The sequence below is a fragment of the Sinorhizobium sp. 7-81 genome (genome assembly GCF_030124405.1).
GTDB classification, from domain to species: domain Bacteria; phylum Pseudomonadota; class Alphaproteobacteria; order Rhizobiales; family Rhizobiaceae; genus Sinorhizobium; species Sinorhizobium psoraleae.
Map to the genome: position 1 here is coordinate 1 of NZ_JASKLT010000015.1, position 57,671 is coordinate 57,671.

The window sequence follows — 57,671 nt, forward strand, 5'->3', positions numbered from 1 at the left end:
TGTGGCAAGCATCGCGATTAGTTTATCCGGCGGGCAAAATTTGCCTGGCTTGATGCCGAGCGGCGCCAAAGCGTCGAGCATCTCGAGTTTTTCGGCCGGGTCAGCGCGCAGGTAGATCTCTGTGCTCTGGAGAGTGGCGTGACCGAGCCACAGCGCTACTTTGCGAATGTCGCGCGTCGCCTGAAGCATGTGCATGGCACAGCTGTGGCGCAGTACATGGGGCGATATCGACTTCGTCCCCAGCGTGGGCGCGACGCTGACCGCGGCCGCGGCGTGCTTTTCGAGGATGTATTCGAAGCCGCAGCGCGTCATCATCCGGCCAGCATTGTTCAGGAAGAGCGCCGTGTCGCCTTCCTTGGGTCTAACCGCGATCCAGGCGCGGATCGCGGCAGCGGTCTCCTGCCAGAGCGGCAGCACGCGCTCTCGTCGTCCTTTGCCGATGATATGGATGCTGGCGGGTGACCGTCCGTCGAACTGGTCGAGGGTGAGACCGACAAGTTCGGAAACACGCAGCCCGCCGGCGAAAGCCAGATGCAACATGGCTCGATCGCGAATGCCTGATGATGTTCGCCGATCCGGTGCATTGAGCAGCGCTTGCACTTCAGTACGTGAAAGCGAAGCCACGAGTGCCTCGTCAATCTTCTTCATCGGAATGGCGTGCACTCGGAGGGCCTGATCCAGCACTGCGGGTGCGCGGTGCTCGAGATAGCGGAAGAAGGACTTCACGGCAGCCAGTCTTGCATTGCGCGAACGGGCCCTTGTTGCCACGCGTCTCCTCGATGTGTTCGAGAAAGGCGAGGATCATAGGTACGTCGATATCTTCGATCTGCAGCAGACACGGTCGCTTGCTCAATCGTCGTGCGGCGAACGTCACCAGCAGCTGGAAGCTATAGGCATAGGCATCGCAAGTGTGAACGCTTGCGCGTCTTTTCCGGGGAAGATGTTCGCGCAGGAACGCGGTGAGGTGCTGGGCAAGCTGGATCATGCCGTCACGCCTCGATGCAATGTCTCCCCGGCTGTCGACATATGCGCCATCAACTCGTGCGTTGACTGAAGATACCAGTATGTATCGGTCACATGGGCGTGCCCCAAGTAGGCGCTCAGGGCGGTGATATGCCGCGCCACCGCCTGGGAATCGTGCGCACAGCGTTCGAGAGAGCGGACGGCGAACGTGTGGCGAAGATCGTGGATCCGCGGCCCTGGCGATCCTGGAGCGCCGCGCAAGCCGATCGAGCGAAGGATCTGCAAGAAAGACCGTTATTACTGTCGGATAAGCGAGCGATGTTCCCTGATGCGAAATGAAAAGCGCATCGTTCTGACTTGCTGCCTTCAGGCGGGTCGCGAGATATCGGTCCAGGGCGCGTCGGGTCGTCGGGTGGAGCGGCAGCAACCGGCTCTTCTTGAACTTGGTCTGGGCAATGATCAACCCGTCGTCGGTCACGTCCGGCAATCGTATGGCGATCGCCTCCGAAACACGCATGCCGGTCGCTGCAATCAGCCCGAACATCGTGGCGTAGGTGAGCGATCGGATTGAACCGTCGGGGCCAAGTCGCTGAGCGGCGTCGATCAGCCGTCGGATCTCCCCGGGACTATAGATATAGGGCGTGCGGCGCTTGCGACTGGCGCGGCCGAAAAGATCAGCGGAGGGAACTTCATGCCGCGGGTCTTCGGCATGCAGCGAGAGCGCGAAGCGACGTACCGTCAACAAGCGGTTGCGACGTTGTTCGGGTGAAGGCGCCTGTAGCGCCCACTCGTGCACGGTCGCCGTCGTTATGACATGCTCACCGCGATGCTCGGCAAAGGCGACGAAGTTGCGCAGGAGAATACCCGGGGTCCGAAACTTGAATCCCAGGGCTCGGTGCAGCGCCGCATGATCGGCGAGGAGCTGACTCAGCATGGCAGCTCTCCCGGCCAGGGCTGGGCAATCTGCTCCAGCATCGCTACATCGACCTTGGCGTAATGTGCGGTCATATCGAGCGAACGGTGACGCAGCACTGTGCCAACAGCTTCGAGTGTGGCCCCCGAGCGCAGCATCGAGGTTGCCGCCGAGTGGCGTAGCAGGCACGCTCCGCTCGACGGGGGATCGGAAATGCCCGGATGTTTTAGCGCCAGCGCTACGATCGTGGAGACGTGGCTGGACTGCGCAAATGACCGGTAGGGCGCAATCATTGTGAGAAAGACCGCGTCTTGATGCACGCGCGACCTTTCCTGATCGATGTACGCGAGAAGTGCATCGCCGACGTCCTGCGGCAACGGCAACCGAACTTGACGGCGCGCTTTGCCACTCAAGCGCAGCATTCCAGATGTCCATTCGATATCGCTGAGCCTGAGACCGGCCACATCCCCGGCCCGCAACCCCAGGCGGGCCAGTAGGAGCAGGATTGCACGGTCCCGCAAGTGCCCTCTGGTGAGTTGATCGCAGGATGCAATGACGCGTTCGACGTCGGCGGCTGCAAGATACCGCGGCAACGACGAAAGGCGCCATTGCAAAACCGGCGGAATGGCGTGATCGAGGTTGGGGCGGCACAGGCCGACACCCGCGAGGAAACGAAGATAGCTGCGCAAGGCGCTCGTTATGGTCCTCAGGTCGGCCGGCCCGGTTCGCTCGCGCCACTCGCGGACAACATTACGGATCCGGGCTGCATCATAGTCGAGGGTCGCCGTGCCGAGCTCTGGTAAAAGCTTTTGCAGGTGGCGAAGGTGACGGGCGATCGTTCGTTCCGACAGTCCCCGGTGGACGCGCAACCAGCTCTGATAGTCGTCAAGCAGGGGATATGGCGACGCGACCTTCAAGGGTGGACGCGCGACACCTGTCCTTTGCAGGAAAACAACGAACCTCCCGGCGCGGCGCGAATATTTTGGTGAGATGCGCAGCCACTGCCGCCCACCAGGACATCGACACCGATGTTCGGCAAAGCGACGAACGACATCGTCATCGATGACGTCGATTGAGATACCTGCGCTACCAAGCCAAGTCGCGAAATGACGAGCCGAGGCCGTGTAGCCCTCAATGGTCAGCGGCGTATATCTCTGAGCGGCAAGGTCGGCCGCGAACTGATCGATCCATGACGACAACGGTCCTGGATCGAGGAACCAGTGATTACGATTATTGGCATCCATCTTTGCTCTCCTCACAACGTGAACCCATCGTGAGGGAGCATAGTTATGTGGAGCGATCGCGCGCTCGATCTATCTAAACATTTGTGAAGACGACATAATCCATAGATCGGCAATGACAACTTCGCATAATCATGGTCGCCGCATAGTTGCGGAAGTCGACCGGATGACTGGCGAGGAACACCTTCACGCCGGAGGGGATCATGCCGAACGGACCGCCCGGATTACCCGCGCCACATGATCCTCGTCGGCGCCCCGGCCGGCGCGGATAACCACATCGCCCACGACGTCCTCGACCACAGCAGCAGAACCCCGCTGTAAAGGCGGCTCTTCAACAACCAGCGCTGCAAAGGGTGCCGTCGGGGCCGTGTCGCCGAGCCCCAGGCGACCGTCCCGCAGGCGCTTCCGCCAATCATAAATCTGCCAGCGCGTCGTACCGTAACGACGGGCAAGCTCCGAAACCGCCGATCCCGCAATCAAGCTCTCTGCCGCGATCCGGGCTTTCTCCGCATCCGTGCGGCGACGGCGGCCCGTCGGCCCTTCAATCACGTCCAGCCGGCCGGCAAAGCCACCATTCGAGACGTCCACATGGACGTCCATTTCGCCGTCTCTTGCCATCCAGTCACCTCCGAACAAACAGAGGTGCTTTTGCCATGTTCACGCCGACTGGCACAGAAGGGGATCAAGTGAGCGCTTACGAAAGAACAACCGGCAACTGGCGAGGTTCGCGCGCATACGGAATATGCTCCGGGATCGTCTTCTGGCCGAGCGTTACGCCATAGAGGAACCGGAGTGCGCAGACGATCCGGTTCAATCCGGACCAGGATATGCCAGTAGACACAAGGTGGACCTGGAAGGCGTGGACCTCGTCTAGGCCGAGCCGATCCGGTGATCGGCTGAAATGACGGCTAAACTTTGCGACTGCATAAAGATAGGATTGCTGCGTGGCCCGAGAACGATTGCGGACCGTCATGTCCTCGATCATCCGGCGACGCACGCTCATCTCGGCCATCTGGATCTCCTGTCTGAAGGGTGGGTTTGCAACACCCAAATCCTCTCAGACAGGAGGCATCTCTCAAAGCGGGCACCAATTGCCGCGACTAGCGGCTTGGTTCAAGCCTGGCCGTCTCCGGGTGAGGCAGCAACATCGCAAGACCGGGGAAATCCTGGCCAGCACGCGTGACCTTATCGAAGGCGTTCGTTATTTCCAAAATGAGCTGGAACGTCATCGCTGAGATCGAGGCGGCGAGCCCGGTCGATGGGCTGGACACCTTTATGGCGCAGAATGCGGCGACGATCCAGGCCCAGCATCCCGAGTCCGTCTTCGATATCTATCCTTCGCGGTTTGCTGCCGCATCGATAGCGATGGACCACCTGGCGGTCGGGGCATTAGTCGGCGGCCGAGATCCGGGGCTAGTGATTGGAATTTCTCCCGCAACTCCTGTGTCAAAGCCCATGCGTCGGCATCACTATCAACCACCCGAGGATTGAGCAACACCAAGAGCTCGGTTCGATACCTGGTGTGTTCCGTGTTGCGGAATAGCGGCCCAAGCAAGGGAATGCTCTTCAGCCCTGGAAAACCGCCATTGGCATGCTCCACGCTATCCTGCATCAAACCGCCAATTGCTATCGTATCACCGTCTCGTGTCGACACGGTGCTTTGGAGGCGGCGTACCGAAATGATCGGGGACTGAAGATCGGTCAATGTGTTCTTGTCGGCGGTGCTGACCTCCTGAAAGGTGTCGAGCGTTACACTACCACCTGCGCCGATTCGAGGCGTAACAGCCAAGATTACGCCTGTGTCGCGCAATTCGACGTCGCTCACCACTGGGGAGCTCTCATTCACGGTGGATTGGGATGTTCGCGTCAAAATCGGCACCTGATCGCCCACCTGTATTGTCGCGGTTTGATTGTCGAGAGCCAGAATACGTGGCGCTGATACAACCTTGACGTCTCCAAGCCCACTGAGCGCGTGTAACACGGCGTTGACGTCCGAACCGGGAAATACATACGACAAGCCGCCTTGTGGAACTGCACCCAAGCCCCTAGACGAGAGAAGATAGTCCACGCCGTATTTCAGGCGCTTGCTAAGCCGCACCTCGGCGACAATGGCCTGGATGAGAACCTGTCGAGGCTTGACGTCCAGCCGACGAACAGCGGCCTCGATTGTCCTGTAGTCTTGCGGTGCTGCAATGATCACCAGCGCGTTCTGTCCGGGGTCGGCCTGGATGCGCACAGGCCGCGAGAGGCCGAGACTCACTGCTGAAAGCACCGCTTCGTCCTGCGCCTCGTTTGTCAACGCGGATGTGTTCGGCCCTTGGTCCGGAAGGCCGGGCAGGTTGACTGGCAGGCTCGATCGCGTAGATGCGTTACCTCCGACTGAGAGCTCACCAAACTCTCCCGCGACTTGCGGGGCACGTTTGGCACCGGGTATCTTGGCGCCATAGGCCTGCGCCAGGACATCCGCCACTTCCGTTGCTCTTCGGTTCTGCAGTGGACGTACGTGAATGTTCGTCGTCGCCTCGGAAGCGATATCCAGCTTGGCGACAGCCCGACGAACTTGGTTGAGTGACGCAGGATCGTCCGCCACCACAAGGATGCCGTTCAAACGCTCGAGCGCGGCAAACCGGACGCGCTCCGTGCCGTGGCCATTCTGATTGAACAAGAAACCGAGTTCTCGCTCGACCGCGGATGGACTCGCCTGAGACAGCGTATACACTGCAAACGACTTGTGGAGCATGGCATCGTTGTCAAATAGGCCGATTAGTTTGCGTACGGAGCTCACGGCGCCGGGCGGCCCCGTGATGGCGATTCCCCGCTCCCCTGGCGCCGGTTTCAGACGCACGCTCTCTTCGACATTCGGTCGGATTACCTCGATGACTTCGGCCGGATCGACATAGCGAACGGGAATAACTTGAAATTCGCTTCGGATTCCGCCGGCGAGGTCGGTCAAACGCCCCACCCGAACTCCCTGCTCGACCACCGCCAATCCGTAGCCGTAGGGCGCCAGCGCTCGGTCGAGCAGTCGCGGCACATCACTAGCAGGCACTTGGCCAGAGGTACGAAGCGTCATTGTCCCCCCAACGCCCGGATCAATGATCACAGGCATGCTCATAATATCGCCGACAACATCCTCCACGACTTGCCGAATGTCGGCATTGGTGTAGTCGAGGCTCACGCGCCTGTTCTCCGACATGACCGGCAGCTTCCGTTCCACGGTGGCGGTGATCGGTTCGGCCGGCGGCTGTGCCAGCAGTTCAAAGCCACGCGCTTGCGGCCCCCGCGCTCCACCTAGGGATGGTCCGGACTCATGCGAGCCGAACCTTGGAGGCGCTAGAAGAGGGTCGGGTTCAGCAATCGAGTCGAGATTAGCACACCCGGTAACAAGTAGACAAAACAGCGCCGGCAACGTCCTGCGCGCTCGTGGTGGAGGAGGCTCCGCGCTTAGGACGCGCATTGAATCAAACTTTCTCTTCACCGCCACAGTGTACACATGACTGGTATTGTATTTAGGTGAGTGGGAGATCACTGCCTTTCTCGCACTCATTGGGTGGTCGCCGTGTTTAGCGCGTGTTCCCGACAATGGTTTCCTTGGTCTTGTAATCCTTCGAAAGGAGGTTGGACATCAGTTCAAGAGCCTGATTTACCTTATCCAAAAGCCCCTGCAGACGAATGAGGGCCATCTGCCCTTCGCTGTTGGCGCTATCAATGGCTGCCTTAAGATTGTTGATGGCGGCGTCGAACTCCGTCTGCAGGCCCAGCCTGTCATTATTGATTTGCTCGATGGGGATGCGGTTGTCCAGCATCCACTGATGCACGTCCTGCCTAACACCCTGGGAATCGGTGAACGCACCATACCCGACTCTCGCGTGTTCATCGGTAGGGCGATTTCTACGCAGTTCAGCCAACGCGGAATTCATGTCTTTCAAAAAGTTGTTCCGCTCCTGCATGTCATCGTATTCAGCTCGGATTTGCTTCTCGTTGATGTCATGCCGCTCCATTAGGATCACCGACATAATCGCGGATAGCGGTAGGCCACGCGGGAGCAGATTGTCTATCCGGAGGGCCGGAGTGTAGGACCACCACGCTGAGTCGATCATTTTCATTTTCTCCATATAATCGTTATCGAACTGTGCTCGTGCATTTAGCCCATATTGATGATTTTGCTTCGCATGTCGGTATCCGCGCGACGGATTTCAGCAAGTTTCTCGAGAATGTCCTGAATCAACTTTTCGTAGTTTGCGATGAATTCGCTCTCGTCCTCAGCCTGCTCGTGAGCTTTGGTGCTATTCGCATCCAGCCTCACCTTCTCCTCCTGGAAATGGGTAGCGCCCATGTTCAAGGCGGCGCCGGGCAGCTTTGAGGCTTCCGTTGCGATCGTGCCCAACGCACTCCATCGCATCGCTTCCGTCTGCGCAGCTGTTTGTGCTTGGATGATGGACGTATCGCCAAAGGGCTCCGCCGTGCCATCAGTCGGCGGGGCGTCGCGTTTCCCCGGCTGGGTAGACGTAGCGCTTTCGTCGACTAATCCGCTCCTGTCCGGAGTCCGTGCCCTGCCTTCAAGGCTACCCTCCGGAAGCCGCGTCGCGGAATTGTCCGGAGTCTGTGCCCTGCCTTCAAGGCTACCCTCCGGAAGCCGCGTCGCGGAATTGTCCGCAATCGGCGCCTTGAGCTTAGAATTGAATTCCTTTTCAATCTGACGGGCGCCTTTTAGGTTCACACCAGCACCGGCCATGGCCCCGCAAGAGATGGCTATCGCCCCGAAAAACTGGCATAGCCCTGAATCGCGAAGCGCTTTGGCCGCCGCTTTCTGCCCAGCCATCTCGGCGTCACGCGCAGCCCATCGGTCCTGTCGAGCCGCCTCGCGGTACTGCCTATTGAGACGGAGGACGAGCGAGGCCACTGCTGATATGTCTACCGCCGCAGCGAAGTCCTTCAGCTTCGCCGGCATGCCTGAGAGCTTCTCTTGGAGGGCAAAGTCCGCGAACCGGGGTACATCGGCTGTCGTGGAAATACCGATTGACCCATCCCGCGCCCGATCGAAGAGACCGGCCCGAGGGAGCGTGATCGCGCCTTCCAACGCGCTAGGCCGGTGGACGGTTGTACAGGCTGGCATCAACGCAAGTTGGTGCTGCGCGATACGGTCCGACAGATCGTAGTCGCGACCGCCCTTTGCCTGATCAATGGTATCTAGCACGATTGCACTCCTTAAGCTGAATAGGTAATTGCGACTCCAAGCGGCTGTCAGCCGAAGTGTCGTATGAGGTTCGCGTTGGATCGACTGTGTCTCTCAATGGTGTCGGCAACCTTTTGTGTGGTCGTTTCCTTATCGAGGAGCAGGTGCTTGATGAAGTCCATTTCATCCTCTTGAAGCTGCCTCAGCCTGGCAATAAACTGTCTGATGTCCAACGTTTGCGCCTGCGTATCCGTTGCCTCCTTCTGCTGGACGGCATTCGCTATGCCGGCCCCGGCCGCTCCCAGAGAAGAAATTGCTTCGCCGATTCGAGCGGCACTCGAAACATGCTGACTGATCTGAACAACCTTAGCGGAATTAGACGCTAGCTCAGCTGTGTTGGAAGCCGCCTGAGTGATGAGTTTCGCGATGAAGGCGCGCGAGGAGCCAGACCTGGCCGCTACGGAGGCAAGCCCGCGTAGGGCTGAGGCCCCTGCCTCCCCGAAGCGGCTCCACGTGGCAGTTCCATTCGCAGCTCCACCCGCCCCGGCGCCCAGCGTTAGCAGCGATATGGCGAATACAATACCAATCGTAATGCCCAAGGCCAACGTTTTGGCCTCGCCTTCCTTAAGTCCGAGATCTTTCATGAGGCTTTTCGCAATTGCCTCGGTCATCTTTTCGACAACACCCGTCTCGACAAGCGTCGCGACTCCGACAGTCACTGCTGCTGCGACTACAGACAGAGCCCCGCCGGTCACGACGGCAGCCACTACTGAGAGTCCAACCGCCAGCCATCCTAGGAATTTCATGGCGAGGGAGCTTTTCTTTGCTTCCGCCAACTTCTTCGCCGTTTCAATTATGTTTGCAGCGATCTTATTGTGCAACTCTCTTTGCTGCGCACCCCAGTGTCGCGCATCCTGGATGCCTGACGCGACCAGACCGTCGTCCATCTTGGTCTTCAGGGTCACTAACGTGGCAAGGAGCTCAATCCCATCCAACGCACGAGGCGCCGGTAAGCTCGGAATAACGTCTGACTTAACAGCGTTTCCGGAAATTGGTGGCGGCACTACGTCGACTCCCTTGATGTGAGCATTGGCTGGATAGCCAATAACGGAGGCGTCGACTGGAGGCGGAGTCTCGACTTGTGGTGTTGCTTCGCGAATGAGAGCCATCGTATTGCCGCTACCGCTATGCATCATCGCCCTCCTGGGTCCCTGCTTCTGATCTGAGTCGATCCAACATCATCAGCGCGCGTCGGCTGAAAACTGCGTGCTCGGGCTTTCCAGCACTCAGTGCCAGGGCACCCTCGAGTGCGTTGATGGCCGCTGCGGACCGGTCGAGCCTGATGAAACATTCCGCAGCGCGAAGCGGTATCTGCGGATCCTCGCTGTTCAGAAGCGCTGCAAGCCGATAGGCATGCACGGCCGTTTCTGCGTTACCTAGCATCTGGCTCGCAGCAGCCAGACCGAACCAGAAACGTCCGTCGATGTGTCGGTGCACGCAGAGGAAGCGAAAGAAATTCAGCGCCTCCTCGTACTTGCCGGAGGAATAGTAGCGGTGGCCGAGCACATAGAGAGCTTCAATCTCCTCATCAGTGATCCCAATGATGGCAGCTAGATCAACGCGCCCGGCCATGAGCTCAGCGGCAAGCTGTCCCGCCTGGGCCAAGTCGGCTGCATCACCAGCCATCAAAGGATTAAACTCGGTCATCGTCATCGTTATCAAATCCTCTGTCTCGTCGGCTTAACGCGTGGGATGTGCGAATTGGGCGCCGACGGCACGACGTGGCTTAAAGTCACTTCCTCCCACCAATACGGGCGTTGAAAATCTTCGTCTTCGTCTTCCACGCCTGCCGCAATTAAAGCGGAATTCATCGCGTTGTCGCGGACCAGTTGCGCGCATCGGGTAAGTTGTTCGCGAGTCTTCCTCAGGAGACTATCCATCTGCACAATTGTCTGTCGCGCACTCTCTATCGTTTCATCAAGGTCCATGAGGCCTCCTACGGCTTGCTATGCAATGCGACTGTGGCGGACCATGCTCGAGTACGGACGAACCATCTGCTCTCGGCAACGGGCGGCTCCAAGCCTGACCAGCACATGGTCTGTCGATGTTCGCACCCACGCTTGCGCCATCAAGCCCCAGACATAAACATTCGCTCACATCATTACTTGAGGCCTTGCAAGGCGCAAAATACTTGATCGCTATGAACACATCGGCGCCCGTTATGCGCTTCGATGCCGACTGCTGCGGGAACCCGCCGGTTCGTGGCCCTAGAGCCAGCTGTTCCGGTACATGCTGCAAACGATGGCTTCCACTCAGAATCTTGAGGCGTTGGGTGAGCGCGCCTCGGCAAGAGATTGTCGGTAAGATCATGGCCGGATAGACCCGATGCACTTTCTAGTTCAAACCGCTACGAAAAACGCACCTGTCCGATTAGGTCTCGCAGACCACTTTGCGCAGCCGGCCGCTTCAAACTGTTGTGGCGGACCGAGCGATGAAACGCGCGCATCGATTATCCATAAGCAGCCAGTCTGACCCCATACCGGCATTGTATTTGCGCCGACCGGTTGGGTGAATTAAATGCTCATAGGAGTTGATTGTCTCAAGGGCTTGATTGTCGGCAGAAGCGCCGATCGAGTGCTTACGGACCTGGTCAGCAGCATTGATCTCATAGCCGTGCCGTTGCTGGCGGGAACCTGGCACGATGGTTTTTTCTTGATGAGGTAAGTGACCAGATATCGGTGCATTACTGGCAGGCAACGTACAATCACGAACAAGGAGAAATTCGACGTACATGTCTACCTTGTCTGATCTCCGCAGACATCTGGCCGCGACGGCATTCTTGGCTTGCATCACGAACGACGTCGTGCGGGCGAGGCGGATCGCAAAGGGGCTCGACGCAATGGCGCCGGGCAGCCGGGAGTGCGTTATTGCTTACGCTTTTGCAGATTTGACGGCAGGCGATATTGAGGCAGCCCTGGAGCGTCTCCGTCCTCTTGCCGACGCGAATGACGCATATGGGATGGCGTTTCAAGCCCTGGCTCTTGAGGTCGCAGGGCGCTTTAGCGAAAGCAGTACTGTGCTAGGGCGTGTCCCAGGTGGCGACCCCGGCCTCGACGGGCTCCTCTCAGCGTTGGGCAAGGCGGTGCCGGCACATACTGCAGAACGGAGCATCTGATGAGCAGCGTGAATAACATCTTCTCGCAAACACTGCCGGCCAAGTTGATGGCGGACACATCGGCCGCATCGATATTGCCAGCTGAGTCCATAGAGGCCTTTCGTGCTGCACTCGAGCGGCCAGCGGCGTTGGAACGCAACGACGCACTACTGATTACTGCTGCCGACGAGTCGACCGAGAAGGGGCATGGACCTGACGTCGTTCGCACACCCGATGGCATGCTCAGCGGGATGGAGAACCTGAGCACGAGCCTTACCGAAGCCGTTGAAGCCACTCGCAGGGCAACAGAGCGCTTGAACTTGGAGGAAATCCGCTCGGTTGACTGGCTGCGAGCGCAACTCGCGCTATCGGCCATGACCTTGCAGTACGGCATTGCGGCCAAGGTGGTTGGAAAGGCTACCGAAAGTCTCGATACATTCCTGAAAAGCCAATGAGGGACAATGGCGTGGGTGTCGTGTGTGTTGAAGCGGGTGGTGGCACCTGTTGTGCTACTCACGTTGGTGAGCTGTGGATCGAAGATAGAGCTCTACCGCGATCTTTCTGCGCGTGAGGCTAACCAAATGCTGGCATCCCTTATGCGTCAAGGTATCCATGCCGAAAGGGCGACAGACAGCAGGGGTAATGTGTCGCTTTCGGTGCCCACGCAGGACCTGCCGCGTGCTATGGATGTGTTGGATAGTGCTGGGCTGCCTCGCGAACACTTCGCTGATTTGGCGACTCTCTTCAGCAAAGAAGGGATGATCTCATCGCCGACAGAGGAGCGTGTGCGCTTTATTTATGGTACGACACAGGAACTCTCTCGGACGTTGACCAGTATCGACGGCGTGCTCAATGCGCGGGTCCATGCGGTTTTGCCCGAAAACGCGGATGACGACCTTAATACGCCCTCACCCTCAAGTGCTGGTGTGCTCGTCCGTTACACACCTGGCGCACCCATTGATCAGATCGTGCCGAAGATCAAGGAGTTGGTCGCAAATAGTCTGGAGGGTCTGTCGTATGATCGGGTCTCGGTTGTCCTGGTTGAGGCTCACCAGGACGATACCTCGGTGGGTCCCGTCGATGGGGCTGCCTCGCCGACGGAAGGCAGCGACCGATTTTACCTCTTGATGGGGCTCGTGGGCGGCATGGCGGTGTTGCTAACGGGCAATGTCGCGCTCGCATTACTCCTGTGGCGGCGGCGCTTCCGCCGCACACCCCTTGGGGCGGTGCCATGAACTCAAATGAAGCGAACAAACCAGCTATGACCGCGACGAGCTCGCGAGCGACTTCGGATGAATGGCTTAACGCGCCATGGGCGGGGGCAATGATGCGCTGCATTGCCGATCCTGCTGCCGATCTCGATATCGTTATCGCGAGTGATTGGCCCGACTGGATGCCGCTGGGCACCGCTCTGGCCGACCCGTACATCCGCGTCAAACTTGGACGCTGGCTGCTTCGCGGACAATATACTGCTCCGTCTGCCATTATTTCCGCCAGCGATGCACAACGCGTGCGGTTCGCTCTTTTGCCGGCGCCTGATGCCGTGCGCCTCATGTGTCTGGCCGGCGCTTGGACCGGTGTGTCCAGTCTCTTGGGCCTTCTTCGGAACGTGGATGTTGAGGCCGCCCGCGCCGTCCTTGGAGAAGAGGCTGTCGCATTCGCTTCGCATGCTGTACTTCTGCCGCGACCAACGGTCGAACTGATGTCGGCGATCGGCGCTTCCGAGATGCCGACCGAGCCTCGTGCATTGCTCCACTGCGGTGCGGCGATGTTCGGCCTTGCGATTGGCGGCATCCCCCCGGTGCTGCGGGCCCGACTGAGATTGCGCCGCCCTGCGTCGATTTGGATGGCGGCTGCGGACGCCTGCCGTAACGACAGTGCTGGCGAGGACGCGTTTCGTGCCATGCGGCGCCTAGTCCGCAAATCGATGCCAACATGGTCGCACTGGTTCAACTGACGTCCGGTACGGTCGGCATTCTCGGCCCAGGGCGGATCTTGCCGGCGGCCAGCGCGCAGGCGATGGTGGACGCCGAGCAACTGCTCGATCGGGCGCGACGCGATGCGGACGCGCTCACTGCTGCAGCGCGCGAGTCCGTGACCATGATCGAGACGGCAGCCAAAGAGGCGGGTTTGAAAGCAGCGCAAGCGGAAATCCAGGATCGTTTGACTGCAATCGCCGTGGGGACACTGCGGATAATGGAGCAAAATGAACAACGGATTGTCGACATGGCCTTGCACATCGCACGCCGGGTTATCGATACCGTCGCACCGGAGAACGCGGCAGTGGATATTGCTTTGCAGAGTCTGAGATTCGTTGGCGAGAGCTCTGTCGTCCGGTTGCGCGTAACGCCGTCGCTCGTTGAAACGGTTCGCAAACGGTTGAACGAGCTCCTTACTGCAATGACATCGCGGTCCATCGTCGAAGTGATCCCCGATCCGGGCGTCAATGATGCCGGGTGCATCCTTGAAACTGATGCTGGACTGGTCGATGCCACGATCGAAGCGCAGCTAGCGTTGATCGAAAGCGGCCTGCGGAACAGCCTGGGAGCCTCTATCAGGTGAAGTCCAAGCCGTCCGAACCGCTGCCAGCAGTGGCCTTCAATAACTCTTCGCAGGACTACATCGATCGCTTCTTCCAGCTTGCGGGCAGGGAGATTGCCCAGACATCAACGATGCGGCTCTGCGGTCGTGTTCTTCAGATTGTTGGAACGATCATCCGTGCCACGGTCCCCGGCGCGCGCATAGGCGACCTATGCATGCTGCGCAACCGCGAAAACCACTTCGAGCTATCAGCGGAAATCGTCGGCGTTCAGCACGACATCGCCATTCTGACGCCGCTGGGGGAGTTGCAGGGACTTTCTACCCGCACCGAAGTGATACCGCTTGGGAAGCCTCTGATGGCTCCAGCAGGCTGGAACCTGCTCGGCCGGATACTTGACGGTCTCGGGCGCCCTCTTGACGAGCCCACCCATGGCCCCTTGCTTCCAGAAACCCGCGTGCCGGTACACGGCGACGCGCCGGATCCCCTGAACCGGCGTATGATCGACAACGTTCTTCCGCTGGGTGTACGCGCGCTCGACGGTCTTGTGACGTGCGGCGAGGGGCAGCGCATGGGAATTTTTGCGGCAGCGGGCGGCGGCAAGAGTACCCTGCTGTCGATGTTGGCGCGCGGCGCAGCGGTCGACTTGACGGTGGTAGCGTTGATTGGCGAGCGTGGCCGAGAGGTGCAGGAGTTCATCGGACACAATCTCGGCGCAGAAGCGCGATCGAGATCGGTTCTCGTCGTTGCCACATCCGACCGTCCCGCCGTGGAGCGGGTGAAGGCGGCCTACGTGGCCACGGCAATCGCCGAGTGGTATCGCGATCAGGGACAGCGTGTGCTGCTTCTTATGGATTCAGTAACCCGGTTTGCGCGCGCGCAGAGGGAGATCGGTCTCGCTGCAGGTGAACCGCCCGCACGCCGTGGTTTCCCACCATCGGTCTTCGCGACATTGCCGCGGCTCGTGGAACGGGCCGGAAACAACGACTGCGGATCGATAACGGCCTTCTATACAGTGCTCGTGGAGGGCGATGACATGGCCGAACCCGTGGCCGATGAAATCCGTTCTGTCGTGGATGGCCATATTGTGCTGTCGCGCACTCTGGCGATGTCCAATCACTATCCAGCCATCGACATCCTAGCAAGTGTCAGCCGGGTCATGAGCACCATAGTCTCTTCGCAGCATGAGAATCTGGCAGGTAGGCTGCGGGAGCTAATGGCGAAATACCAAGAAGTGGAACTATTAATACGCGTCGGAGAGTACAAGCAAGGAGCCGATCCTCTCGCCGATGCGGCTATCGCGAAGATAGACGACATACGAAGTTTCCTACGACAGTCGACGAGAGAGCAGATAGGCTTCCAAGCGATGCTTCATAAGCTCGCCGCGTGCCTGGCATGATTCCCAAGGCGGTACATCAACTCCTTGAGTTGAAGCAATTGCGGCGTCGCCGTGCCGAAGAGACGCTACAAGTACGGCACTCAGCCCTTGGCAAAGCTGCCGCAGCTGTCGATACCGCTCTGACGGAACTGCGTACATGGCAGCAAGATCGTCCCCGTCGAGAAGCAGCGTTATACGATGCGTTAATCGGCGAAACTGTTGCTGTCGCCGATCTTGAGGAGGTGAAGGCGAAAATAGCCTCGCTGCACGCGTATGAACAGGTGCTCGAGAGGCGCCTTGACGCGGCCCTGACGGAGGGCCACCAAAGGCTGCAGGCACGTGAAGAGGCGCACAAGGCAGCACGTGATGCAAACCGCGAGGTGGCTAAAATCGAGAATTTGGTTCGAAGCCTTGCCGTCGGCGACACCGCGGAAGAAGAGCGGGCGGCGGAGTCGGAATTGTAGCATTTTGTCGAGGAGCGAGACTGTTCGTCGGTATCGATGTGCCGCCAGCATCCTGATTCAAATCTAAGACGCCCTGACGGATTGAATGGCGTTACTTAACGCTGCGCCCCTAACGGGGTTCCGCATCCACCAGCACCCCTTTGGTGCAATATCGGGACCGTTCCGCCGATTAAAGCAGGGCGACCATTTGTTGCGGGGGGACGCTCAGTCCAGCCCACACGGGATGATACAGCATACGAGAATAATTAATCTAAGCGAGTTGCGCAAAGAGACGTGGCGCAGACCCCTACGGCAGCCCGTCAAAGTGACGGATGCCGCGAGGAACAGGGCATTGCGGCGCGACTGGCACGACACGTTAAACGATGACGCCGGACGCGATCATGCCTTGCGGACCGCCCGGAGTACCTCCGCCAGGTGATCCGCCTCGATATCGCCGGCGGCTCGCACTACGACATCACCGATGACGATTTCGACCGTAGAACTTGCTACCGGCTCAACGCGCGCGAACTTGACCTCCTTCTTCGCGGTGTCCGTCAGGGGCGCAACCACCCCCGATGACAGTGCCTTGCGACGCCATCCGTAAAGCTGCGGGGGATCCAATCCCTCAGCACGCGCGATCGCAGAGACATTGGCCCCAGGCAACAACGTCTCAGCAATCAGGCGCTCCTTCTCTTCGTTCGGCCAGTCACGCGGTTTGCGTCGCGCCCGCACCGGCGCCGCCGTCAAAACCTCAAATATTCGCGGCTGATTCACACTGTCACTCATAGGATTCTCTGCATGATTCATGCAGAATCCCCGATCAGCGGGCCAAATGATACGTGGGTCCCTACGCCCTCACGGAGCATGCACGCGAGCGTGCGCCATCGCGTCGGGAATGCGCGTGGTTCCTCAGCCGGGACGCTGCCTCGCTCAACGAACGTGCCGGTCACTTCCTTCGTCATCTTTACGAACATGCGCCAAAGCGTGAAAAAGCCGCAGAACTCGCTGGCCGCTTTGCCGCTCTTATTCGTGGCGACGACGATGATCTCGAAAGATGGATCGCAGATGCCAGACACAGCGAACTGGCGTCATTTGCTGCGGGGATCGAACGCGATATTGAGGCGGTGAAAGCCGCGATCACAGAGCCCTGGAGCACCAGCCCGGTCGAGGGGCAAATCAATCGCCTCAAGATGATCAAGTGCCAGATGTACGGGCGTTCGGGATACAATCTCCTGAAAAGCAAGGTGCTGGCCCGGGCATGAGAGGCAGACCGGCGGCAATATCGATTCGGCAGCGGGGATGACCACGACCCTGCACCAAATATGGCGGAAGAACCCCAGATTGTCGCTCTACAGGGCATTGCGGGTGGTATTCCATGGTCTACCGTGTTGTTTGGTCAGCGTCATCTCAGGGCGCAAGCTCCGAATAGCGCCGCGTCAGGTCCTCCTTGGCTCCAGGATCTTTCTGGCCGAATCGCTGAGCACCCTCGCTGCGACGGGCATAACATCTGCAGCTGGCCCAATACCGAAATCGTATTTGCTTCCAGTCACAGTGGGGGCGATGGTCTGCAAAGAGAATCCCCTTCCTTCAGTCGTGAAGAGATTGACCAATATAAGCTTCGCGTGGTGGCGGGTGCTGGAGACGTGGACCGGTGAGAGACACCATTGTGGTTCGGCACCTCTCCGTCATCAGTGTCCTGCCAATTACTTCCACCGTCGGCAATCAGGTCATCCACCGCGATGAACGTTGGCGTCAGTGGAGGCAGTTTGATGCGAGAACGCCCGTTGGTAATCAATGCTCGAATCTCGGCCTTCACGCCATGCGACGATTCCGCCTGGCGAACGGGAGGGGTCCCTGCGCCGAAACGAGTGCATATGCGGGATGTCGACCGGTTCTCGCAAAAGTTCGAAGAGGGGAAGAAGGACACATGCGAGTTGGCCGAGGATGCCCCGGGCTACAAGATTGGCGGTGATCAACATGATGCGGCGGAAAACGGGAGTGCCGCACTCCTCCTTTCCTTGCTTGCCACCTCGCTCGACAGTGCCATGCTGAATGCCGTGGAGCGTCTGGGATCGGCCAAGCAGCCGTCTCGGTCAGCCGAACTCGCCGAGTTGGCCCAAGCAATAATCGAGCACATTCTGGTTGGTCAAGACGAAGTCGGCGATAGCGTCGTGCACATCGTGCTCGGGGGCGAGGTGTTTGGCAACGCGCATGTGACCATCAGTTACCGCCCCAACAGCCTGAGAGTTCACATCCGATCCGAGCGGCTTCGGCCCCTCCTAAAGTCCCACAGCCATGCTTTTGCGAGCGACTTGTCCGATCGGCTCGGCGTCCATGTCGTGGTGACGGTATGCGGTAACAGCCCAATCTGTGAGGAACAAGACGGTGATTGCCGATCTTGCGGGTGGGAGCCAGTACGGCACTTTGTCGCTGAGAAGAGTCCATGATTGATCTTCCCTGCTATCTCCCGCGTGAGGCTTCCGACGTGTCCCGTCTTGCTACCCGACTGCCGGTCGCTTTCAACCTTGCGGGTATCAATGTCGAAGCTATGATGCCGGGATCGGCGCTGCCTCCGCTCCCACCGGACTACTACCGAGCAGTGATGCGCGTATGCGGCCACAATATTCGCGTCGCAGTCGACTCGTCGCTCCTCCCGCCCATGGCGGTCAAACATTGGCCAGACGTGACTGCGCTGCCTCTCAACGACCCCTTGCGGGAACTCCTGTTCGACATCGTGCTTCGAGATGTCGCCGTCCAGGTGGAACGATGGTGCGGTAGGCGGCCCATCTGGTCCACATCCGAGATCACCGAAGCGCTTTCCCACGCATTTAAGATCGTTCGCCAGGACGTTCCAGGCGACCTCCTCGGCCTGGTAGAGTTCGATGCCGGCGGACTGCATTGGATCGCCGACTGCTGCTCAGCGCTGCCCGTCGTGCACGCCGTAGTCGATCACATCTGCCTTTCTCTCTCTCTGCTAATCGCCCGCATCAATCTTAACCTGGCGGATCTGCAGCAACTCGCGCCCGGTGACGTCATCCTGCTGGATAACACGCCCGTCTCCCCCGATGGGGCCATGACTGTTTTGCTATTTTGCTCTGACAACCCTCGCTTTCGCGCCTCCATTCTGAATGGCCTTCTTACCGTCCTTGCAGCAGTGGATCCCGTAATGGATAGACCTGACTCGCTCCCACCGGAAACCCTCGACAGCATCAACTTGCCAGTTGACGTCGATGTTGGACAGCTAACCATGCCGCTCAGGCAGGTTCGCGAACTCGCTGTCGGACAGGTACTGGATCTGGGTTTTGATGCCACAGCCAATGTTAGCTTGCGCATCAATGGACAGGTGGTCGCAACCGGCGAACTGGTGCGTATCGCCGAGCGGACAGGTGTGCGCGTGGTGGATATGCGCTTACCGCGAGCAGAACCATGAACGGGTTGCCTGATCCCCTTATGCTGATCACGCTGCTCGGCGCCATCGCGGTTGTCCCCTTCATTGCAATTACCGTCACCTCTTACGTGAAGCTCGTCGTCGTATTTGGACTGGTACGCAATGCGCTCGGCGTTCAGAACATACCGCCGAACATGGCCCTGAATGCGCTCGCCATCCTACTTTCTGTTTATATTATGCAGCCCGTGGTCAAGAGCGTTTATGAAGCAGTGAGAGATAAGCCGATCGTATTCGAAAATACGCGGGAGCTGAGCGAAACGATGATACTTGCTGCCGAGCCAGTTCGTAATTTTCTCCAGAAAAACACATCGCGGCAGGAACGACAGTTCTTCGTCAATGCGACTCGGGAATTATGGAAGAAGCAGGACGGCGCTTCGGTAACTGACACGGATTTCCTGGTTCAGATCCCGGCCTTCCTCACTTCCGAACTGGAGGACGCGTTCAAGATCGGTTTCTTATTGTTTCTACCCTTTGTTGTCATCGACCTCGTGATTTCGAACATTCTTCTGGCAATGGGCATGATGATGGTCTCGCCGATGACGATATCCTTGCCATTCAAGCTGTTCTTGTTCGTTGCCGTGAATGGCTGGCAGCGCCTAATCCACGGCCTCGTCTTGTCTTACGCGGGGTCGGCGTCGTGAACAGCGCCACTCTCAGCAACACCGCCATCGAGGCGCTCACCCTGACACTGGTCCTCTCGATGCCGACAATCCTGGTTGCCGCGGCGGTTGGGCTGATCGTCAGCGTCTTGCAGGCCCTGACCCAAGTTCAAGAGCAGACACTTCCTTTCGTGGTAAAGCTGATATGCGTGAGTCTGGTACTGGTCGTCACCGAGAGCTGGTTCGGTGAGCTCAATCGCTATACGATAAAGATCTTCGACAAGATCGGCGCGATGTGAGTTCGATTGAATGCCTTCCTTGTGTGCATCTACTAAGGTCACCGCAGTGACCCCACCTAATCATCTAGACTGATCCACTCCATGTCGCCACTCGATCCGACTCAGTTGCATATGGCCCTCGTTGTGTTTGCGCTTGCGATGGCGCGTACGTCGGGGATGATGTTGATCACGCCCATCTTCGGACGCGGCATTATTACTGGGCTGACGCGCAATGGCATCATCATTTCCTGGGCGCTTCCGGTCATCGCATATGCTTGGAGAACCAAGCCTACGAACCTCGACGTCATGTATCTTTCACCAATACTGGGCCTGTGTCTTAAGGAACTCGTCGTTGGACTCCTATTAGGGATGCCAGTTGCCACCATCGTGTGGGGTGTGGAGGCCGCAGGTACATTCATTGACAACCAGAGAGGCGCCACGATGGCAAGCCTCCTGAATCGCGCAACCGGGAACCAAGCCTCGCCGCTTGGGGCCTTGTTAGCACAGCTTTATGTCACATGGCTCTTCGTCACCGGCGGCTTCTCCACCGTTATTGCCATACTCTACGGCTCCTATGACATCTGGCCTCTGTGGCGCTTCCAACCCGCATTCGGTCCGGCATTCGTCACCGAAATTCTACGCCTCGCGGACGTCGTCATGCTGCTCACATTGCTTCTGGCTGGCCCAGCCATCGTTGCCATGTTCCTCAGCGAACTGGGCTTGGCACTGATCAGCCGGTTCGCGCCGCAGCTGCAGGTCTTCTTTCTCGCCATGCCGGTCAAGAGCGCAGTCGGTCTTTTTCTGCTTATCCTTTCACTCACGAATGTACTGATCACCGCCGACAAGCACGTGCCCTCGGCTGTCGTGATTTTCAACCACGTCGTCAAGTGACATGACAGGTAAAAAGACCGAAAAGCCCAGCCCCAAGCGACTACGGGACCTACGCAAAAAGGGTCAAGTCCCGCACAGTAAGGAAGTCGTAACCGCGGCAGTGACCATTGGTTTCTTCGCCTTGTTTTTCGGCTCGTTGTCCGGCATCGTAGACCGACTTAAGGCAATGATCCTGAAGCCTATCCCGTTTCTGGAAGGGGACTTTCTCATTGTCTCGCGACAGCTCCTCGAAGTCTACGTCAGTGAAGTAGAAAGTGTGGTCGCACCTTTCCTCGGTGTCGTCCTGGTCATCGGAGTAGGTGCTTACTTCCTGCAGAACGGAGTTGTCTTCTCGCCCGAGGCAGCCGCGCCATCGCTCAAAAAGCTCAGGCCCAGTCAGAATATCAAGAGAATCTTTTCGCTGCAGAATCTCGCTGACGTGGGTAAGTCGATCGTAAAGCTGTTGATGCTCGGTTTGGTTCTTGTATCTGTTCTGAATGAAGGTATCGATGCCCTCGTTTGGACGCCGAGCTGCGGTAGATCTTGCCTCAGCGCAGTTACAAGTAACCTGCTGCTTAAGATCGCGATCTATGTAGGGTTGAGTTATATTTCGGTGGCAATTGTGGATTTCGCATTCCAGCGATGGCAGTTCACGAAAAAGAATATGATGTCGAAGGATGAGGTGAAACAAGAATTTAAGGAAAGTGAAGGCAACCCTCTCACCAAAGGCCGACGCAAGCGGTTCCATACGCAGCTGCTTGCTAAGAACATGATTGACCCGTCGCGCAGAGCGACCGTTTTGGTTACCAATCCCACGCACATTGCGGTAGCGATTTACTATGATCGGCAGCACACTCCCTTACCCATCATTGAGGCCATCGGTACCGATCACTTGGCGCAGCGAATGATCGATGCCGCGGTCGCTGCCGGAGTGCCGGTGTTGCGAAACATTCGACTGGCGCGCGCGCTCCTAGAGGATGGCCTTGTCGATGAGTATATTCCGTCGCACCTGATTGAACCTCTCGCGGAGGTCCTTCGGGCGCTCGGGACGCTGGCGGCCGATGGCGGCAGTCCATTGCGTTAGTCTCATTCGAGTTCAAGTATTTGAAGACATGCTGCCGCCCGGTCTGTCCGCAGCTCTCTTGGCAGCGATACGCCTGAGATATGGGGTGATATCGAACAACTATTTTGTCTTGTTCACAGTAAGTTTTATCTGTCGGGTGCGTAAAGTGCGGCGCAATGACGGTTCCCGTCGATTTCACTGTCTTGCTGTCAAGATGGGTTATCACAAGGAGCGGGCTCCCTTAGGTCCGCGCCGGACATATCGGCGTGAAGCAGAGCGACGAATTTCCTCTTGGAGGCGAAACAATGTCCGATCGAGCGGGATTGCCCCCTACGCTTGCCACACTCTTGGAGCAGGCAAAGGAAGAGCGGACTTTTGGATTTTCTGAGTTGATGGAGGTGAAGGAGCGCGCCGAACGCAAGATCTCGAAGAAACTTCTAGTGCAAGGTCCCAGCGCAAATGAAGAAGTCAATGCCTGTCTCGAACGGTTGGAGGATTTCAATCGTGGCGACCCGGAGGCGCTATTGCGTGGTGTCCGCGGCGACAATCCCGCCTGTGGGGATACTCTGCTCAATGCAGGCCATCGGTCCGCGGGTCCCTCACATGCCAATGTAGCACTCGATCCGGCGGCGCGAGAATTGTACCGCGAAGGTCTCGGCCAGCTTGCCGACCGCACCGGCAAGGCCCAGCGCACGGCCGAGCAAGGGGTAGCTGTCCGGACTGGTCTCAACATACCGGGCGAAGCAGATGAACAGGCGTGCGGCGGCGATCAACAGGTCGCCGGCGAACTGCGCAATTTCTGCCGCGCAATGGTCTCGAGCGCCTCAGCGCTGGGCAGACTATATAAAGGATTTTTTAAAAACCTTAGCGCCGAGGGGTTCGCGCAGCGCATTGCCTTCTTGACGCGTACGCTCGGCGAAGACATCCGCTTAGCCGGTCCCTCTGTCGAGCCAGCGCAGTTACATTGCATCCTTGGAGGACTGAAGGCCCTCCGTGTGCTGGACAGCGTGCATGAGCGCTGCGGCGAAATGATCATGCGGATACGGAGGCAGAGCCAGCTCGACATGACCCCTGCTGCGGTGATGCAGCAGTTACTGCCGTTTGTCGGGGACGTCGTACCCGGGCCTTCGAACGTCAATCCGATTCCGGAGCGACTCGGAATCTCGCCCGACCGACTGGATGTCCAAATTGCGGTACTGCGCGAATCGCGGAATCTCCTCTCGATGATACCGCCCGGTGTTTACCGCGATTTAGAGACGCGAACAGCAGGGCTAAGGGCGATGCAGCAAGCAATGGACATCCTCATTGAAAAGGAGGAAAGCGCATGAATGCCGAGATCGGCTTCTGTTTGACGATGGCGCTCATGTCCAAGGCCGCGAAGGCGTGGTTGTCCGTGCTGGCAGCGCACAAACCAGATCACATTTGTCCAGCGACGCGGTTGACGTACTCAAGCAGACGCGGCGCGATTTTATCTGAGAGGCGTGCCGTGCTCTGACACGAGAATGATCCCAATGACGGAACAACTCATCAGTTTAGACATGCGCGACGACCTGTATGTGCGCGCATACCTTTACAGGGTATTTGGCTACCAAGACAACGCCGCCAAGTTGCTGTTCGGTCCCGTGTGCCGCCGGGCAGGACATGCGCGCTGTCTAGCATTGCTGCAAGCGGGAGCCTGCGCGGATGCTGCTGCCCAGACAAGCCGGTTTCCGGCGCAGCCATTGGGCGCGAAAGACCGCGTTTGCACCCTGTGGCCGTTGGCCAGCGCCCATTGGCAGCTCGGCGTTCGGGCCAAGGTGAGGGCTTGGCCGGAAGGGGACCTACAGAAAACGTCGCGCGGATGGCCAGCGTGAAGTTTCTCCACAAAATCCTGACGGCGCCGACCGGCCGTAACGATATTGTTCTGGTGGCGTTGCTAATCGCGATCATTTTTATGATGATCATTCCGCTACCCCCAAGCATAGTGGATGTGCTGCAGGCCATCAACTTGGGCATCTCAGCGCTTCTGCTGATGCTGGCGGTTTATATCAAGTCACCCCTCGCGTTCGTCTCATTCCCGTCCGTACTCTTGCTGACGACGCTCTTTCGGCTGTCGCTTAGCATCGCTGCGACACGTACGATCTTGCTGCGCGCGGATGCCGGTCAAATCATCAGAACATTCGGCGAATTTGTAGTGGCCGGCAATCTCGTAGTGGGTGCGGTCACCTTCCTGATCATCACAATTGTGCAGTTTGTGGTCATCACCAAAGGCTCCGAACGCGTGGCCGAGGTCGCTGCACGCTTCTCCCTGGATGCAATGCCAGGCAAGCAAATGAGCGTCGACGGCGACCTGCGTGCTGGCAGCATCGATATCCGAGAGGCACGACGGCGCCGTGTCGCGATCGAGCGAGAGAGTCAGCTGTATGGTGCCATGGACGGCGCCATGAAGTTCGTCAAGGGTGATGCCATCGCCGGCTTGATTAGCATCGCGGTGAACATCATAGGCGGCATCGCGATTGGTTCGCTGCAAAAGGGAATGGGATTGTACGAGGCGCTTGAGGTCTACGCGATCCTCACCATTGGGGATGGGCTGGTCGGTCAGATTCCAGCTCTCTTCACAGCCGTCACGGCAGGCTTTATCGTCACGAGGGTAAGTGATGACGATAATGGCGCCGATCTTGGCAGTGAAATCGGCGAAGAGGTCAGCGCACAGCCACGTGCACTGATCGTCGGGTCATTCATCCTCCTGTTGTTCTCTTTCGTGCCTGGCTTCCCCATGGTGATCTTCGTGATCTTGGCAGCACTGGCGGGGGGCGGTGGCTGGCTACTGCAGCGCAGTCGGCAGCATTCAGCCCCGGTGTTGTATTCCGGCTCGAAGAACGGCGGCGTCCTTTCACCGGCGTTGGATGGGGCTGCCGAGCTTGGCATCGTGCTGACGGTACCTGTGATGGTCGATATTGGCCACGACGTTCAGCTAATCGCCCAGCCAGATCTATTGAATGAGGCGGTGGCCGCCGTGCGGCAGACAATTCTTGTCGATCTCGGCATTCCCCTTCCGGAAATCAAACTGCGGGTCAACGATAGCTGCAAGGACGGAGCCTACATCATCATGCTGCATGAAATACCGTGTGGTGAAGGAGAGCTACGGTCGCAATACCTTCTGGCACGCGAGACGCCCGAGACTCTCGACCTTTTGGGCATTCCCTATGTACTGGATAAATGCTTCTTGCCTCAGATCGAGGCCGTCTGGGTGGACCTTGCACACCGCGAGTCCTTACAAGCTGCCGGCATCCCATTCCTGGAGCCCGTTCAGATCCTTAGCTATCATGTTGATCATGTCCTCCGCCGACATGCTGATGAATTCGTCGGAATTCAGGAAACGAAAATACTTTTGAACCAGGTGGAAGCGTGGCTCCCGGAACTCGTGAAAGAGGTGCTGCGCTCAGTTCCTGCGCAGACGATTTCTGAAGTCTTTCAGCGACTGGTGTCCGAAGGAGTCTCGCTGCGCAACATGCGCACCATTCTCACGGCACTCCTCGAATGGGGCCAGAAGGAAAAGGATACGGTCCTACTGACCGAGCATGTCCGCTGTGCGCTGAAGAGGCAAATCTGCTTCCAGTATTGCAGCATGAATCTGTTGCCGGCCTACATTCTGACACCGGACGTGGAAGACACAGTGCGTAACGCCATTCGGCAGACTTCCGCTGGCAGCTATCTCGCTCTCGACGCTCTTACCACACGCCAGATCATCGAAAAAATGAGAGAGGCGACCGGCGACCTCCACCAGCAGCCGCACAAGCCGGTTTTGCTGACTTCCATGGATATCCGCCGATACTTGCGCAAGATTATTGAAGCCGATTTCCACGGCCTTCCAGTGCTCTCGTATCAGGAGCTTACTCCCGAGATCTGTGTACAGCCATTGGCAAGGATATCGCTGCCGTGAAGAATGCCACAACACAACAAACGGGTGAGCAGGCCGAACTGGCCTTACGCGTGTTGTCCGGCCCCAACCGGGGTGCTGAGACATCACTGGGCGAGGGAGTTTGGTTGATCGGTAGCCAAGACACCGATGATCTCACCTTCGCCGATCCGGAACTGGTTGGGTCGCATCTTTCCATCGCGATCACGGCGGGAAGGATCGAGATCACAGCGCTCGCGCCGGGCGTGCGCGTTGGCGGTCGAGATCTGCCAACAGACAAGCCGACCATTCTTGAGCCGAGCACTCCAGTTGAGGTCGGGCGGACGATTTTCGGTGTCATGCTCGCCGGGCACAGCTTTCCCGACGTAGTCTCTACGCTCGAGGATAAAATGCTGGACGCGCCGCATCTCTCCTCCTCTTCGCTTGAAAAGCTATCGGTTCTGGAGGGCCACGAAACACCTCTCTCAGCGGGCCCCATACCCCGGCAATTGCGGCTTGGCGCGTTGGTTTGCGGCTTCCTGATCATCACATGCACTGGGGTCTGGGCAGGGATGGAATGGGTTCCCGCTCTCACCTTGGCCGCCGTTTCGGCTACTGATCGCATCAAGATAGCACGAAATGTCCTTCGCGATTTGGGCGTTGCACACGACATCAAATTCAGTCTCTCCGGTGAAAGGCTCGTCATCGACAGCGAACTACTACCTGCAGAGGGTAAGAAGCTTCAAGCCGCCCTACGCGGCGCCGGACTAACGGCTGAAGTCGCACCGAAAAGACGGCCGGCCACTCCGTCCGGTGCAAAGCTCATTGATCTCGCAACGACGGTCTTGCGGGCGTTCGGCATCGAGGGCAGCGCTCGCGTGGGAGACGCAGGACAGATTGCGCTGACTGGATACGGTCCGAGCGACGCGAGCGTCGAAGCGGCGCTTCTTCGCCTGCAGCAGGATATTCCCGGGGCGCACAAAATTGATGATGCGATCGCAACACCCGAGCGCGCCCGCGCTTTCCTGGAGACGGCCACAGCAACGCAATTACGCCGCTCCATTCGCATAGTGACGAAGCCACACGTCGTACTTGTCTCAGGAATGTTGTCACCGGCCGCCTACGACGAGTGGACGGCTGTTTCTTCTCGCTTCGAGAAGAAATTCTCACCTCACATCCGACTTGAGACGCGCTTCTCGCCCGTGTGGTTGCCGGCGCCGACAGGTTTAGACCTCGGCCCGACTCCATTCATCGTTATTGAGAATAGAATGCACCTGAAAGTTGGCGATAACGTCGATCACGTCGGCAAGATCATCGCCATCGATCGTGACGGAGTACTTGTGCATATCGGCGAGTCTGACGTGCATGTTCTTTATCCAAGCAAGCCGAAATGGATAGCAGAGGAGGCTCAATGATGAGTGAGGATTTGGTCATGTTTGACCTACAGAGGCAGCTTTTCAATGATGTCGATGGCACATACAGATCTGCTGTTGATACAGAGTTGAAAAAATGGCGGGAATCGTTGAAACGCGAGATGGATGTCGGCGTTCCGAGGCAGGCGTTCGAAGTATTATCTGCCATTGCCGACTCGATAACTGCCGCAAGAGAGGTGGTTGATACAACATGGATGCGTTATCACGCCAACCAATTCCAATCTGGGAGAAGATAATGGATTTCAATACCATAAATTCCAACATAGGCGGAGATGTTGTGACCTCAGAACAAAATCTCAGAAATTACATGGCAAACATGAATCCAGACAACACTATGGATCAGCTTCGCCTCCAATCCGCGATGAACAGGCATACTACACTCGTGAATTTGGATTCGACCCTCATCAAAGTGATCCACGACGCCCTCAATGGCATTATTGGAAACATCCGGTGAGTGACCTAGGTCAGATTCCGGCGGCCCGCGGCTCACTGCCGGGACTACATCTGCCGCCCCGTGCAGGCAGCCACGTGCTTTCGAGTTTTTGGCGCCCCGCGTCTATTCGGAACGCGTCGGGGATTGTTTCCAATCGCCGGCAGAGCATGAGAGACACCCGCATCAGCAACGCAACGGCCACCCGGTGACTTTTAGGCGCAATTAGATGTTTTCAAGGTTTTTGCAACTACGCCACCTTCGCTATTTCAAAGGCATCGTGGATGCTGGTAGCTTTTGCCGGGCTGCGACCGCAATCAACGTGGCGCAGCCGGCCTTAAGTCAACAGATTGCTGCCTTGGAAGCCGAGCTTGGCGTCCCGCTCCTGCACCGCAGCGTCCGGGGCGTTTGCCCGACACGGGAGGGCAAGGCCTTGTATCGAGAGGCCGCCTCCATCCTGCAGCAAGTGGAACAACTGCACGGCATCGTTCGTTCCACGGCGGGAGAACCGGAAGGCTCGGTAAGGGTCGGCATGTCCTCGGCGCTCGCTGCTTCCTTCGCGAGCGCCTTTGTGGGCGCCTGCCAGACTGAACTCCCAAAAGTGAAAATGCGTCTAATCACGGGAGACTTCCTCCACATGAGGCCGCTCATCGAATCACGCGCGCTCGACATCTGCGTCGTGTTTGAGGATGAGCCCGCTCAAGGCTTTGCGCGCCAGCCGCTGTTTCATCAGCCATTGTCCCTGGTCCGGCCGGCGCATGCACAAGACGTGGAATCCTCGGTTCCGCTTGAGTGCTTGGCTGAGCTTCCTCTTGTTCTGCCAACACGGCCGAGCACAATTCGCAATGCACTGGACCGGGCGTTTGAGGCGGCCCGCGTAGTTCCGAACTGCCTTGCGGAGGTCGACACCTTTAGCAGTGCGCTCTCCTTAGTCAAGGCCGGTATCGCCAGTGCCATCGTTCCCAAAAGCGACCTGTCGGACATTGCCGGCCATGAAGACCTGATCCCGGTTGTCATCGATCCACCAATGCATATGACGGCATGCCTGATCTCCTCCCGCGACCTTCCGCTCACCTCCGCCGCCGAGGCTGTAAGCGCCTTACTCGTTACGCAGGTGGAGAAAGTGCATCAGAAAGACCTCACATCGGATGCGAGCGCGGCTTTTTCAGATAACCCGTCTCGTGGGTCGGCTACGCGAGATAATCAAGCATCTCTTGTACCTGAAAGCACCTGATAATCGAGGCGGCCGACTTCCGGATGTAGGCCCCTGCAATTTCATATTGGCGCCGTTTCAATGTGGATTCGAGTCGCCGAAGTGGGGAACGGATGGTCCAAGCTTCGAAACTTTGCGCGAGATCAATGCGGTCATGCCCGATTGATGCTGTTGAGGCTGGATCATCGGCGTAGTTGAGGAGTGATGCGATGCGAATCGGGAGTGACCGCCTCGGCGGCTTTGCGGCGTTAAACCAGCAGATCGTTGACCGACTGGCAGAGGCCCCGAGTGCGATGACTGCGTTCCGCGAAGGGGTTCACTCACTTAGCTCGCTGTGTTCTCGGAACACGCAGACCCCACCTGCGAGGAGCCCTGAACTGCCATACGGCGACCGGGCAAAGCATAGCGGGGAAGGTACGACGGAAAGCGGGACGGGCGGCCGATCAAGCTTTGCCGCGCGAGCGGTGAAGTACGGCTTGTGCGTTGCAGCTGCCGGCTACACCTATGATAAGGTCGCTAATGACTTCCCCCTTTCCACGACCTCGCTGCATGATGGGAAAGGGGGCTTCACCAGCAACCAACGGCTGAAGGTGGCCCGGGCGACGGCGAGGGAATATTACGCGCGCTATCACGCCGCAGGCCACGAAGCTCAGCGTTTGAGTAGGCGCCCCCACGTTCCATTTCGTATCTGCGGCAACAACCAGTTCGCTACTATGATCGATTACCGGGCAGCGACCCGCGTCCACGTCGCGCAATTGGTGGATTCCGTAGAGGCGCGCGGATCACTCGTTCGGAACCTAGCCTTCATGAAGGGCCACCTTGCGAATAACGAGCGCGTGGCCAAGTACAAGCCGCCGCAGGTGCCGAATGATCCGGATCTGACGAAGAGTCCCCTTTACAATCAGAAGAATAAATACGCGCTGACGGGCGTGCTCAATAAGGATACCGGTGCCTACGGATACACCTCGAGGTCGGTCACTCAGCCTTTTGTGAACAAGGGGGTACAGCACTTTCGAGATACCATCCACAGTGAGAAAGGGCTGACCCTCAAGCGATGCATCGAAATGGTTGAGGCGCTGCTCCAGAGGAACAGCGGGCTTAGCGAGGAGATCCAGTTTGCGGCCGGCCAGGCTATCTTAAACTTCAGACAGGTCTACGCTGCGGACGCGCACTGGGGACATGCCGAGAACGTCGTGATGAAGACTCTGGCCGAGCACGGTTTGCTATCACTGTCGGAAACCGCGAAGCTCGATGCGACTCTGATGTTTGAGGATCCCGACAAGAACAGGCTGAAGCGTAACACGAGTTTAGTGGGTCCATGGCTGCACAAACTCGATACCCGAATCCAGCAGATTCGGTCAGGTCACGACCCCGCAGTGGTCGCGGATCTGAACCACCCGGATATCGCACAGATGAGATACCTCCCCATCGCGCATTTCAAGTTGAACGAGCAGGGAAATGGTTTCGAGGACTGCTCCGGATTCGGCGATTCATTCACGTGCGCCAATGCCGTCGCCTGCATTAACCACGCGCGCTTGATGAGTGGCCAGCAGCGGCTCTCAAAGGAGGAGGTCATAGTAATCGTGGCATGCATCAACGCCGTGTATGACGACACGAGCTCAATCCGGCATACGCTCCATGAGATAGCGCGTGGCTGTTTCGCGGGCGCTGGTTACACGATCGAGGATGCGGATGAGTTCTACGCGCTTGTCTGTCGAAAGGCGGCGGAAGAGTATTATGGCGGCCGGAGTCTTTCGAAGATTGGGTAATGATGGTGGAAGTCTGCAGCCGCCTGGAGGAAGTCTGCCCCTAAGAAAACTGATCGCTTGGCGCCGCGGCATGTCGCGAAAGGAGATGCCCTCTTCAAAAGGTCGTTGCGCGGCGTCATCCGGCTCCGTCCCTTGGCTGCGACCTCTACGAGATGGTTCACGCCCTCGATGCGGGCGCCGATAGTCTCAAAACGAGTTCGGACTGCTCTGTCGCCTAAGCCGCGTTTCGGCGACCACCGTCGAATATGCCAGCGGTGTTGATACTGCCGCAGAAGAATTTCGTGGATACCAAGGCGCTGCCTGGCAACTTTACGTTGGGCACACGATGGAGGCCATCGAGAAAACCCAGGCGACTAGATCACTCGTCACCTGAATCCGAAATTCGTGTCATAAGTCCTGGGCTTTCTGGCAGAAACGTTTGACGGAGGTCAGGATGTCGTCTGCGATTTCGTCCACTGTAAGGCTTCGGGTTCTCGTTATGGCGTTCGATGAAGCTACGGATGTCGGCTTCGAGCTGCATTGTCGAAGTGTGGACGCCGCGACGGAGCTGCGTGCGGGTCAGTTCCGCAAACCAGCGTTCGACCTGATTGATCCGTGATGCCGAGGTCGGGGTGAAGTGCACGTGGTAGCGCCGCCGTCGCATCAGTTTTTGACCATTGCAGTTTTGTGGGTCGCATAGTTGTCCATCACGATATGAACGTCCAAATCGGACGGCACATTCGCATCGATCTGTCCAGCTTTCGCGAAGCGCGCATGGAGCGCGCAACACGATGCTTGCGCACCTGTCGCTCTAGATATTCCCGCTCCGCCTCGCTCAAAACCAATGGGGCCGTTGGTCGGCCAGTCGCATTTGCCACTGCTCAACCTCCAATGAAGAGGTCAAAGCATACAATGTAGTGAATTTTAATTCCAGATGACTGGTCTTAGTCTAGATCAAGCGCACCCTCGCCAGCGCCCGCTACCGCGGCCACAATGGCCCCGGTGAGCCTCCGGTTGCGGGGCTTTACCAACGGCCAGAAGCGCCGCCTCACACTGCCGATCGAGCGCAAGAAGCAGGGACGTTCCGCCATCGAGCTGGTCATCGCCATAGCAATGCTGACATCCCATGCGCGCATTTACGTCGCCGGCGAACGCCAAGACGAGATGCCGACGGAATAGATGCGCCCGGACCATCTGTTCGACAGCCGACGCCACCTTCCGTTAGTCGACAAAGATCCGCTCTGCCCTGTGGGAACTGTGATGCAAAAATCTCTTGTGCCGACCGCCTGCGAGTGTGCTTACTGCTCCATATCCGACTGGCACGTTCTTTGCTTGATCTCATAGTGCCGTTCCATCACAGAAACCAAGGCCAAAGAGGTCCATCTCCATGCATCCCGTCGCACCGAATGATAATGTGACTTGTTGTCCGGCTGTAGTTGCTCGCGTGATTTCGCAGCAGTTGTTGATGATGAAGAACCTACATCATCGATTGCTCAGCCTCATTTTGCACAGCGGTCGGAAACCTTGAGTGCACCCAAAACGCAATCCGTTCTCAAGGGTCTCGAAGGAGCAGACTTCATTAGCACAATCGCTAGCTTCGGTCACGAGTCGCTGGTCTATCTTGCTAAGGCTTGATTACGTGGAACAAAAGTGTTCGTTCCGGATTGACGATGCTTGCCCGATATCTCAGGCCGGGGAGGGCGTTTCGCGCTCTGAGGGAGGCAGCTCTAGGCCGTCGGTGGATCAATCTTCCCAGTCGCCAGTGCGACGTTTTGATCAAGACGAGCTTTGGCGGAACGTGAACCAAGCCGGTCAAGTGCCGGCCGTCAGCATTGATTCGGCGAACTTTTGGCGGTGGATGTCTCCACCTGCCATTTCGCCAGTGCCAAGTGTCAGTTCAGCCAAGCCCGCCACCCTGGCATCCAGCCGTCGGTCGGGGGTAGCATTCCTACGCCTCATCCCCCCATCGATTTCCTAGAACCTATAGGCAGCGCATTCTCGCCTCCATCGGAGATGAATTATGACGAGCATCGGCAGACTTGGGAAGTCGCACATCGAGGATGCTGGAGCCGATGGCACATGCGGACCGAGCAGTTCGCGCTCGGAATCAAGTCTTGCCCCTGGAGAAGGCTGCCAATCATTCGGTTCGGTCGTGGAGCCGACGCGCTCTAGGCCTCAAGATACAGGGACATCCTGCGCTCGCATCGCGCGCCGTGCCGATGATGCACTTGGGGACAGCTCTTCCGGTCCCTTCGCTGGCGCCCGTCGAATTTTGAGCGCTGCGCTACGTGCAGCGACGGCGCCACGGCGGCACGTGCAGCCGTGGAGCGGTCTTCCCTCATCGCCCGAGGCTGGCGCGCCAGTTCGAAAAGAGAGCTATTTGCGTTCTGATGACACATCCTGGCCACATGATCAACAACCCTCAAGCTCGCAGTCAGACGCGCTTTCACCTCACGGGCACACCGTGTCCGGCATGGATGCGCAAACACGACGACGTGTATGGGATGTAGCCGCGCGGGGTGCCCAAGTCGCAAGCTCGGCAACACACCTTGAGGAAATACACCTTAATGACGCTCTACACGATCTTTGCTTCGTTAGCGACATCGCCACATTCTCTCGCGCGGTCGCGGAACATGGCCATAAGCTGCGGGGCCAAGCGGGGCATGCAACATTCCTGCAAAAAGCCGCAGCCGAGTTCACGCGTCGATTTGTCCCACGATGGGGACAAGATGCCCGCGCCTGGTCCTGGCAGTATGCCACGACGTGCAACGCATTGAGTCGGGAGGCTGGAGGTCAGGCAGGCATGGAAGCTTGCAAGGCTATGGCAGCTCAGGTGGCGATGTTTGACCACGCGCTAAACGGAGTCGAGAACAAGGCGCTTTCGCTCTTCGTATTGTCGTTCAGTCGACATCCCCGGGTGAAGGAATGCCGCAACGGAATGATTAGCGTTGCCGAATTTATTCGTAATCAAAGGGAAGTGCTTCGGGAACTCAACGGTCAAAGTCTGGCCCTGCTGGTCAACGGTTTCAGCAAGTGGCCGGAACAGCAGAACGCTCGTGAGGCTACAGTAGCAATTGCCGTCGAGATCCGTCATCATGCCGACCGGCTCTCCGTTTTTGATCCACAGAATTTGGCAAACTTGGTGAACGGCTTCAGCAAATGGCCGGAGGACTGCCGTGCCGCCATAAATGCGATCGCTTGTGAGATCCGTCATCGCGCCGGCCGCCCCGACCAGCTTTCGGACCACACTTCCCAGCATTTGGCCAATCTGGTGAACGGTTTCAGCAAATGGCCCGAACAAGCGGGCTGCGGCGAAGCCATCGTCGCGATCGCCGGTGAAGTCCTTCGCCGGCCAGAAGGACTGGCTGACTTCAGCTCGCAGCATCTGGCGAACCTGGTGAACGGCTTCAGCAAATGGCCACAAGAGGAGGACACTCGCCGCGCCTCGATCGCGATTGTCGGTGAGGTGCTTCGCCGCGCCGACCGCATCGCTGATTTTACCCCGCAGGGACTGGCGACCTTGATGAACGGCTTCAGCAAATGGCCGGAAATGGGGAACTGTTGCCGTGCTGCGGTCGCGATAGCCACAGAGGTTATTCGCCGCGCCGATCGTGGCGCCTTGAAAAACGCTTTTAATCCGCAGCACCTGGCAAACCTGGTGAACGGCTTCAGCAAATGGCCGCAAACGTGGGATTGTGGCCGTGCCGTAGCCGTGATGGCCACAGAGGTTATTCGCCGCACCGATTGTGGCGCCTTGATGAATGATTTTAGTGCGCAAGACCTTGCGAGCCTCATGAATGGTTTCAGCAAATGGCCACAAACAGTAGAATGTCACCGCGCTGCAGCTGCAATCGCCAAGGAGCTCACCGGCCGACGAGGCCGACTGTCTCAGTTCAGTCCCCAGGGGCTCGCGATCCTGGTGAACGGCTTCAGCAAGTGGCCCGACAGCTGCCGCGGTGGTATCGTCAGCATCGCCACCGAAGTCTCTCACCGTGCCGACCGGCTCTCTGGGTTTGATCCGCAGGGCCTTGCAAACCTCGCGAATGGTTTCAGCAAATGGCCTGACGAGACGTGCTGTGGCGAAGCCCTCCTTGTGATCGCTGACGAGATTTTTCGCCGCGCCGAGCAGCTCACTGGGTTTGATCAGCAGGGGCTGGCGAACCTCGCGAACGGTTTCAGCAAATGGCCCGAACAGGCGGGCTGCGGCGAAGCCATCGTCGCGATCGCCGGTGAAGTCCTTCGCCGGCCAGAAGGACTGGCTGACTTCAGCTCGCAGCATCTGGCGAACCTGGTGAACGGCTTCAGCAAATGGCCACAAGAGGAGGACACTCGCCGCGCCTCGATCGCGATTGTCGGTGAGGTGCTTCGCCGCGCCGACCGCATCGCTGATTTTACTCCGCAGCACCTGGCGAACCTGGTGAACGGCTTCAGCAAATGGCCGGAGGAAGCGGCGTGCCACCAGGCAATAGTGGAAATTGCGCGCCAACTCGGCGCCGGAGGCCAGCGATTCGGGGCCTTCACCACTCCTCAGCTCTGCGTTATTGCCAATGTTCTGGCGCGACATATCACGAAGGGGGAGGACTTCGGAGAGATTGCTGAGACCGGTCTGGTGAAGGATCGGTTACACCAGCTAGCCCACTACCTTCAGTATGCCGATGATAGACTGGGGCAGGCAGACGCTCTCAGCGTCGCCACCCTGTTGAAGGCGCTTGCCAAGGCCCAGCTATTTGATGACCTGAGTTTCCTAGCGCGAGCAGGGCTAGAGCGGCTCACCGTGCTGCTCCGTGCCGCTGATTTTGTCATCAACAATAACCTCGAAACCATGGGTAATCTTTGCGCCGCTTTGTTGCCGCTGGCGCGCAGCCCGCAGAAGCAACTGCACTGGCACCGGAGGCAGGCTCTAAACTTGCTGAACGACATTCAGCCGGTCGTCGAGCAAAAGATCGAGGCCCATCTCAGAGCAAGTAATGCCGAGCGCATCCGTGGACCGGCCTCCAGTCGTTGTCCCGCCTTGTCGATCTATCAAGTACTCAAAGTCCGTGTGAGCCTGGAGGCATTATACCGGCGACCGCATGTCGAAGGCGTGAAGTCCGATTTGCGGTTGAGGCAGCAAGAGCTGCGGCGCAAGACCAAGGAGATCCTAGTCAGCACGCGGGACCTCATCGAAGGCGATCTTTCCAACATGAGCTGGAACGTGATCGCGGAAATCGAAGCGGAGAGCCCAGTCGATGCGCTGGACACCTTCATGGCGCGGAACGCGGCGGTAGTCCAGGCCCAACATCCCGCGTCGGTCTTCGATGTCCATCAGGTGCTTCGAGCCATGGACCACGAGCCCAGACCGCCCGAAGGTGAGGCGGGACTCATGCGGTTGCCGGTGGTAGACATGCAGGGCCGGCGAATAGCCACAGAACCGGAGATACGCTATTCGATTTTTCATCGCCTGACCTCGGGCGCTTTGCCAGTGGTTGCGGTGCAGCTACCGGGAAAACCGAGCGCCTTCATGCTGGCACGTACGCTCACCGTCGAGGGTGTGCCGTACCGCATGGATCTGTTCGGCGGCAGCAAGCTAAAACCGCCAAATCAGACCGTGTCGCAGGTCGCCGCCCGCCCTCCGGGTGCGGCGGCAGCCACGCCCGGCGGGGGAAAGTTGCTGGCGATTCCGTACGCCGAAACCGCACCGGGCACGGCGTTCGAGCAGCTATCGCGCGCTTGGGCCCCCTTCAAAGAGGCATATTACTACACGCAGCGCCGGGGCTTTGCGGCGCCTCCGGCAATCAACGGCCTGGGACCTCACGACTACGCGCTGGAAGGCGCCTTCAAACTGTCGCTGCTGCCGGACCGCCGGGCCATCGAGGCGCACCCCTTCAGGTTGACCGGCCCGCAAGGCTCGATTGCCTTGCGACCGCATGACGGCTGCGGCTTCATCAAGGCTTCCCTGGCCGAGCGTATGCAGGCTGTTCGCCGGGCCGGTCCACAGCAAGGTCCTGACCGGCTGCCTGCCTTTGGTGAGCGAAGGAGATCCTCCATTCCTGCATCGGCGCTGCAACATTATCCGCGCAGCGAACTGGTGGCCGATGAGGTGCGAAAGACGGCCACCAAGTGGCTCGAGAGCAGACAAGGGCGCGAGTTGACGTCCGAAGAGCTGTTTCGCACCGTAACGGCCGGACACATCGACGGTCCCGGCGCAGTTGCCGTACCGTCCAGTGATAACTGCCTCCATGTGCCGACGCTCAAAAGCGAGACGTTGACCGGGACGAGCGGTGTGCTGATCGGGCGATCCCCCTATGACAAGCCCAACCTGCGCCCGTTCGCGGCCGAGCAAGTCAGGTCGGCGGTCGATCGCGACCCGACCGCCCTGTTTCTCGATAGCTGCACGGCCATCCAATACAGCTTTAATGTCGCCGAGAAGTCGGGACAGGAGCTGACTGCCGACGATCCGATATTTTTTGCCAAAGGCATTCTGATCGTGGTCCCAGATAAGATGTGGCCGGCCGAGTTCGCCGAGCGGGGGCTGGTGATGTCTGCGGAAGACGTCAAGTGCCATTCGAACTGGACGCAGAGCAAGGACCGCGTCAAGGTGGACACACCGGTCGACTGCGTCGGCATCCTGCAGGCGACCGAGGTGTTCGCTCCGGGGTCTTTGGTTGCTGTCCCGACCGGCGAACAGAATAAGCTTGATGGTGACTTTGACGGGGATACCGTCGTTATCGTCGGGGACCGGCCACAGCTCTATGAGCATGTGCGTGCCTTCGATCAAAAGGAGCAAGCTCGCGGACGTCGCTCACTCAAGCCGCCCAAGTCGCATAGCCCGGCGATCGCGGCGGATGGCTACCAATTCAGTCGTGGCCGCCAGATCCTCTCCGCCACGCAGAACACCCTGGAAACCTATAGCTGCCTGCAGCGAAGCTTTCTGGCTCAATCCCATGAAGGACGCCGTTGGTTTGCCGAGCGTGCAATCTTCGGCACATATGAGGGCATTCACCACGAGCTCGGGCGAGAGATCGGTCGGCTGTTGGGTCAGGAACAAGTAAGTAGCGGGGACATCCTCAACACGCTCGCGAGAGCTAGGGACGAGGTTGAGGTCGCCAAAAATCCGGTCGCCCGCGAATTGGCCGAGTTGCTCGTCGCCGACCTCATGGCATGGGCAGCGAGGCCCGACCCGCAGCTCCAGCCCGACACAGTAGGCGTGAGCGGCGCAAAGCTCACTGTGAGCCCACCGTTCTGCGAGCTTTTCCCGGAGCTGGCGGAGACCTATACGGCAACTCCTCAGCCGCGAGACCGCGTCCAGCTCTTGCTCGACCATTATCCTGCGCGCATTCATCCCCGCCCGGATGGCTACAATCCCGACGACCTCGTACAAAGTGCAAACAACCTCCTGAGCCTCGGCATCAAGGTCGCCACCGACGCATATAAATCCGACACTGGCGCCCGTCTCTTCATGAGGAAGAGCGGGACACTTATGCAGTTGCTTTCACAGGCGCCGGGGCTGAGATCCGTCCCCTACGTCAAGAACATGGCGGCGCACCTCAAACACGGAACGCTCCGTGTCGATTCGGCCTTGGAAGACCTGAAGAACAATCCCACGCTGGCAGCTTCAGTCATGGAAGCCTCGCTCAAACTCGCAACAGAGGAGGGGATTCTGCCCCCACCCTCTGGCCGCCGGTCTGCCCTCGAGGATTCCGCCATGATGATCACGCTCAGCCGCGAGGAGGCCTTAGAGCGCGCCACGATTGAAGTTACCCGCGCTCAGGCCGAAGAAAGCAAAATCACCGAGGCGGCACTTAGGGTTGCCACAAGCCTGAGGACAGCGGACATCCAGGTGAATATGCCTCATCTGGAGCGCCGCTTGCGATCGAAAGCCTCCATGACTGACCAACTCACAGGGATGAGCATCAGGCCATGCGACTCGCAGCTCATCAAAAACGCCGTACGCCATGTCTACGAAGTCCCTGACAAGGATTTTACGCGCGCCTTCAAGAAAGCCATGCTTGCCTTCGACGAGCTGGGCTATGCCGAGATCAGCACGACCAATTGGTTCAGAGTACGGACCCCGACTTTCATCGGCATCAAGACCGTGCTCACCACGCCGGACAAATATCGCTTCGAGGTGGAGTTCCATACGCCAGGAAGCTATCGGGCCAAGCTTTTGAACCACGACGCCTACAAGAAGCAGGACGGGCTGCGGCAAGAAGCGGGCGCAGATGCTTTGCGGCGGGCGGAGGAACTCGCGCAGCATACTAGAAAGGTCTGCAGCAACGTCGCGATTCCCGATGACGCCGTGGGCATACCTCATTGGGGAATAGAAAAGATTCGCGGGGGAAGTGCCGCTATGGCACTTGAATTGCAAGCTGTCGCACAGCCAAGCATGCCTCAAATCGCCAGGTCCACGGAGGCAAGGGAGATTGTCGCGGCCATCGGCATGCGGCCGATCGTGCTCATCGGCATGCCATGCGCCGGTAAATCCACCATTGGCGAAGCCTTTGCGAAGCGGCTCAGGCTGCCCTTCGTCGATACAGACCAAAAAATCAAGGAAAAAACCGGTAAAAAGATATCCCAGATATTCGAGGTCGATGGCGAGGAGTATTTCAGGAAGTTGGAGGCGGATGTGATCGCTGATTTGCTCAAGACAGGGCCTGTGGTGATCGCGACCGGTGGCGGCGCGATCCTGCATGAGCAGAGCCGGCGCCTCATCGGCAAGAAAGCGCTTTCGATCTGGCTTAATACCGGGCTCGAAGTGATCGAGAAACGCCTCAAGCATGATACGAGCCGCCCGCTGATGCAAGGTACCAATCGGAAGCAGAAGATTGCCCAACTATTCAGAGAGCGGAGGCCGTTTTATGAACAAGCCGACTTCACATTCGCCCCGTCCCACAAACGAGATAAAAAGAACGCGGATCTATGCTTGACGGCGCTGCACGCTCATATTCACGGCGAGGCGGTCGCCGCTGAGCAACCTTCCAGCACGACCGGTGTCAGGCACAACATAGTCTTTCCTTGATCGCGCCCCTCGATGAAAACTGCAGTCAGTACGGATCCATTTGCAATAAGGAAGGACCCGCGGAGCTCCCGCTAATAGCCGCTGAGGCGGGGGTTCTTGAAACTCAGGGACGAGATCGGAAATCATCGTCGCCTGCATTCGATCAATCGCGACACGCTGGCTGATCCCGGCGCTCAGCGTTCCCCTCGACGCATGCAGACATCACGGTCAGGGTGATTTATGCCTCGGCCGCCCAGCGCTTGCGCGAAACCAGCTGTGACGTTTTGGTGACCTCGGCGCCGACACCTCGTACGGAATTCTATGCACGCGGCTCTTTTCCCGGGTCAACAAACCGGTCGCGAGCCCATGCTCTATCGAGAGTAAAGATGAGCTTGCGAATGTTGAGCAGATCGCGGAAGCGGACCTTCTGCACGACGAGGCGACTGCTCATTGGCAGCAGTGGTTCACGAAGGCAGGCGTATCATCGTCTGGAGCGCCAAGAGGTCCGGTGTTTCAGGACTTCAATCTGCTTGCGACCGCCGCCATCGCCGGCCATGGCGTCGCGCTTTGCCCGATTGAGGTATGGAAGGCGGGAAATCACGAACGGCGATTTGGTCGTAGTCTCCGACAATCTCGGTTCTCGAAGAGGAAAGCGATCTTTTGATCAGCAAGGCGTCCCGTCAGAAGGCAGTGGCTGCCTTCTGATGGGTGGTTCCGGGATGTCGTTGATCCGGCAGAAGGCCAAGAGCACCTGCGCTCACGCGCCCCTTCCATCCGTGGCGCGGCCAGCGCTTCGTGCTATCGACACGCAAGCAGAACTGGGGCGAGGACCGCGTGATGTTCTACGACGCGGATGGGCGGCTTCGCTCGCTGCTTGCGTCATGGACGGACGTCGACGATCCCGATGTTTTCATTCAGGTCGCGGCCGGTAGGTCGTTCGTGCGTCCAGATGATCTGGCAACCCTGGCGGCATTGATCGAGCAAATCGAGCGCAGCCGTGGCGGCTGAATGCGTGTCGGGCAAATTATGCCGCCTATGTAAATCCAATCATGCCGCGATATGCGAGTGTTGATATTACCCCATGTTTCTGGACCACGGGATGCTAGAATTTGGGGCCTCGTTCAGGAGGCGGGCTGGTTGCCTGCCAGGTTCGTTGAGGAGATCGGCACGTCATTGCCGATCGCACCACGGCTCGGATTAAGTCATGGAAATTCAATTTGAGGCGAAGCGCACGAGAATGCATCCTCTATGTCGATGCGTTCTATAAAAACAATCAATTACTCAAATTGCCCAAAAAGGAATATGACTGAGTCCCGTGGCATAGCGGGCTGTTTCATAAGGAGGTTCGCGATGGGAAAGAAAATTCTGGGCGACCAGGGTAGCAACGGTTCCTTTGACAGCAATGGTGATGATATGATCCTCGATCCCACAGGAAATGACTGGATCGACGGTCGTGCCGGCAACGACTCCATCTCGGCCGGCGAGGGCAATGACCATGTCTTTGGCAACGAGGGTAACGACTACCTCTACGGCGGCCTCGGCGACGACACTGTCTTCGCGGGCGACGGTAGGGACTCTTTGACTGGAGGTGCCAGCCACGACACCTTTGTGTTCCAGTTCCACGACCCACTTCCCGGGTCGACCGAGACTTTGGGCCGAACGTGGACCACACCGTGGATTTTGACCCAGCTCAAGATACTTTCGCCTTCGATGCGGCAGCGATGGTCTTGGAGCGAATTTCGTTAATCATGCGACGCGTGGCAATCAGGTGGACACCTTCTACCGCGGCCCCGCCAATGGCGCGAACGGCGAGCGCGCCGTAGTGATCACTGATCACAGTTTCGCCGATGGCTCGGCCGCAGCCAGGAGTATCTCGGGCGAGGCTGCAGGCGATATCACCATGACCGCGGAGTTGGGTTATGTTACCTCCGATAACCACGTGGACGACTTCGCGCATCTGGGCAACGCGCACAGTTTGCTACTCGGCCGGCTTGGGCTTGACCGCGTCGGATTTCATGTTCTGCTGATTCGGAAAACGATGCGGAGCCGCGTCACGCTCGCAAGCGCAGAGCTTTCCCTTTACGCTCACTGTCGTGACCGCTGGGCACCCCGGGAGCAGGCGCATTGTTGTTCAGCATGATGAAGCTCTGTACATCGCGTCGACTGCCGACTGAACCCTAATCGAGCCTAGTTCAAGACAAAGCATTGCCCGGCTGTTTCACAGTTCGTACGAGAAGCTGCACGAATAAGTCGTCATAAAGAACGCCACTCGTCAGTCCTCCGTCGGCAATAATTTTTGTTCCGAAAATGGAGAGACCCGCAAAATGGTTGAATCAAACTCGACAGACTTGCAGGAATTGCGCGCTGCCATCCCTGGCGGCAGGGTCCTGGAAATAACGACCACCACAGGCTGCGTCGTCGGTTGTTCTTATTGTCCCCAGGACAAGTTCGCCAGCCGGCAAAAAGCAGTATCTCGTGTGAAGCATCTTTGTCTCGAAGATTTCAAGCGATGTCTGGCGCGTGTGCCGACCGCTGTTGACATTAGCTTTGCCGGCTATTCTGAGCCCTGGCTCAATCCGGATTGCACTGAAATGGTCGAGCATGCTCACATGTCTGGCCACGGCATTCGGATCTTCACGACGCTTGCAGGAATGGACAGGAGCGATCTACGACGCTTGCAGGCGCTGCCCTTCAGGGTATTTGTGGTTCATGTTTTCGACGACGGCACGTACATGAATAGCCGCCTTGTCAGACAGAAATATCTCGACGTAGTTCGTCAACTGGTGGACTCTGATATCCCCTCAATTCGGTTCCTGGTGATGGGCGAGGTCCACCCCGATATCGTCGGAATTATTCCTGCCGGAGCGCTATGTCGCTCGCGGCCGCTGAGTAGCAGAGGTGGAAGCGTCGATGCTGAGATAGTTGAAACGCGACCGCCCGTCGTCGGGGCACTGACATGTGCTGAACAACGGCAGTATCGGAATGTTCTTCTTCCGAATGGTGACGTTACTCTCTGCTGCATGGATTTCGAGCGGCGCCATGTGCTGGGCAATCTCCTGCGCGACGAATATCGAGAGCTCTTCGAGGGGCCAGTGTTCAGGGAGATCGTCGATCGCATGAACGGCAAGGATGGTTTTCTACTTTGTAGAAAGTGTGAATTTGCCGAACCGAAAACATCGGCATGCTGATGCCAATGGCGGCAAGGCGCTGTTACGTTAATAACCGGTGTCTACCTAGGCAATGGCACCTTCAGTCGTCGCGTGCGGGATAGGGCCGGTGATCGAAGCGCTGATCGCCGGCTACGGTCTGGACGAGGCCCTGGCGCGCGCGGATGCTTATGCCAATGCCGGCGCCGACGCCATCCTGATCCATTCACACAAGAGCGATGCGGACGAAATCCTCGCTTTCGCTAAGCAACGGCACAAGCTTCCGATTGTGATCGTGGCAACGAAATATTACCGCGCGCCGGTTTCGGCTTATCGAGATGCCGGCATGTCCACCGTGATTTGGGCCAACCATGCCATGCGGGCTGCAGTCGCCGGGATGCAGGCGGTGTGCGGCCGCATAGCCGCGGAAGAAAGCGTTGTCGGAATCGAGCCGGAAGTTGCCACACTCGACGAGGTCTTCAGCCTCTTGGGTTACGATGAATTGGCATTGTCTGAAGATCGCTGGTTGCCGAAGCATGATGACGGAACATGCTGCTGAAAGAAGCGGCACCATTCGATATCAACTTCGAGGAAGCGCACATGCTTGCGCAGCGGACAGGTTTGTTCGAATCATCGGCTGCGGCGCGCTGCGGCGAAGGCGGCTGCTGATCAAGGAACGGACATCGTCGATCTGACAGTCGGCGAGATCTGCGCCGATCTTGCTCCGACGATCCGGGACGGTGCGATGGGTGCGATCCGCAGGGGCATCAACCGCTACACCGACCCTATCGGGATGATGGAGCTTCGCGAGGCGCTCGCCAGTAAGGTCTCCGGCCATACTGGGCCAGGTCTGGCGCGCCGATGAGGTCGCCGTTACAACCGGCGCCAAACAGGTACTGTTCAACGTCGCCATGATGCTACTCAATCCTAGTGATGAAGTCATCATTCCTGCACCCTACTGGACGACATTTCCCGCCCAGGTGCTGATCGCCGGGGGAAAGCCCGTCCATGTCGAAACGCGCGTCAATGGCTATGTTCCCCGGATCGAAGATATCGAGGCCGCAATCACCGACCGCAGCCGCGCGATTGTGGTCAACACTCCGAACAATCCGACTGGCACCGTTTATGATAGTGGAACTCCATTCGGCATCGGGAAGCTTCGCGTCCGCCGGAGGCCGGCGAGCGCCTTTTGGCCGTGCCTCTCGATCACGCTGTCGGGGTGAAGTGCCCGCCTATCTGCTCCCGGCTTGCATGCAACGCAGCATTCGCATAGCTGCATTGTACAATAAGTGATTAGCCTTTGGTCAAAAACAGGCATCCTGCACGCACCAGTACCGCCGCATTGGCGGTTCCCCTCTGGAGGTTTAAATGACCTTCACCTATAAGGGCCGCGGCCTTCCGCTGGCCCTCTTTTTTTGTCGCAGGGCCGCATCATAGGGCTTCGGCCATCAGGAGCCCAGCAGCCATTCGCCACCGCGCTCGACATAGGCGTCTCGCGCTTTGATGCCGTCAGGAACCTGCATTTCGAACGCGGTCAGAAGCTCGTCGATATTGTGCGCAATCCAGGTCGCCAAACCGCTTGAGACCAATGCGATCGAGTCTCGGTAGTTTCGCCGCAAGCCCCGCTGAAATCCTTTGGGTCAGACTTGTCGTGAGGCGCGTTTGGGCCCGCGGCAATGCAATTCCAAAGGCATTCAAGAATGCTGCAAAATCCAGAAAGTCGAGTTCGGCCAGCCTTGTTGCTTCGCCAAGGCTGAAGGCAAAGAGATCCGTCAGATTGGGATCGAGCCGCGTGGGCATCAGGTCGTAGCGGGGCGAAACACGGATCCGGCCTGCTCTATCGTAGAGGAGCGCAAAATTCTTGGCATGAGCATCGACATTTCCGGTCATGAGGTCGAACAGGACCGCCCCGATGAACCGTTGCCTTTCCGCCGCAGGTTCGGTCGTCGCGTCGAGAATCCGGTTTATCGCGTGAGCATCGAAGCGACGGCCTTCTCGCCCGTGACGTTCGTATTTGAGGGACGGAGGAAGTCCAAGCGCCTGAGCGAAATCCTCCTGATGGACTCTCACGATCTTGTTCTCGGCGTTCAGCCGCCGGTCGAACCGTTCGATCACCAAGGCGTCGACGCCGTTGACGACACTCGCCTCAGCGGTTGCAAAACCGAGATCTCGCGAGAGCCGAAGCGTTTCGAATTCGAGCTTGGGATCTTGCGGATGCTCCTGGTCCGGCACTTTGATGATGTGCGTGGTGGGGGCGCCCGAGCCAGTGACGGGTTCGGCATAGCTTCCGTCGGGCAGAATGGTGATTGCGATCTTGCTTTGAACGCCGGCGAGCGGTGAAGGATCTTCGGTGCCTTCGGGACGCCGCTGACGCCTGTGCAGCGAGCCAATGATGGCGTTCAGGCGATCGTCATCTATCCGTCTGTAGTCGACGTCGTGGTCGCCGGGCACTTTGACGGGGGGGGCTCCGAGCGGCAGGACCGAGATCGCGCCGGCGCAATCCTTCCCGAGGTAAAAAAGGAGGCCCGCAACATCGCTGCGGGCCAAGCCCTCGCGATCCATGACGCCCTGCAGGACGCCGTCTCGCTCCTGAAGCAGGTTATCGAAAAAGGGACGGGTTCTGCTGTCGTCGAAGGGCTCGTCTCCCAGCGGAAAGGACAGCGAAAGCGGAAAGGCATCGGGATCATCGAGATATGTGGCCGCATAGGCGAAGGCCAGGGCGCCACCTTCATCCCTTACGAGGTTGCCAATAGGGTCGGCAAACCCGTCAAGCCTGACATCGAGCGCAATGATATCCATGCGGTTATCGTGGCTGTGCGAATATTGAGATGCCGGCGGCGTGCGCGACCTTGAGAACCTTCTGGAACTCTAGCGTAGCCTTGCCATTCTCGAGCTCCGATAGAAAACGTCGTCCGACGCCTGCGAGATCGGCAAAATCCTGCTGCGAGAGGTTCCGCGCCTCCCTCGCTTCCCTGACAATACAGCCCAGGTCGCCGGGTATGGCAATTTCCGTTACTCGATATCGGTTCTCATCGGGCCTTGCCTTTGTCGCCTCGGTCTTTTCCTCGCTGGGCAAGCGCGCAAGGGGATTGGAAAATCGGAGATGCTGTGTCCCGGCACTCAAGGTTGGCATCGTGAGGTTTGGTGGCTTGACAGCGGTTGCGGCCTTTAGCGTCTCGCTTGCAAGCCTGACCGATGGAATGTCGATGCTCTTCAGCGTGTCCGTCAAGCTTTTGGACATTGTGGAAATATCGCGAAGCGATTTCGTGCCCGCGAGAAGGTTCGCCTTGCCAAACTGCTCCCGCAAAGCGTCGGAGAAAGGCGATTGCGCAATCATCCTGGCGAGATCAGTCGCTTTCGTCGGGTGTGGGTTTTTGTCGTCTCGATCGGCCATATCTGCTCCTGTACGGGAACATACATTAGCTCCACGACGACTTCAAAAGTGACTGACCCCGAACGGGAACACACTTTGCAGTGCACGTTCCCGAACGGGAGCACGGCGCCGAGTTTTGGATCGCAGTTGGGATTTTCGTTCCCGTTCGGGAGCAGCACTTGAACAGGGGGCAGCATCTCACGCCTCCCGTACGCAATCAAGGTCGATATCAAGCGTCGGCGCGCTGTGGGTGATCCAGCCTATGGACAAAAGATCGCCGCCGGTTTCGGCGGTCGCCGGCGTGATACTGCCCGAGACCTCGGTGATGGCACGGCCGTCGACGAGTGCCGATCCCTCCCTTAACTCGCCGGACGACATATTGTCGAGCAGCAAGACCTCGTCGAGGTCTTCGACGGATGCGACGGCGCCGAGCGTCCGCAGCGTCTGGCGGGCTCCGCCGATTTCACCGACGCCGCGCGAGGTGTCCGCCTGCACCTCCTTCAACTGTGCCGAGACCGTGGCTGCCGCGACACCGAGCGACGCTATCATTGCGGGATTGAGATCGACATGGACCTCGCGATCGATCCCGCCGACGCGGCTCAGCTGATTGGATGACGAGTTATGGGCGGCATCGAGCCAGCGAAGCGCAATATTACCTTCGGCCAACCAAGCCTGACCTGTTTTCACCGTTGCCGTCTCTTCGGTAGCGTAAACAAGAGATTGCATGCCAGTGCCCGTTGCCCCTCCCATGCATGCTGCTCCGCGTTCGGATGACGTCTATCTTCATGCAACACGCCGAGGCGTAATCACAATCGGTTGTTTGGAGCCATCGGCCTGCCGCATGGCGTTCTTCTCGCCGTAGCCAGCACCGGTCGCACTCAAAGCCGATCATCTCCCGCGACAAATCGGCATCGGCACTCTTCTCAACAAGCGAGCGCACGTTCATCATATCGTCGGTCATCGGTGGTCTTTCCATCAGGTTGGTCTTGAACAACCCGACCCTGCCGGAAAAACACTGATGGCCACCTAACCCTCAGGACCTACACCACCTGACGGGACACGATCAACGCGGAGCAGCGCTACAACTTCGGATGGGAGTATTGGCGGGTCTGTAAGGACGTCAAAGATATAGCGGGCCGCCTATGCACAAACGATTGCCACTGCGCACCACAGCCTGCCGGTGGACCGTGTGCATGCGAAAATTCAACTCGTCTGTGGCATTCGGATTGCCGAAAACTACGACCGGTCCGCGCGCCTCCTAGTGTCTGATGGTTTTTCCCCGTAGATTGCCTTGTACGCTGCTGAGAACCTTCCAAAATGAAAGAAGCCCCATTTCAGGCAAGTTTCCCTCACCGCTTGATTATTGTCGGGATCAAGCAGGTCCCGCCGCACTGCCTGCATACGAAGCGTCCTCAGATAGGCAGCAGGTGTTGTTTCCCTGAAGGCGCGAAAGCCCAGTTGTAATGTTCGACTGGTCACACCAGCCGCTTCTGCCACCATCGCAATGGTGATCGGCTGATTGATATTGGCCTGCATGTATTCGATCGCGCGATGGACATGTCGGGGAGCGATCAAGCAAGGCTTCTTATCGAGCAAATGCGATAACCTATGGGGAATGTGGTGCACCACCAGGTCGGCCAGCGCCTGCGTTAGATGCGTCATTGCTATTGGAGAGCACATGAGCGGGCCGTTGCCCCGCATGCCGTTCATTATTGTTGATGCCAGGTTGCCGATCATCTGGCCAGTTGGTGTGGCCAGCTCCAACTCCGGTAACAGATCCAGAGAGCCGTTCAACGGCACCTCAAGTGTTTGGCCGACAGTTTGCTGTATGACAGACCAATTCAGCAACAATTCGTCTATTACGTTTGATTGCCCATGCATTATAACTCCGTCAGGTTCAAAGTTATTATAGAGCACCAGCTTCCCCCTGCCGGCCTCGGCCGTGCAATCGCCATACGTCAGCCCCATCCCGCCACTTCGAGGAATGACAATCGACAAAGACTCTGCTGTTTCGGAAGTCGGCGCGATGCTGAACTGGAATTCGTTTTGGTGATATCCACTGATCAAAACTGCGTTGTCGCATGCCGCAAGATCAATTCCCCAAAGAAAATCACCAATTTGCCCGATCGGCTCGGCACTAAATGTCCCGAAAGCTCCAGCGAGAGTTTCAATCATCCCGTCGAAGGATGAACCACGAAATGAGAACTGTGGAGAGCTATTTTCTGGCAACGTCGATCCCCCAATCCTTGAAGTGCTTTTCTGGGTCACGCGAATACAGGAAGCTGTGTTTCGGCTAACGTCTCGACGTCATGATTCATTTTTCTGGTTTGCGGCCCTTTCCGACGTTCTGATGGCCAGAGTTGCTGTCCGCACCCCAACCCTGTCCAGCGAGATCCAACGCTGTTCCTGGTGGCCTCGCTTCCGCTTCGCGCTTTGCGCTCGGATGACCGGCATGTTTTGGCCGTGTATACGCTGTGACCGTCGTCTGAAGTATAACGAGCCCTCGATGAGCCGCGGATCGTCACCAGACCGCAATGCCGGTCGCGCTGGGAGCTGGAAGGCTATACCTCTTGAGCGGCGCGGAGATCCGCCTGGCTCAGCTGATGTTTGGCTTCAACGGTGTTGAGCACGTTCAAAACTGTATAGAGCCAATTGTATCGCGTCATACCACTTTGGAATTTGCGAAATTTGCGTGCTGAAGCGCAGGCATCTTTCGCGCGCCCTTCTCGCCATCTCCTCGAAATCCCTGTCATCGGCCACAAGGCGATGCATCATTTCTGCAGCTTTGACCTCGATGTCCGGCTCGTCCAGGACAACGCCGTTTAGGCCGTTTACGACCTGCCTTTTCAGACCAAAGGCGGAAGACACTATGACGGGTCTGCCCCGGAACAGAGCCTCGGTTACTGTCAGGCCGAAGCCCTCTTCGCGAGAGAGCTGAAATACCCCATGAGCATTCTGTTGCAGCCGGCCGACAATTTCCGCATTTGCCTCACTGTGCTTCATTGAGATACAGGTGAGATATACGCGCCGCCGCACTTCTTTGGGCAAGTTAGAGCACAGGGCTACGCATTTTTCGAAATACTCGCGGCCTTCCGGATCATCTGCAACACCCGAAGGATCCGGTCCCGCGATCACCAGGCGTGTATGGGAGGCTTCCTCGGACGCCGTTGCCGCAAAGCGAGCAAAGGCAGCAATGATGCGGTCGATGCCTTTCAGGCCGTCCCACCTGGACACATGCAGGAAATACCGCGAGTGAAGAATGTCCTGAAGCGTTGTGTTGGGCTCCAGTTGATGGCCGCTGAACGATACCGAATTCTCCAGCGCCCGGCCTGGTGGCCCTTCATAGTTGCGGTTCTTGGTCGAGAAGGGGCTGATCGATGGCTGTATGAAATCGATTGGGCGACCGGCATCAAACGCATATGCCTCGTCGCTCAGGACGATGCGCTGGAAGGGACGGAGGTACTCCTTCAGCAGTCCCCAGGTTCGCTCAACTGTTGGGGTGCGCTTCGGATAGCCGATGTGGCATCGCCAGATAGCCGGGTGTGGGCAAGAGTCCAGGAACTGTGCGGCTGCACACAGCGGCTGCGGATCATGAATAACCAGGAAGTCATCTCGTCCGATGATCCTTTCTAGCTCCGCGGCGCCTTGCTGCGATGCCTCCAAATAATGCGGCAGCAGCTCAATCACGTCTGCTGGGATGGTGTCGTGAAGAGAATTGTGAAGTCCTTTGGTGAACTGAAAAAAGAGCTCGCTGTTCGGTTTGAAGATGAGCCAGCGCACATGGAAACCAAGCTCCCGAAGGAGGCATATGTGGTGGGGAAGCATTTCGGCCACCCCACCACCGAACGCGGTGGAATTTATATGCCAAATACAGCGGGCGCCAATATTGTCACGAGTTGCGCTGGAGGAACGAAAGAGTTCATCGAGAAGTCCCCCATAGTCCTCCCGCTCCTCCGCGTAGTGCTCAAGTACCGAGCCTTCTACCAGAACCTCATCAAATAATGGTGTGCACGGTGTCGTGGTTACTTTCAAATTTGTGGCCCTCCTTATGGTTGGGGAAGCAGGTTCAGCGCGGCCGGTTAGCTAGGACCTCGCGAAAATTCTCGATCCAGCCCTTGGTTTCAGTGTGACCTCTGGCACTGGGGCCGACCCCCACGCAGTCGCAGCCTGCAGCGGTTGCCGCTTTGATTCCGGTTTGGGAATCCTCAAATACCAAGCATCTTTCGGGGGAGATGCGCAGCATCCGCAATAGTGCTCGATAGGGTTGCGGATGCGGTTTTCCGTGACTGACGTCCTCAGCTGCAATCATGATCCTCGGGCGGGAGATTCCCGCTGCATCGAGGCGGGCGAGGGCCGAAATCCTTGTCGAAGAGGTGACAATGGACCTCTTTTCGGCAGGGATCGAGCAATAGAACTTCGCGGCCCCCTCGATTGGTTGCAACAGCCCCATCGCTTGGATCTCATAATCGGCAATGCGAGCCGCTTCGCGTTCGGGCGAGAGACTGGGCGCAATCGCCTCCACCAGTTCAACATCCCGGCGAGCGGCCGACATCCGCATTGCGTAATCAGGACATATCTGTCGCTCCAGCGCCCACCGGCGGAGTGCGCTTTCGACCACAGCCTTCGAATCTACAAGGGTTCCGTCCAGATCGAAGGCTACGTGATCATAGTCTTCAAGCTGAAGTTCGATCGTGACTCTCACGGCTTGCCTCCGTGTATCGGAACCAATATTTCCTACTGGAAAGACATGCTTTCTCTGTGGCGTGAAACGCTTCGGCGCAGTAGTCGACCATGGATGTGTCGGTGACCTGGGCGGTTATGTCCTCGTCCTTGCGATAGTCAGCGAGTGCGAGCTCCAGCGCCGCCTGCAGAGCTCTGAAAAATGCGCCATCCATGGACGCATTGCTCATGTATGTTCCCGGGTAGGCGGTGTAGATACCGTGCTTCAGACACCTCTGAGCGAAGGCCCTTCCATGCTTTTGCGAGGGCAGAACAATATCGAACATGGTATCGCTTCCAAGAACGCGTGCAGGTATCTCGCTGCGCTCGAAAGAGATTTGGAATAGCCCCTTGAGGGCCGAGCCCCTCTCGGCGAGGCGCTCAACAATTTTTGCTTCGGCAAAGATTTCCTGTGTCAGGTTCCCGGCCACAAAGGCGCGGTTCTCGCGTAGATACGTGTTGCCGAGATAGGCTCTGTCGGCTCCCGCCATGGCGTCGGTCGTGCCGGCGACCGCGGAAAGGCCGATGCCTTGTGCAATCCCCTTGGCCAAAGTGATGACGTCCGGTGCCACGCCGTGTTTTCGGCAGTAACCACCCTCGGCGTAACGAAGTCCGCATAGCACCTCATCAACAATCAGCAGGACGCCATGCTGTCTTGCCATCCTGGAGATTTCCTGGAGCAATTCCGGAGGAAAGACCGAGGGCTCAGGCGTGAAGAAGATGCCAGCGACTCTTCCCTCGTTCGCGGTCAGCTGCTGTTCCAGAATATCGAGGTCATATTGATAATCCTGGATGTGTGGATCCTTGGCCGGCGGATCGTGCGACCAGGGTGGCTGTTGAAAGATGTCGTGCCATCCGTGGAAGCCAGCCGTCAGGATAACCGGCCGACCAGTTCGGTGGCGCGCGATCCGAACGGCTGCTTCCGTTGCACAAGATCCGGTCCTCAAAAAGAACACTCTAGGAGTGTCCGGGAACATCTTCGAAATTTTCCCGGCAAGTATCTGGCGTTGCTCGCTTACCGGTGAGGGCAGAACGTCAGTTTCTCGCTCCATCGCCTGCGCAAGCCGGGCCTTGAATACCGTGTTATTGCTGCCCAACGGCGAAGCCCCGCTGCAGGAGGTCATATCCAGATAGATTTTTCCGTCGACATCCTGCGCAATTGCGCCATTGGCGGAGCGGAATATGATGGATGACGGGGTCTCACGTTCCCATTCAGCCAAATGTCCGCTAGTTCCATGATTGAGCATCTAAGTTACCCCTTTATTTCAGCGACAGGGCCATTCTCCTCGCGTTGGCCATGATTGTGTGTGTCGGATTGCTGTTCCCCGCGAAATTCATCACGGACCCATCCATGACATAGATGTTGGTGGACCCATGGACTCTGCCGCAGATGTCTACGACGGATCGCCTGGGATCACATCCGGCGCGCATTGTGCCGTGCAGGTGGGAACTGCCTTTTGCATGGGAAGAAGGTTCTCGTTCGATGCGGCGTGCGCCCAGGTGGAGCAGGATGTCATCAGCGCGATCGGCAAGAAAACCTATTCGCGCATGGTCATTTTCCGAATTCTTGTATTCGAAACGAACGTACGGGATGCCGTATCGGTCAGCGACGTCGTCCAGCACCAGGCGATTGTGCGACCATGGCTCGTCCCCGGCTATATAGTGTAGGCGCACGCGGCCAATGTTCTCACTCGGCGATAGCAGGTTCGCTTCATAAATGAGGCCACCAAATCTGCACGGTACGTCATTATGTTCGTAGAACTCGTCTGTATAAACGGTCGCATGCGGTCCCCAGTGCGAAGCCAATGCGTCGGAGCCGCAATCAGCCGGATCCAGGTAGCCGACGGAGTAGCCGCTGATCTTGAACGAGAGGCCGCGCCCGACAAGGTCTGAATCGTTTCCTATTCCGTGCGGGGCATGCTTACTCTTCGACCGAAGCATCAATGCCGCTGACTGTATTGCGTTTGCGCAGATGACGACCCTTTCAACTGGGATCCGAATCAGTTCCGTTGAGAACGGCACATAGCACTCCAGGGCTTCGGCCCGGCCGTCGCTGCGGATCTCTATCCGGTTGACGAAACAGCCGTAGAGAACCGAAATCGCTCCTGGCAGTCCGGAGTCGTCCAAAATGTTTCTCGCAAGCACGGATGCTCTCGCTTCCGTAGGGCATACTAGCTCGTCGCAAGCAGAACACTTGATGCATCCGCTGCTGTTGCTGGGTGCCCGGATCGCCAGTGGGATCTGCCTTGGCCGTATGCCGAGTTCCTGCATCGCATTGGATAAAATCACTCCACGGGAGCTGGCCGGATAAGATGCGTGCCCGTTCGTGCCACCGATCTCCATGAGATGCTCGATCTGCGAATAGCAGGGTTCGAGATCTTGAATGGTTATGGGCCAATCAATCTCCATATCGGTCCCAAGATATTGGGAAGCAGATAGATCCGATTGGCGGTATCTAAACGTGATCGCATTGTAGAATTGCATTCCGCCGCCGACGCAACACGCCGTCCACGGGTTACCGTCAGCAGCGCCAGTGGAGGTGAGCGCCTTGCTGTATGCCGCTTGATGAGGCCCGTGCATGGCACCAGGAGAAACCAGGCCTCCATATTCCAGGACGGCCACGCGACAGCCTTTCTCCGCAAGCGTTCGGGCGACGATCGATCCAGCTGCTCCGGAGCCCACGATAACCGCGTCGAAGGTCGTGTAATTACAAGAGGCCGCCGCAATGTGTCTGATGTCCGTCACTGGCAATGGTCTCCAATCTGATATGGAGTGGCTGGCCAACAAGCGGTGTTCGCGACGCAGGCCAGGATGTGCTTTGTGCGCGCCACATAGTCGGGGACCGCGATCCCTGCGGGCGCGGTGGCCGGGTGGCGGTAGTTGGCGACGAGGCCGTCAAAGGTCCGCACGATCCAGAGGCATACCTCGTCCGGATCGGTGCTGCGGCTACGCAGGGTGACAACTTGCCAGCTGTTCCACTCGCGCGCACCGGGGGTACGGCGAACGTCCATGTACGAGACCATGAAGGGATCGCGCAGTGGCTCCCCGAGAAGATCCGCCACTCGGGGTGTAGGTATCCTGGACAGGTTCTTCGACCAATCCAGGTTGGATGCCGCCCGACGCACCGCCTCGCAAAACGAGTCGGCTGCGCCGAGCGGGAACGCAACCGGGCCCATTCCTACGTACCAGCCAATGGAGGACCGGAAGGGGGCTGTACGGGTGTGAAAGGGGACCATCGTTCGAAATTCACCCGAGCCTGTGATTTCGTGACCGACCTTGGCAAGGCAGGCGAGCAGACCGGAGAAGGAGTCTCCCCCTGCCTTACGGCAGACCCTGTCGAAGGCGTGCGCCGCGGATGCGTCGAGAAGCTCGGTGTATCCGCTTGGCTGGGCGGCGGAGCTGCCACTCACGTCGCTAACCGGTACGGGGAACTCCGGCAGACGGCCGCCCGCCTCGGTGAGAAACTGCCGCCATTGGGCGATGGATTCGTCCTCAGCGGTCAGCGTATCGGCCTCGATCCTTTCTGCCTCCGCGAAATTGAGGTAGCTGGCGGTGGGGGGAAGGGGAGGTGGGACGGTCTTGCCGTCGCGGACCGCTAGTGCGGCGGCGTACAGCGTGTGAATCTCATAGGCAATTGTGAGAATGGAGTAACCGTCCATCAGGATGTGGTCGGCGGCGATACAGACGGTTGTCGTTTCCGGACGGCTGATGGTGGCACAAATATATGCGGGCCAGTCGAGTGGGCCGACTTCGGAGTCGAAGAGTTCCTCCAGGTAGCGCGACAGTTGCTGGCCGTCGGTGAATTCCCCCGCGCCACTGTGGTGGATACTCACGGCTCCGGCCGGTAGCGTCCTGCGGCGGAGACAACCGCCTTGCGTGGAGCCAGCGGGGGGGCTGAGATGGCTGCGCAGGATTTCGTGGCGGTCTGTCCACTCGCACAATGCCGCAGCGAAGGCGTTCGCATCGAGTTCGGCGGGCAGATCGAAGACAGAGGCCAGCCAGGAAGGCGGCAGGGAAGCCTCATCGGCCGTCTCAAGTGCATGTGCGACATGTGCTTCCTGCACGTGGGACGCCCGCCGTAGATCGGCTGCCCAGATGGCCTCGGACATGCGCGGGGCGCCAGCCCGCCACACGGTGACACGGCCCGCAGGCAGATCGAGGGATGACAGGTCAGTGAGTCTCATGAAATGGCGCACCTATTTGCAAAGAAGGGGAGCAAGGGGAGCACGCTGGCCAAATTCACCGCCCGCGCGGTTCGAGGCGCGAGCAATGCGGCGACCGCGCATTTTAACGCGTTCGGGCTCGGGTCGAGACGTTCCATTACGGTCAGCGCGGACGACGACCATCACCCCGGATCCGACGAGGGAGACCGTCTGGCCCGCGAGAAGAAGGGAGAAGTCGCGGGGCGGGCCGCGTCGGGGCGCTTCGTGTGCCTCTTGCGTCACCCCACCCTCCCTGGATCCAGCATCGACAGGTCGTAGCCCAGGTCGTTCAATTCCTTCCCGGCGATCCGCTCGAACTCTTCGATTTCCGTGGGCGTGAGGTCCTGTAGGTACCGTCCACGACGCCCGGTATGCAGCGGTTTACCCGCCGCTTCCGCCGCGGGATGGCCCCATGGTTTGTCGAACAGCGCGTGCTCATGCTCCGCATGGTGCAGGACTGCCTCGTCCCATGACAGACCGAGGTGTTCCAGCATCCGCTCGACGGTCTCGCGGGGGCGGGCGACCAGGTCCTCATATCGCACTTCCAGATAACGGCCGTCAGGAGCAGCCTGACGGGGGCGGTTGACGACCTCCAGCCAGCCGTTCGCTGCCTCCGCAATAGTCCCGTAGCCCCAGTCGGGGACGGTCTTGAGGTGTGAGGCAGCTAGGTCGCGGCCGTCGCGGATTATGTGGATGAAATGGGCGCGAGGCCAGATCGCGGCGTACGTGCCGATGTCCTTAATCCTACGCTGAAGCTTCAGGCCCCATCGTCCGGCTCCGGTCTGTTCACGTCGGAATTCGCCGATAGAGTCGATGAGCCGGCAACGGTCGTCGAGGGAGGACAGAACGGTGCCATGCTCCGCCATCAGGCCGGTCACAAGCTTCCGCACGTCATCACGCTTGAGTCCGAAACGCTCGCACTGCACAACAAAGTGCGCGCCGTCGAACCAATCAGGATCAACGGTCTCCTTCGTGGCACCGGCGAGCCGTGGGTCGCGGCGGTCCATCATGTCGCACACCGCGAGGATGTGCGGACCGAGGTCGACGGGATCGGTGAAATCGATCTCCGGACCGACGACCAGACCGGGGTGCGAGTCAAGCACGACGCTCAGAAGAGTGGTGCCGGAGCGGTTCTCGCCGCCGAGCAGGACGGGCTCGGAAGGCAGGGCAAGAGGAGAAGAAATGAGACCCGACATGATTTTCCTGCTGGCCATGTGGCGTGCGCACAAAACTGTACTGATAAGGATCAAGTATTGCTATTTAATGCAACCGTAATTGGTCAGTTTATTTCTGCATGTGGATAGCAATTTCGCCAAATGTCCAACCTTTTTCTTCTCTCCCAACGCGAATGTGCGAAAGCGGGCGATGGTTGGTTGGTGGAAGACCATCGAGGATTATCGAACAAGCGCTGTTTCGCGACTGTCGGGCGGGGCTAAAAGGTAGAAACGAGGAATGACAGAAGAACAGCGCGAGGTGCGGAGAACCTGCACGCGGCGATGCGAGTATTCAACGAGACCGTTCGAAAAGCGGCGTACCGCGGCCTGCGTGTCAACCTGCAGGTGTTCGAGCTGTGTTGTAGTGAAGCGCCTACGCCAGTTCGATCGGTGAGCGTGGCGGCGCGTGAGGAGTCTTGCAAGGTTGCAGGGACACTCCGAACAAACAATGCGCGCACTCGCATTTGAGCAATTCAGCGTCGCCGGCCGGACCTAAGTCTTACGGCGCCGGCAAAGGTCCTGGGACCATTGTGGGTTATTCCTCCGAGCGCGCATACTCCTTCCACCAGCCCTTTCGTGTTCCTGACCACCGGTGTCTGACGAGATTGGCGCTCCAGTTCCAGAACGAGCTGAGCGCGATTTTGATACCGCCTGCTTCGCATTACCCTTCTCCTTCTTCCTCGAAGGACGGGATTTAGCGCCCGGTACCTGAGTCGCACCGAACGATGCCAAAACAGTCGCCAGCTCGTTAAGGCCCTCGATGCTGATCTGCCGTGGCCCCAGTGTCATACCGCTGCAGTAGCTCTCGTCGAACATCCAGTTCGGCCACTCGCGAGAAAGATCAGGCCGTTCATCGGTGTAGATGCATGTCAAACTCTTGCCACGCCGGAAGGGCGAGACTTGCACGGTGCACCCGAACATCGGGTGCCAACGATAAGCGATCCTCGCAAAACGAAAACCGTATGCAGAATGTCGGTTGTTGGCTGCGTGTATCGAGAAAGACAATCCGGATGCGGTGGCCCGCGTGGTGGCGCAGATCGTGACGGCCGTGGATATGTTGGCTGAGGTGCCTGCCAGGGGTCGGCCGGGTCGTGTCAAGGGCACCCGCGAATCGTATTGGCGGATATTCCCTACCTCATTCCCTACCGCGTCAGCCGGGACATTGAGATTCTCACCGTCATGCATGCGCTCCGGCGCTGGCCGGAGACGTTTTGACAAACACTTCGTACATCAGTCCGTGTTTTTGACAAAATGCGCCCGGCGCATCGACGTCA

The 57,671-nt window shown here is 58.3% G+C and carries 46 protein-coding genes and 9 pseudogenes (1 of these 55 running past the window's edge); 31 read left to right on the top strand and 24 right to left on the bottom strand.

Features of this window, described 5'->3' with window-relative positions; genetic code table 11:
* The 12 genes and pseudogenes from QN224_RS28400 to QN224_RS28455 form a co-directional block, all read right to left on the bottom strand.
* A pseudogene (locus tag QN224_RS28400) lies at nucleotides 1-985 on the bottom strand (tyrosine-type recombinase/integrase); the annotation flags it as partial.
* Nucleotides 986-1,309: 324 nt separating this feature from the next.
* Nucleotides 1,310-1,897: pseudogene (locus tag QN224_RS28405) on the bottom strand (tyrosine-type recombinase/integrase); the annotation flags it as partial.
* Nucleotides 1,891-2,793: a tyrosine-type recombinase/integrase gene (locus tag QN224_RS28410; RefSeq protein WP_283979370.1), complete on the bottom strand. Its 903-nt coding sequence runs from the start codon at nucleotides 2,791-2,793 to the stop codon at nucleotides 1,891-1,893. The gene QN224_RS28410 and the pseudogene QN224_RS28405, both read right to left, overlap by 7 nt.
* Before the next feature lie 525 nt (nucleotides 2,794-3,318).
* Nucleotides 3,319-3,735, bottom strand: a complete 417-nt coding sequence (locus QN224_RS28415; protein ID WP_283979371.1) for a transposase — start codon at nucleotides 3,733-3,735, stop codon at nucleotides 3,319-3,321.
* Between the two features lie 79 nt (nucleotides 3,736-3,814).
* A pseudogene (locus tag QN224_RS28420) lies at nucleotides 3,815-4,129 on the bottom strand (phage integrase N-terminal SAM-like domain-containing protein); the annotation flags it as partial.
* 261 nt (nucleotides 4,130-4,390) lie between these two features.
* Nucleotides 4,391-6,295 carry a secretin N-terminal domain-containing protein gene (locus tag QN224_RS28425; protein WP_283979372.1) on the bottom strand — a complete coding sequence of 635 codons (1,905 nt, stop codon included), beginning with the start codon at nucleotides 6,293-6,295 and terminating at the stop codon, nucleotides 4,391-4,393.
* Nucleotides 6,296-6,680: 385 nt separating this feature from the next.
* Nucleotides 6,681-7,223 (bottom strand): hypothetical protein, encoded by a 543-nt coding sequence (locus tag QN224_RS28430; RefSeq protein ID WP_283979373.1) that lies wholly within the window; start codon nucleotides 7,221-7,223, stop codon nucleotides 6,681-6,683.
* Nucleotides 7,224-7,261: 38 nt separating this feature from the next.
* Complete coding sequence (locus tag QN224_RS28435) at nucleotides 7,262-8,068, bottom strand: hypothetical protein (RefSeq protein WP_283979374.1); 807 nt, start codon at nucleotides 8,066-8,068, stop codon at nucleotides 7,262-7,264.
* A 293-nt stretch (nucleotides 8,069-8,361) separates the two neighbouring features.
* Complete coding sequence (sctE, locus tag QN224_RS28440) at nucleotides 8,362-9,486, bottom strand: type III secretion system translocon subunit SctE (RefSeq protein ID WP_283979375.1); 1,125 nt, start codon at nucleotides 9,484-9,486, stop codon at nucleotides 8,362-8,364.
* Entirely contained in the window at nucleotides 9,479-10,006 is a 528-nt protein-coding gene (locus tag QN224_RS28445; RefSeq protein ID WP_283979376.1) for a SycD/LcrH family type III secretion system chaperone, read from the bottom strand. Before QN224_RS28445 ends, sctE begins: the two co-directional genes overlap by 8 nt.
* Before the next feature lie 5 nt (nucleotides 10,007-10,011).
* Nucleotides 10,012-10,281: a hypothetical protein gene (locus QN224_RS28450; protein WP_283979377.1), complete on the bottom strand. Its 270-nt coding sequence runs from the start codon at nucleotides 10,279-10,281 to the stop codon at nucleotides 10,012-10,014.
* Between the two features lie 478 nt (nucleotides 10,282-10,759).
* Nucleotides 10,760-11,086 carry a hypothetical protein gene (locus QN224_RS28455; protein ID WP_283979378.1) on the bottom strand — a complete coding sequence of 109 codons (327 nt, stop codon included), beginning with the start codon at nucleotides 11,084-11,086 and terminating at the stop codon, nucleotides 10,760-10,762.
* A 381-nt stretch (nucleotides 11,087-11,467) separates the two neighbouring features.
* Here QN224_RS28455 and QN224_RS28460 point away from each other — a divergent pair, with 381 nt between their 5' ends.
* The 6 genes from QN224_RS28460 to QN224_RS28485 are packed head-to-tail and all read left to right on the top strand — an operon-like array spanning nucleotide 11,468 to nucleotide 15,828.
* On the top strand, nucleotides 11,468-11,902 hold the full coding sequence (locus QN224_RS28460) for an EscI/YscI/HrpB family type III secretion system inner rod protein (RefSeq protein WP_283979379.1): 435 nt from the start codon (nucleotides 11,468-11,470) through the stop codon (nucleotides 11,900-11,902).
* A gap of 24 nt (nucleotides 11,903-11,926) precedes the next feature.
* Nucleotides 11,927-12,682 (top strand): type III secretion system inner membrane ring lipoprotein SctJ, encoded by a 756-nt coding sequence (gene sctJ, locus QN224_RS28465; RefSeq protein ID WP_283979380.1) that lies wholly within the window; start codon nucleotides 11,927-11,929, stop codon nucleotides 12,680-12,682.
* On the top strand, nucleotides 12,637-13,404 hold the full coding sequence (locus QN224_RS28470; protein ID WP_283979381.1) for a hypothetical protein: 768 nt from the start codon (nucleotides 12,637-12,639) through the stop codon (nucleotides 13,402-13,404). Before sctJ ends, QN224_RS28470 begins: the two co-directional genes overlap by 46 nt.
* Nucleotides 13,383-14,009 carry a FliH/SctL family protein gene (locus QN224_RS28475; protein ID WP_283979382.1) on the top strand — a complete coding sequence of 209 codons (627 nt, stop codon included), beginning with the start codon at nucleotides 13,383-13,385 and terminating at the stop codon, nucleotides 14,007-14,009. The genes QN224_RS28470 and QN224_RS28475 overlap by 22 nt, the downstream gene beginning before the upstream one ends.
* Complete coding sequence (sctN, locus tag QN224_RS28480; RefSeq protein WP_283979383.1) at nucleotides 14,006-15,385, top strand: type III secretion system ATPase SctN; 1,380 nt, start codon at nucleotides 14,006-14,008, stop codon at nucleotides 15,383-15,385. The genes QN224_RS28475 and sctN overlap by 4 nt, the downstream gene beginning before the upstream one ends.
* Nucleotides 15,382-15,828: a YscO family type III secretion system apparatus protein gene (locus QN224_RS28485; protein WP_283979384.1), complete on the top strand. Its 447-nt coding sequence runs from the start codon at nucleotides 15,382-15,384 to the stop codon at nucleotides 15,826-15,828. Before sctN ends, QN224_RS28485 begins: the two co-directional genes overlap by 4 nt.
* A gap of 378 nt (nucleotides 15,829-16,206) precedes the next feature.
* Here QN224_RS28485 and QN224_RS28490 read toward each other — a convergent pair whose 3' ends face one another.
* Nucleotides 16,207-16,593 (bottom strand): transposase, encoded by a 387-nt coding sequence (locus tag QN224_RS28490; RefSeq protein ID WP_283979385.1) that lies wholly within the window; start codon nucleotides 16,591-16,593, stop codon nucleotides 16,207-16,209.
* Nucleotides 16,594-16,646: 53 nt separating this feature from the next.
* On the opposite strand from QN224_RS28490, the gene QN224_RS28495 reads away from it, so the two are divergent.
* The 15 genes from QN224_RS28495 to xopAG all read left to right on the top strand — a co-directional run bounded on the left by QN224_RS28495 (nucleotide 16,647) and on the right by xopAG (nucleotide 30,787).
* On the top strand, nucleotides 16,647-17,069 hold the full coding sequence (locus QN224_RS28495; protein ID WP_283979386.1) for a transposase: 423 nt from the start codon (nucleotides 16,647-16,649) through the stop codon (nucleotides 17,067-17,069).
* A 612-nt stretch (nucleotides 17,070-17,681) separates the two neighbouring features.
* Nucleotides 17,682-18,254 carry a hypothetical protein gene (locus QN224_RS28500; RefSeq protein ID WP_283979387.1) on the top strand — a complete coding sequence of 191 codons (573 nt, stop codon included), beginning with the start codon at nucleotides 17,682-17,684 and terminating at the stop codon, nucleotides 18,252-18,254.
* Nucleotides 18,251-19,237: a FliM/FliN family flagellar motor switch protein gene (locus tag QN224_RS28505; protein WP_283979388.1), complete on the top strand. Its 987-nt coding sequence runs from the start codon at nucleotides 18,251-18,253 to the stop codon at nucleotides 19,235-19,237. The genes QN224_RS28500 and QN224_RS28505 overlap by 4 nt, the downstream gene beginning before the upstream one ends.
* The gene (sctR, locus tag QN224_RS28510; RefSeq protein WP_283979389.1) at nucleotides 19,234-19,896 is read left to right on the top strand and encodes a type III secretion system export apparatus subunit SctR; all 663 of its coding nucleotides are present in this window, start codon (nucleotides 19,234-19,236) and stop codon (nucleotides 19,894-19,896) included. Before QN224_RS28505 ends, sctR begins: the two co-directional genes overlap by 4 nt.
* Nucleotides 19,893-20,153, top strand: coding sequence for a type III secretion system export apparatus subunit SctS (gene sctS, locus QN224_RS28515; RefSeq protein WP_283979390.1), 261 nt, complete (start codon nucleotides 19,893-19,895; stop codon nucleotides 20,151-20,153). Before sctR ends, sctS begins: the two co-directional genes overlap by 4 nt.
* 81 nt (nucleotides 20,154-20,234) lie before the next feature.
* Nucleotides 20,235-21,023: a type III secretion system export apparatus subunit SctT gene (gene sctT, locus QN224_RS28520; protein WP_283979391.1), complete on the top strand. Its 789-nt coding sequence runs from the start codon at nucleotides 20,235-20,237 to the stop codon at nucleotides 21,021-21,023.
* Nucleotide 21,024: 1 nt separating this feature from the next.
* The gene (locus tag QN224_RS28525; RefSeq protein ID WP_283979392.1) at nucleotides 21,025-22,086 is read left to right on the top strand and encodes an EscU/YscU/HrcU family type III secretion system export apparatus switch protein; all 1,062 of its coding nucleotides are present in this window, start codon (nucleotides 21,025-21,027) and stop codon (nucleotides 22,084-22,086) included.
* A 284-nt stretch (nucleotides 22,087-22,370) separates the two neighbouring features.
* The gene (locus tag QN224_RS28530; protein WP_283979393.1) at nucleotides 22,371-23,393 is read left to right on the top strand and encodes a TyeA family type III secretion system gatekeeper subunit; all 1,023 of its coding nucleotides are present in this window, start codon (nucleotides 22,371-22,373) and stop codon (nucleotides 23,391-23,393) included.
* Nucleotides 23,390-23,560 (top strand): hypothetical protein, encoded by a 171-nt coding sequence (locus tag QN224_RS28535; protein ID WP_283979394.1) that lies wholly within the window; start codon nucleotides 23,390-23,392, stop codon nucleotides 23,558-23,560. Before QN224_RS28530 ends, QN224_RS28535 begins: the two co-directional genes overlap by 4 nt.
* 345 nt (nucleotides 23,561-23,905) lie before the next feature.
* Nucleotides 23,906-25,987 (top strand): type III secretion system export apparatus subunit SctV, encoded by a 2,082-nt coding sequence (gene sctV / locus QN224_RS28540; protein WP_283979395.1) that lies wholly within the window; start codon nucleotides 23,906-23,908, stop codon nucleotides 25,985-25,987.
* Nucleotides 25,984-27,357 carry an FHA domain-containing protein gene (locus QN224_RS28545; RefSeq protein ID WP_283979396.1) on the top strand — a complete coding sequence of 458 codons (1,374 nt, stop codon included), beginning with the start codon at nucleotides 25,984-25,986 and terminating at the stop codon, nucleotides 27,355-27,357. Before sctV ends, QN224_RS28545 begins: the two co-directional genes overlap by 4 nt.
* Nucleotides 27,357-27,611 carry an EscE/YscE/SsaE family type III secretion system needle protein co-chaperone gene (locus QN224_RS28550; protein ID WP_283979397.1) on the top strand — a complete coding sequence of 85 codons (255 nt, stop codon included), beginning with the start codon at nucleotides 27,357-27,359 and terminating at the stop codon, nucleotides 27,609-27,611. The genes QN224_RS28545 and QN224_RS28550 overlap by 1 nt, the downstream gene beginning before the upstream one ends.
* On the top strand, nucleotides 27,611-27,829 hold the full coding sequence (locus tag QN224_RS28555; protein WP_283979398.1) for an EscF/YscF/HrpA family type III secretion system needle major subunit: 219 nt from the start codon (nucleotides 27,611-27,613) through the stop codon (nucleotides 27,827-27,829). Before QN224_RS28550 ends, QN224_RS28555 begins: the two co-directional genes overlap by 1 nt.
* A 205-nt stretch (nucleotides 27,830-28,034) precedes the next feature.
* Nucleotides 28,035-29,039, top strand: a complete 1,005-nt coding sequence (locus QN224_RS28560; protein ID WP_283979399.1) for a LysR substrate-binding domain-containing protein — start codon at nucleotides 28,035-28,037, stop codon at nucleotides 29,037-29,039.
* Between the two features lie 188 nt (nucleotides 29,040-29,227).
* Entirely contained in the window at nucleotides 29,228-30,787 is a 1,560-nt protein-coding gene (xopAG, locus tag QN224_RS28565; RefSeq protein ID WP_283979400.1) for a XopAG/AvrGf1 family type III secretion system effector, read from the top strand.
* 387 nt (nucleotides 30,788-31,174) lie between these two features.
* Here xopAG and QN224_RS28570 read toward each other — a convergent pair.
* A pseudogene (locus QN224_RS28570) lies at nucleotides 31,175-31,519 on the bottom strand (transposase); the annotation flags it as partial.
* A gap of 240 nt (nucleotides 31,520-31,759) precedes the next feature.
* Between QN224_RS28570 and QN224_RS28575 the strand changes: the two are divergent.
* From QN224_RS28575 to QN224_RS28615, 8 genes and pseudogenes are all read left to right on the top strand, one after another.
* On the top strand, nucleotides 31,760-31,945 hold the full coding sequence (locus QN224_RS28575; protein ID WP_283979401.1) for a hypothetical protein: 186 nt from the start codon (nucleotides 31,760-31,762) through the stop codon (nucleotides 31,943-31,945).
* 1,624 nt (nucleotides 31,946-33,569) lie between these two features.
* On the top strand, nucleotides 33,570-39,764 hold the full coding sequence (locus tag QN224_RS28580; RefSeq protein ID WP_283979402.1) for a shikimate kinase: 6,195 nt from the start codon (nucleotides 33,570-33,572) through the stop codon (nucleotides 39,762-39,764).
* 750 nt (nucleotides 39,765-40,514) lie between these two features.
* Nucleotides 40,515-40,751, top strand: a pseudogene (locus QN224_RS28590) (DUF5372 family protein); the annotation flags it as partial.
* Between the two features lie 342 nt (nucleotides 40,752-41,093).
* The gene (locus QN224_RS28595) at nucleotides 41,094-41,489 is read left to right on the top strand and encodes a hypothetical protein (RefSeq protein WP_283979403.1); all 396 of its coding nucleotides are present in this window, start codon (nucleotides 41,094-41,096) and stop codon (nucleotides 41,487-41,489) included.
* 22 nt (nucleotides 41,490-41,511) lie between these two features.
* The gene (locus QN224_RS28600; RefSeq protein ID WP_283979404.1) at nucleotides 41,512-41,883 is read left to right on the top strand and encodes a hypothetical protein; all 372 of its coding nucleotides are present in this window, start codon (nucleotides 41,512-41,514) and stop codon (nucleotides 41,881-41,883) included.
* A 184-nt stretch (nucleotides 41,884-42,067) separates the two neighbouring features.
* Complete coding sequence (locus QN224_RS28605) at nucleotides 42,068-42,931, top strand: radical SAM/SPASM domain-containing protein (protein ID WP_283979405.1); 864 nt, start codon at nucleotides 42,068-42,070, stop codon at nucleotides 42,929-42,931.
* A 91-nt stretch (nucleotides 42,932-43,022) separates the two neighbouring features.
* A pseudogene (locus QN224_RS28610) lies at nucleotides 43,023-43,448 on the top strand (isocitrate lyase/phosphoenolpyruvate mutase family protein); the annotation flags it as partial.
* Nucleotides 43,449-43,489: 41 nt separating this feature from the next.
* Nucleotides 43,490-44,019: pseudogene (locus QN224_RS28615) on the top strand (aminotransferase class I/II-fold pyridoxal phosphate-dependent enzyme); the annotation flags it as partial.
* Between the two features lie 379 nt (nucleotides 44,020-44,398).
* Here the strand turns inward: QN224_RS28615 and QN224_RS28620 are convergent.
* The 10 genes and pseudogenes from QN224_RS28620 to QN224_RS28665 all read right to left on the bottom strand — a co-directional run bounded on the left by QN224_RS28620 (nucleotide 44,399) and on the right by QN224_RS28665 (nucleotide 56,379).
* On the bottom strand, nucleotides 44,399-45,688 hold the full coding sequence (locus tag QN224_RS28620; protein WP_283979406.1) for a HipA domain-containing protein: 1,290 nt from the start codon (nucleotides 45,686-45,688) through the stop codon (nucleotides 44,399-44,401).
* 4 nt (nucleotides 45,689-45,692) lie between these two features.
* Nucleotides 45,693-46,130 (bottom strand): helix-turn-helix transcriptional regulator, encoded by a 438-nt coding sequence (locus QN224_RS28625; protein ID WP_283979407.1) that lies wholly within the window; start codon nucleotides 46,128-46,130, stop codon nucleotides 45,693-45,695.
* 330 nt (nucleotides 46,131-46,460) lie between these two features.
* Nucleotides 46,461-46,868, bottom strand: a pseudogene (locus QN224_RS28630) (hypothetical protein); the annotation flags it as partial.
* A 630-nt stretch (nucleotides 46,869-47,498) separates the two neighbouring features.
* Nucleotides 47,499-48,491 (bottom strand): helix-turn-helix transcriptional regulator, encoded by a 993-nt coding sequence (locus QN224_RS28635; protein WP_283979408.1) that lies wholly within the window; start codon nucleotides 48,489-48,491, stop codon nucleotides 47,499-47,501.
* Between the two features lie 384 nt (nucleotides 48,492-48,875).
* Nucleotides 48,876-50,294, bottom strand: a complete 1,419-nt coding sequence (locus QN224_RS28640) for a glycosyltransferase (RefSeq protein WP_283979409.1) — start codon at nucleotides 50,292-50,294, stop codon at nucleotides 48,876-48,878.
* A gap of 34 nt (nucleotides 50,295-50,328) precedes the next feature.
* On the bottom strand, nucleotides 50,329-50,964 hold the full coding sequence (locus QN224_RS28645; RefSeq protein ID WP_283979410.1) for an HAD-IA family hydrolase: 636 nt from the start codon (nucleotides 50,962-50,964) through the stop codon (nucleotides 50,329-50,331).
* Complete coding sequence (locus QN224_RS28650) at nucleotides 50,936-52,201, bottom strand: aminotransferase class III-fold pyridoxal phosphate-dependent enzyme (RefSeq protein WP_283979411.1); 1,266 nt, start codon at nucleotides 52,199-52,201, stop codon at nucleotides 50,936-50,938. Before QN224_RS28650 ends, QN224_RS28645 begins: the two co-directional genes overlap by 29 nt.
* 40 nt (nucleotides 52,202-52,241) lie before the next feature.
* Nucleotides 52,242-53,726 carry a GMC family oxidoreductase gene (locus tag QN224_RS28655; protein ID WP_283979412.1) on the bottom strand — a complete coding sequence of 495 codons (1,485 nt, stop codon included), beginning with the start codon at nucleotides 53,724-53,726 and terminating at the stop codon, nucleotides 52,242-52,244.
* Entirely contained in the window at nucleotides 53,723-55,090 is a 1,368-nt protein-coding gene (locus QN224_RS28660; protein ID WP_283979413.1) for a condensation domain-containing protein, read from the bottom strand. Before QN224_RS28660 ends, QN224_RS28655 begins: the two co-directional genes overlap by 4 nt.
* A gap of 332 nt (nucleotides 55,091-55,422) precedes the next feature.
* Nucleotides 55,423-56,379, bottom strand: coding sequence for a sulfotransferase (locus QN224_RS28665; RefSeq protein ID WP_283979414.1), 957 nt, complete (start codon nucleotides 56,377-56,379; stop codon nucleotides 55,423-55,425).
* 994 nt (nucleotides 56,380-57,373) lie between these two features.
* Between QN224_RS28665 and QN224_RS28670 the strand changes: the two are divergent.
* Nucleotides 57,374-57,612: pseudogene (locus tag QN224_RS28670) on the top strand (type II toxin-antitoxin system RelE/ParE family toxin).
* Between the two features lie 22 nt (nucleotides 57,613-57,634).
* Nucleotides 57,635-57,671, top strand: partial view of a hypothetical protein gene (locus tag QN224_RS28675; RefSeq protein WP_283979415.1) — the beginning only. It continues 200 nt past the right edge of the window; only the first 37 of its 237 coding nucleotides appear in the window; its start codon is at nucleotides 57,635-57,637; the stop codon falls past the right edge of the window.

Excerpts from the sequence above, each read along its gene's own strand:
- QN224_RS28415 (WP_283979371.1), bottom strand. The coding sequence starts at position 3,735 with ATGGCAAGAGACGGCGAAATGGACGTCCATGTGGACGTCTCGAATGGT.
- QN224_RS28430 (WP_283979373.1), bottom strand. The coding sequence starts at position 7,223 with ATGAAAATGATCGACTCAGCGTGGTGGTCCTACACTCCGGCCCTCCGG.
- QN224_RS28435 (WP_283979374.1), bottom strand. The coding sequence starts at position 8,068 with ATGCCGGCGAAGCTGAAGGACTTCGCTGCGGCGGTAGACATATCAGCA.
- sctE (WP_283979375.1), bottom strand. The coding sequence starts at position 9,486 with ATGCATAGCGGTAGCGGCAATACGATGGCTCTCATTCGCGAAGCAACA.
- QN224_RS28445 (WP_283979376.1), bottom strand. The coding sequence starts at position 10,006 with ATGACGATGACCGAGTTTAATCCTTTGATGGCTGGTGATGCAGCCGAC.
- QN224_RS28450 (WP_283979377.1), bottom strand. The coding sequence starts at position 10,281 with ATGGACCTTGATGAAACGATAGAGAGTGCGCGACAGACAATTGTGCAG.
- QN224_RS28455 (WP_283979378.1), bottom strand. The coding sequence starts at position 11,086 with ATGTACGTCGAATTTCTCCTTGTTCGTGATTGTACGTTGCCTGCCAGT.
- QN224_RS28460 (WP_283979379.1), top strand. The coding sequence starts at position 11,468 with ATGAGCAGCGTGAATAACATCTTCTCGCAAACACTGCCGGCCAAGTTG.
- QN224_RS28475 (WP_283979382.1), top strand. The coding sequence starts at position 13,383 with ATGGTCGCACTGGTTCAACTGACGTCCGGTACGGTCGGCATTCTCGGC.
- QN224_RS28485 (WP_283979384.1), top strand. The coding sequence starts at position 15,382 with ATGATTCCCAAGGCGGTACATCAACTCCTTGAGTTGAAGCAATTGCGG.
- QN224_RS28490 (WP_283979385.1), bottom strand. The coding sequence starts at position 16,593 with ATGAGTGACAGTGTGAATCAGCCGCGAATATTTGAGGTTTTGACGGCG.
- QN224_RS28500 (WP_283979387.1), top strand. The coding sequence starts at position 17,682 with ATGCGGGATGTCGACCGGTTCTCGCAAAAGTTCGAAGAGGGGAAGAAG.
- QN224_RS28505 (WP_283979388.1), top strand. The coding sequence starts at position 18,251 with ATGATTGATCTTCCCTGCTATCTCCCGCGTGAGGCTTCCGACGTGTCC.
- sctR (WP_283979389.1), top strand. The coding sequence starts at position 19,234 with ATGAACGGGTTGCCTGATCCCCTTATGCTGATCACGCTGCTCGGCGCC.
- sctT (WP_283979391.1), top strand. The coding sequence starts at position 20,235 with ATGTCGCCACTCGATCCGACTCAGTTGCATATGGCCCTCGTTGTGTTT.
- QN224_RS28525 (WP_283979392.1), top strand. The coding sequence starts at position 21,025 with ATGACAGGTAAAAAGACCGAAAAGCCCAGCCCCAAGCGACTACGGGAC.
- QN224_RS28530 (WP_283979393.1), top strand. The coding sequence starts at position 22,371 with ATGTCCGATCGAGCGGGATTGCCCCCTACGCTTGCCACACTCTTGGAG.
- QN224_RS28535 (WP_283979394.1), top strand. The coding sequence starts at position 23,390 with ATGAATGCCGAGATCGGCTTCTGTTTGACGATGGCGCTCATGTCCAAG.
- sctV (WP_283979395.1), top strand. The coding sequence starts at position 23,906 with ATGGCCAGCGTGAAGTTTCTCCACAAAATCCTGACGGCGCCGACCGGC.
- QN224_RS28550 (WP_283979397.1), top strand. The coding sequence starts at position 27,357 with ATGAGTGAGGATTTGGTCATGTTTGACCTACAGAGGCAGCTTTTCAAT.
- QN224_RS28555 (WP_283979398.1), top strand. The coding sequence starts at position 27,611 with ATGGATTTCAATACCATAAATTCCAACATAGGCGGAGATGTTGTGACC.
- QN224_RS28560 (WP_283979399.1), top strand. The coding sequence starts at position 28,035 with ATGTTTTCAAGGTTTTTGCAACTACGCCACCTTCGCTATTTCAAAGGC.
- xopAG (WP_283979400.1), top strand. The coding sequence starts at position 29,228 with ATGCGAATCGGGAGTGACCGCCTCGGCGGCTTTGCGGCGTTAAACCAG.
- QN224_RS28575 (WP_283979401.1), top strand. The coding sequence starts at position 31,760 with ATGGCCCCGGTGAGCCTCCGGTTGCGGGGCTTTACCAACGGCCAGAAG.
- QN224_RS28580 (WP_283979402.1), top strand. The coding sequence starts at position 33,570 with ATGGAAGCTTGCAAGGCTATGGCAGCTCAGGTGGCGATGTTTGACCAC.
- QN224_RS28595 (WP_283979403.1), top strand. The coding sequence starts at position 41,094 with ATGGGAAAGAAAATTCTGGGCGACCAGGGTAGCAACGGTTCCTTTGAC.
- QN224_RS28605 (WP_283979405.1), top strand. The coding sequence starts at position 42,068 with ATGGTTGAATCAAACTCGACAGACTTGCAGGAATTGCGCGCTGCCATC.
- QN224_RS28620 (WP_283979406.1), bottom strand. The coding sequence starts at position 45,688 with ATGGATATCATTGCGCTCGATGTCAGGCTTGACGGGTTTGCCGACCCT.
- QN224_RS28625 (WP_283979407.1), bottom strand. The coding sequence starts at position 46,130 with ATGTCCAAAAGCTTGACGGACACGCTGAAGAGCATCGACATTCCATCG.
- QN224_RS28660 (WP_283979413.1), bottom strand. The coding sequence starts at position 55,090 with ATGTCCGAGGCCATCTGGGCAGCCGATCTACGGCGGGCGTCCCACGTG.
- QN224_RS28665 (WP_283979414.1), bottom strand. The coding sequence starts at position 56,379 with ATGTCGGGTCTCATTTCTTCTCCTCTTGCCCTGCCTTCCGAGCCCGTC.